This is a genomic window from Streptomyces sp. NPDC059080, assembly GCF_042739975.1.
Lineage (GTDB): Bacteria > Actinomycetota > Actinomycetes > Streptomycetales > Streptomycetaceae > Streptomyces > Streptomyces benahoarensis.
Genome location: NZ_JBHYGX010000005.1, coordinates 209,431 through 265,296, shown reverse-complemented (window position 1 = coordinate 265,296; position 55,866 = coordinate 209,431). Strand labels below are relative to the sequence as shown.

52 protein-coding genes and 2 pseudogenes are annotated in these 55,866 nt (G+C 73.5%); 32 read left to right on the top strand and 22 right to left on the bottom strand.

Going from position 1 to position 55,866, the window contains the following annotated elements; all coding sequences use genetic code 11:
- Positions 1-210 precede the first annotated feature (210 nt).
- From ACFWWQ_RS06205 to ACFWWQ_RS06145, 13 genes are all read left to right on the top strand, one after another.
- Positions 211-909 carry a class F sortase gene (locus tag ACFWWQ_RS06205; RefSeq protein WP_384590896.1) on the top strand — a complete coding sequence of 233 codons (699 nt, stop codon included), beginning with the start codon at positions 211-213 and terminating at the stop codon, positions 907-909.
- Positions 910-921: 12 nt separating this feature from the next.
- Positions 922-1,536 (top strand): GNAT family N-acetyltransferase, encoded by a 615-nt coding sequence (locus ACFWWQ_RS06200; protein WP_384590893.1) that lies wholly within the window; start codon positions 922-924, stop codon positions 1,534-1,536.
- Positions 1,537-1,704: 168 nt separating this feature from the next.
- Entirely contained in the window at positions 1,705-1,788 is an 84-nt protein-coding gene (locus tag ACFWWQ_RS06195) for a putative leader peptide (protein WP_384590982.1), read from the top strand.
- A gap of 220 nt (positions 1,789-2,008) precedes the next feature.
- Positions 2,009-3,706, top strand: coding sequence for a nitrite/sulfite reductase (locus ACFWWQ_RS06190; protein WP_384590890.1), 1,698 nt, complete (start codon positions 2,009-2,011; stop codon positions 3,704-3,706).
- On the top strand, positions 3,703-3,909 hold the full coding sequence (locus ACFWWQ_RS06185) for a hypothetical protein (RefSeq protein WP_384590887.1): 207 nt from the start codon (positions 3,703-3,705) through the stop codon (positions 3,907-3,909). The genes ACFWWQ_RS06190 and ACFWWQ_RS06185 overlap by 4 nt, the downstream gene beginning before the upstream one ends.
- Entirely contained in the window at positions 3,906-4,598 is a 693-nt protein-coding gene (locus tag ACFWWQ_RS06180; RefSeq protein ID WP_384590884.1) for a phosphoadenylyl-sulfate reductase, read from the top strand. Before ACFWWQ_RS06185 ends, ACFWWQ_RS06180 begins: the two co-directional genes overlap by 4 nt.
- Before the next feature lie 47 nt (positions 4,599-4,645).
- Complete coding sequence (gene cysC, locus ACFWWQ_RS06175) at positions 4,646-5,179, top strand: adenylyl-sulfate kinase (RefSeq protein WP_384590881.1); 534 nt, start codon at positions 4,646-4,648, stop codon at positions 5,177-5,179.
- A 74-nt stretch (positions 5,180-5,253) separates the two neighbouring features.
- Complete coding sequence (gene cysD / locus ACFWWQ_RS06170) at positions 5,254-6,198, top strand: sulfate adenylyltransferase subunit CysD (protein ID WP_384590878.1); 945 nt, start codon at positions 5,254-5,256, stop codon at positions 6,196-6,198.
- Positions 6,199-6,200: 2 nt separating this feature from the next.
- Entirely contained in the window at positions 6,201-7,529 is a 1,329-nt protein-coding gene (locus ACFWWQ_RS06165) for a sulfate adenylyltransferase subunit 1 (RefSeq protein ID WP_384590875.1), read from the top strand.
- Between the two features lie 214 nt (positions 7,530-7,743).
- A complete protein-coding gene (locus ACFWWQ_RS06160; RefSeq protein WP_384590873.1) occupies positions 7,744-8,853 on the top strand; it encodes an aliphatic sulfonate ABC transporter substrate-binding protein in 1,110 nt (369 codons plus the stop codon).
- 34 nt (positions 8,854-8,887) lie between these two features.
- Positions 8,888-9,715 carry an ABC transporter ATP-binding protein gene (locus tag ACFWWQ_RS06155; protein WP_384590870.1) on the top strand — a complete coding sequence of 276 codons (828 nt, stop codon included), beginning with the start codon at positions 8,888-8,890 and terminating at the stop codon, positions 9,713-9,715.
- Entirely contained in the window at positions 9,702-10,709 is a 1,008-nt protein-coding gene (locus ACFWWQ_RS06150; RefSeq protein ID WP_384590867.1) for an ABC transporter permease, read from the top strand. Before ACFWWQ_RS06155 ends, ACFWWQ_RS06150 begins: the two co-directional genes overlap by 14 nt.
- 3 nt (positions 10,710-10,712) lie before the next feature.
- Entirely contained in the window at positions 10,713-11,486 is a 774-nt protein-coding gene (locus ACFWWQ_RS06145; protein WP_384590864.1) for a sirohydrochlorin chelatase, read from the top strand.
- Here ACFWWQ_RS06145 and ACFWWQ_RS06140 read toward each other — a convergent pair.
- Together ACFWWQ_RS06140 and ACFWWQ_RS06135 are read right to left on the bottom strand one after the other, a co-directional pair.
- Positions 11,426-11,989, bottom strand: a complete 564-nt coding sequence (locus ACFWWQ_RS06140; protein ID WP_384590861.1) for a hypothetical protein — start codon at positions 11,987-11,989, stop codon at positions 11,426-11,428. The two genes, ACFWWQ_RS06145 and ACFWWQ_RS06140, sit on opposite strands and share 61 nt — an antisense overlap.
- 151 nt (positions 11,990-12,140) lie before the next feature.
- Positions 12,141-13,067 carry a LysR family transcriptional regulator ArgP gene (locus ACFWWQ_RS06135; protein ID WP_384590858.1) on the bottom strand — a complete coding sequence of 309 codons (927 nt, stop codon included), beginning with the start codon at positions 13,065-13,067 and terminating at the stop codon, positions 12,141-12,143.
- Between the two features lie 69 nt (positions 13,068-13,136).
- Here ACFWWQ_RS06135 and ACFWWQ_RS06130 point away from each other — a divergent pair, with 69 nt between their 5' ends.
- Together ACFWWQ_RS06130 and ACFWWQ_RS06125 are read left to right on the top strand one after the other, a co-directional pair.
- Positions 13,137-13,760 (top strand): LysE/ArgO family amino acid transporter, encoded by a 624-nt coding sequence (locus ACFWWQ_RS06130; protein ID WP_384590855.1) that lies wholly within the window; start codon positions 13,137-13,139, stop codon positions 13,758-13,760.
- 88 nt (positions 13,761-13,848) lie between these two features.
- Complete coding sequence (locus tag ACFWWQ_RS06125) at positions 13,849-14,226, top strand: nuclear transport factor 2 family protein (protein ID WP_384590852.1); 378 nt, start codon at positions 13,849-13,851, stop codon at positions 14,224-14,226.
- 152 nt (positions 14,227-14,378) lie between these two features.
- On the opposite strand, the gene ACFWWQ_RS06120 is transcribed toward ACFWWQ_RS06125, so the two are convergent.
- Together ACFWWQ_RS06120 and ACFWWQ_RS06115 are read right to left on the bottom strand one after the other, a co-directional pair.
- Positions 14,379-15,500, bottom strand: a complete 1,122-nt coding sequence (locus ACFWWQ_RS06120) for an IS630 family transposase (protein ID WP_384590849.1) — start codon at positions 15,498-15,500, stop codon at positions 14,379-14,381.
- A 369-nt stretch (positions 15,501-15,869) separates the two neighbouring features.
- A complete protein-coding gene (locus ACFWWQ_RS06115; RefSeq protein WP_384590979.1) occupies positions 15,870-16,667 on the bottom strand; it encodes an ABC transporter ATP-binding protein in 798 nt (265 codons plus the stop codon).
- A 309-nt stretch (positions 16,668-16,976) separates the two neighbouring features.
- Here ACFWWQ_RS06115 and ACFWWQ_RS06110 point away from each other — a divergent pair, with 309 nt between their 5' ends.
- Entirely contained in the window at positions 16,977-17,732 is a 756-nt protein-coding gene (locus ACFWWQ_RS06110) for an IclR family transcriptional regulator (RefSeq protein WP_143942369.1), read from the top strand.
- Positions 17,733-18,261: 529 nt separating this feature from the next.
- On the opposite strand, the gene ACFWWQ_RS06105 is transcribed toward ACFWWQ_RS06110, so the two are convergent.
- The 3 genes from ACFWWQ_RS06105 to ACFWWQ_RS06095 form a co-directional block, all read right to left on the bottom strand.
- Positions 18,262-19,065 (bottom strand): methylmalonyl-CoA mutase family protein, encoded by an 804-nt coding sequence (locus tag ACFWWQ_RS06105; protein ID WP_384590975.1) that lies wholly within the window; start codon positions 19,063-19,065, stop codon positions 18,262-18,264.
- A gap of 191 nt (positions 19,066-19,256) precedes the next feature.
- Positions 19,257-20,429: a CaiB/BaiF CoA transferase family protein gene (locus tag ACFWWQ_RS06100; protein ID WP_384590846.1), complete on the bottom strand. Its 1,173-nt coding sequence runs from the start codon at positions 20,427-20,429 to the stop codon at positions 19,257-19,259.
- 3 nt (positions 20,430-20,432) lie between these two features.
- Complete coding sequence (locus ACFWWQ_RS06095; RefSeq protein WP_384590843.1) at positions 20,433-20,675, bottom strand: hypothetical protein; 243 nt, start codon at positions 20,673-20,675, stop codon at positions 20,433-20,435.
- Between the two features lie 784 nt (positions 20,676-21,459).
- Here ACFWWQ_RS06095 and ACFWWQ_RS06090 point away from each other — a divergent pair.
- Entirely contained in the window at positions 21,460-22,767 is a 1,308-nt protein-coding gene (locus ACFWWQ_RS06090) for an MFS transporter (protein ID WP_384590840.1), read from the top strand.
- Here the strand turns inward: ACFWWQ_RS06090 and ACFWWQ_RS06085 are convergent.
- Positions 22,706-23,293, bottom strand: a complete 588-nt coding sequence (locus ACFWWQ_RS06085; protein ID WP_384590837.1) for a glycosyltransferase family 2 protein — start codon at positions 23,291-23,293, stop codon at positions 22,706-22,708. The two genes, ACFWWQ_RS06090 and ACFWWQ_RS06085, sit on opposite strands and share 62 nt — an antisense overlap.
- Before the next feature lie 268 nt (positions 23,294-23,561).
- Positions 23,562-24,779 (bottom strand): S8 family peptidase, encoded by a 1,218-nt coding sequence (locus ACFWWQ_RS06080; RefSeq protein WP_384590834.1) that lies wholly within the window; start codon positions 24,777-24,779, stop codon positions 23,562-23,564.
- Between the two features lie 604 nt (positions 24,780-25,383).
- Between ACFWWQ_RS06080 and ACFWWQ_RS06075 the strand changes: the two genes are divergently transcribed.
- Complete coding sequence (locus ACFWWQ_RS06075) at positions 25,384-26,274, top strand: aminoglycoside phosphotransferase family protein (protein WP_384590831.1); 891 nt, start codon at positions 25,384-25,386, stop codon at positions 26,272-26,274.
- Between the two features lie 24 nt (positions 26,275-26,298).
- Here the strand turns inward: ACFWWQ_RS06075 and ACFWWQ_RS06070 are convergent, their stop codons facing one another.
- Both ACFWWQ_RS06070 and ACFWWQ_RS06065 read right to left on the bottom strand, forming a co-directional pair.
- Positions 26,299-27,021: a 3'-5' exonuclease gene (locus ACFWWQ_RS06070; protein WP_384590828.1), complete on the bottom strand. Its 723-nt coding sequence runs from the start codon at positions 27,019-27,021 to the stop codon at positions 26,299-26,301.
- Positions 27,022-27,213: 192 nt separating this feature from the next.
- Positions 27,214-28,461: an SAV2148 family HEPN domain-containing protein gene (locus ACFWWQ_RS06065; protein ID WP_384590825.1), complete on the bottom strand. Its 1,248-nt coding sequence runs from the start codon at positions 28,459-28,461 to the stop codon at positions 27,214-27,216.
- 620 nt (positions 28,462-29,081) lie between these two features.
- On the opposite strand from ACFWWQ_RS06065, the gene glgX reads away from it, so the two are divergent.
- On the top strand, positions 29,082-31,235 hold the full coding sequence (gene glgX / locus ACFWWQ_RS06060; RefSeq protein WP_384590822.1) for a glycogen debranching protein GlgX: 2,154 nt from the start codon (positions 29,082-29,084) through the stop codon (positions 31,233-31,235).
- A gap of 304 nt (positions 31,236-31,539) precedes the next feature.
- Complete coding sequence (gene treY, locus ACFWWQ_RS06055; RefSeq protein ID WP_384590819.1) at positions 31,540-34,167, top strand: malto-oligosyltrehalose synthase; 2,628 nt, start codon at positions 31,540-31,542, stop codon at positions 34,165-34,167.
- A gap of 173 nt (positions 34,168-34,340) precedes the next feature.
- Here treY and ACFWWQ_RS06050 read toward each other — a convergent pair whose 3' ends face one another.
- On the bottom strand, positions 34,341-34,886 hold the full coding sequence (locus ACFWWQ_RS06050; RefSeq protein ID WP_384590816.1) for an FHA domain-containing protein: 546 nt from the start codon (positions 34,884-34,886) through the stop codon (positions 34,341-34,343).
- A 293-nt stretch (positions 34,887-35,179) separates the two neighbouring features.
- Here ACFWWQ_RS06050 and ACFWWQ_RS06045 point away from each other — a divergent pair, with 293 nt between their 5' ends.
- From ACFWWQ_RS06045 to ACFWWQ_RS06035, 3 genes are all read left to right on the top strand, one after another.
- Positions 35,180-36,709, top strand: a complete 1,530-nt coding sequence (locus tag ACFWWQ_RS06045; protein ID WP_384590813.1) for a PucR family transcriptional regulator — start codon at positions 35,180-35,182, stop codon at positions 36,707-36,709.
- A gap of 206 nt (positions 36,710-36,915) precedes the next feature.
- Positions 36,916-37,851: a metallophosphoesterase family protein gene (locus ACFWWQ_RS06040; protein ID WP_384590810.1), complete on the top strand. Its 936-nt coding sequence runs from the start codon at positions 36,916-36,918 to the stop codon at positions 37,849-37,851.
- Positions 37,848-38,507, top strand: coding sequence for a 4'-phosphopantetheinyl transferase (locus ACFWWQ_RS06035; protein WP_384590807.1), 660 nt, complete (start codon positions 37,848-37,850; stop codon positions 38,505-38,507). The genes ACFWWQ_RS06040 and ACFWWQ_RS06035 overlap by 4 nt, the downstream gene beginning before the upstream one ends.
- Before the next feature lie 39 nt (positions 38,508-38,546).
- Here the strand turns inward: ACFWWQ_RS06035 and msrB are convergent, their stop codons facing one another.
- From msrB to ACFWWQ_RS06015, 4 genes are all read right to left on the bottom strand, one after another.
- A complete protein-coding gene (gene msrB / locus ACFWWQ_RS06030; RefSeq protein ID WP_384590804.1) occupies positions 38,547-38,954 on the bottom strand; it encodes a peptide-methionine (R)-S-oxide reductase MsrB in 408 nt (135 codons plus the stop codon).
- Between the two features lie 14 nt (positions 38,955-38,968).
- Complete coding sequence (gene murC / locus ACFWWQ_RS06025) at positions 38,969-40,366, bottom strand: UDP-N-acetylmuramate--L-alanine ligase (protein ID WP_384590801.1); 1,398 nt, start codon at positions 40,364-40,366, stop codon at positions 38,969-38,971.
- A gap of 114 nt (positions 40,367-40,480) precedes the next feature.
- Entirely contained in the window at positions 40,481-41,119 is a 639-nt protein-coding gene (locus tag ACFWWQ_RS06020) for a response regulator (protein ID WP_384590798.1), read from the bottom strand.
- Positions 41,116-42,300, bottom strand: a complete 1,185-nt coding sequence (locus ACFWWQ_RS06015; protein ID WP_384590972.1) for a sensor histidine kinase — start codon at positions 42,298-42,300, stop codon at positions 41,116-41,118. The genes ACFWWQ_RS06020 and ACFWWQ_RS06015 overlap by 4 nt, the downstream gene beginning before the upstream one ends.
- A 240-nt stretch (positions 42,301-42,540) precedes the next feature.
- On the opposite strand from ACFWWQ_RS06015, the gene ACFWWQ_RS06010 reads away from it, so the two are divergent.
- On the top strand, positions 42,541-43,605 hold the full coding sequence (locus ACFWWQ_RS06010; RefSeq protein WP_384590795.1) for an ABC transporter permease: 1,065 nt from the start codon (positions 42,541-42,543) through the stop codon (positions 43,603-43,605).
- The gene (locus ACFWWQ_RS06005) at positions 43,602-44,309 is read left to right on the top strand and encodes an ABC transporter ATP-binding protein (protein ID WP_384590792.1); all 708 of its coding nucleotides are present in this window, start codon (positions 43,602-43,604) and stop codon (positions 44,307-44,309) included. The genes ACFWWQ_RS06010 and ACFWWQ_RS06005 overlap by 4 nt, the downstream gene beginning before the upstream one ends.
- On the opposite strand, the gene ACFWWQ_RS06000 is transcribed toward ACFWWQ_RS06005, so the two are convergent.
- A complete protein-coding gene (locus ACFWWQ_RS06000) occupies positions 44,260-44,733 on the bottom strand; it encodes an indole-3-glycerol phosphate synthase (protein ID WP_384590789.1) in 474 nt (157 codons plus the stop codon). The two genes, ACFWWQ_RS06005 and ACFWWQ_RS06000, sit on opposite strands and share 50 nt — an antisense overlap.
- A 161-nt stretch (positions 44,734-44,894) precedes the next feature.
- The gene (locus tag ACFWWQ_RS05995) at positions 44,895-45,719 is read right to left on the bottom strand and encodes a pyrimidine reductase family protein (RefSeq protein ID WP_384590786.1); all 825 of its coding nucleotides are present in this window, start codon (positions 45,717-45,719) and stop codon (positions 44,895-44,897) included.
- 68 nt (positions 45,720-45,787) lie between these two features.
- Here ACFWWQ_RS05995 and zapE point away from each other — a divergent pair, with 68 nt between their 5' ends.
- Entirely contained in the window at positions 45,788-46,900 is a 1,113-nt protein-coding gene (zapE, locus tag ACFWWQ_RS05990; protein ID WP_384590783.1) for a cell division protein ZapE, read from the top strand.
- Between the two features lie 51 nt (positions 46,901-46,951).
- On the opposite strand, the gene ACFWWQ_RS05985 is transcribed toward zapE, so the two are convergent.
- The 3 genes and pseudogenes from ACFWWQ_RS05985 to ACFWWQ_RS05975 all read right to left on the bottom strand — a co-directional run.
- On the bottom strand, positions 46,952-47,620 hold the full coding sequence (locus tag ACFWWQ_RS05985; protein ID WP_384590780.1) for an ABC transporter: 669 nt from the start codon (positions 47,618-47,620) through the stop codon (positions 46,952-46,954).
- Positions 47,617-47,838 (bottom strand): hypothetical protein, encoded by a 222-nt coding sequence (locus tag ACFWWQ_RS05980; RefSeq protein ID WP_384590777.1) that lies wholly within the window; start codon positions 47,836-47,838, stop codon positions 47,617-47,619. Before ACFWWQ_RS05980 ends, ACFWWQ_RS05985 begins: the two co-directional genes overlap by 4 nt.
- A 44-nt stretch (positions 47,839-47,882) precedes the next feature.
- Positions 47,883-48,752: pseudogene (locus ACFWWQ_RS05975) on the bottom strand (ATP-binding cassette domain-containing protein); the annotation flags it as partial.
- Positions 48,753-48,912: 160 nt separating this feature from the next.
- Between ACFWWQ_RS05975 and ACFWWQ_RS05970 the strand changes: the two are divergent.
- Positions 48,913-49,668, top strand: coding sequence for a peptidyl-tRNA hydrolase (locus ACFWWQ_RS05970; RefSeq protein WP_384590774.1), 756 nt, complete (start codon positions 48,913-48,915; stop codon positions 49,666-49,668).
- A 65-nt stretch (positions 49,669-49,733) separates the two neighbouring features.
- Here ACFWWQ_RS05970 and ACFWWQ_RS05965 read toward each other — a convergent pair whose 3' ends face one another.
- The gene (locus tag ACFWWQ_RS05965) at positions 49,734-50,486 is read right to left on the bottom strand and encodes a hypothetical protein (RefSeq protein ID WP_384590772.1); all 753 of its coding nucleotides are present in this window, start codon (positions 50,484-50,486) and stop codon (positions 49,734-49,736) included.
- Positions 50,487-50,696: 210 nt separating this feature from the next.
- Here ACFWWQ_RS05965 and ACFWWQ_RS05960 point away from each other — a divergent pair, with 210 nt between their 5' ends.
- The 5 genes and pseudogenes from ACFWWQ_RS05960 to ACFWWQ_RS05940 form a co-directional block, all read left to right on the top strand.
- A complete protein-coding gene (locus ACFWWQ_RS05960; protein WP_384590769.1) occupies positions 50,697-51,356 on the top strand; it encodes a LysE family translocator in 660 nt (219 codons plus the stop codon).
- A gap of 145 nt (positions 51,357-51,501) precedes the next feature.
- Positions 51,502-52,981 (top strand): annotated as a pseudogene (locus ACFWWQ_RS05955) (DUF692 domain-containing protein).
- 5 nt (positions 52,982-52,986) lie between these two features.
- Positions 52,987-53,991 (top strand): TIGR04222 domain-containing membrane protein, encoded by a 1,005-nt coding sequence (locus tag ACFWWQ_RS05950; protein ID WP_384590766.1) that lies wholly within the window; start codon positions 52,987-52,989, stop codon positions 53,989-53,991.
- Positions 53,992-54,067: 76 nt separating this feature from the next.
- The gene (locus ACFWWQ_RS05945; protein ID WP_384590763.1) at positions 54,068-54,397 is read left to right on the top strand and encodes a hypothetical protein; all 330 of its coding nucleotides are present in this window, start codon (positions 54,068-54,070) and stop codon (positions 54,395-54,397) included.
- Positions 54,398-54,516: 119 nt separating this feature from the next.
- On the top strand, positions 54,517-55,866 hold a 1,350-nt coding region (locus tag ACFWWQ_RS05940), incomplete at its 3' end, for an alpha/beta fold hydrolase (RefSeq protein ID WP_384590760.1).

Below are 55,866 nucleotides of genomic sequence, written 5' to 3'. Positions count from 1 at the left end.
GCTTGCGGGTGGCGGGCCCGGTACCTGGCCGGACGGGCCCCGCACCGGGCCGGGGCGCGCCGTACCGGGCCAGGGCGCGCCGCCGCGAGAACGCGCCCCCTGCCGCGCCGCGCGCACCCCCTCCCCCGATCGCCCCGCCCCGATCGCCCGCCCCGCCCCGCGCGCCTACCGTGCCGGGAGCGGAGCGCGGTGGTGGGCGGAGGGAGTGCGATGAGCCCAGGGACGGGGTGGCCGGAGGAGCGGCGGCCGGAGCCGGGGGCCGGGCGGCGGCCGTGGGGTGCGCTCGCGCTGATCGCGCTGACGGGGATCTTCCTGATCCGTACGGGGCTGCCGGACCGGCCCGGCGGCCCGCCGCGGCCGGGCCCTGGGCACGCCGCGCCCGCCGGACACGCCCCGGCCGCGCCGCCGTTGCCGCGGTCCGTCCCCGACAGGGTGGTGATCCCGGCGCTCCAGGTGTCCGCCCCGGTGATCGCGCGCGGGCTGGACGCACACGGCGCGATCGAGGCGCCGCCGTCCGCCGACACCCGCGTCACCGGCTGGTACAAGGACGCCCCGACCCCCGGCGAACGCGGCACCGCCGTCCTCGTCGGCCACGTCGACAGCTACACCGGGCCCGCGGTCTTCTACGGCCTCGGCGGGCTGAAGCGGGGCGCCGCCGTCGAGGTCCGCCGCCGGGACGGCCGCCGCGCGGTGTTCGCCGTCTACTCCGTGCGGACCTTCGCCAAGGACCGCTTCCCCGCCGAGCAGGTCTACGGTTCCACCGGACGGCCCGAGCTACGCCTGCTGACCTGCGGGGGCGCCTACCACGCGGGCTCCGGGTACGCCGGTAACGTCGTCGTCTTCGCCCGGCTCGTCGCGCCCGGGGGCGGGCATCCGGCGACCCCTTCGGCCACGCCCGGAGCCCCATGATTGGCTGCCGCCATGAGCAGCATCACCGTCACCACCTGGTACCTCGAACAGACCGCGCCGGGCGATCTGACGCCCGCCGCCGAGCCGCCCGCCGCGCGGGGCGTCCGCATCGTGTGCGCGCAGCGCCCGCTGCCGGAGTTCAGCCGTTTCCTCTACTCCGCCGTCGGCGGCGACATCCTGTGGACCGACCGGCTGGCGTGGCCGTACGCGCGGTGGGCGGAGTATCTGTCGCGGCCCGGCGTGGAGACCTGGGTGGCGTACGCGCACGGGAGCCCGGCGGGCTTCATCGAGCTGGACGGGACGTCCGACGGCGTCACCGAGATCGCCTACTTCGGACTGATCCCGGCGTTCCGCGGGCAGGGCATCGGCGGCCATCTGCTGTCGTTCGGCACCGCGCGGGCCTGGGACCTCGCCGAGCGGTACGAGGGGCGGCCGCCGACGCGGCGGGTGTGGGTGCACACCTGTAGCAAGGACGGCCGTCACGCGCTCCGCAACTACGAGCGGCGGGGCTTCCGGCTGTACGACACCACGGTCGAGCAGGAGGCCGCGGCCGAGACGCCGGGGCCGTGGCCGGGCGCCGGGGACACCGCCCTGCCCGCCTGGGAGGGCGCGCCCCGTCCGGTGTGACGGGACCGCCGTACCGGGGCGCGCCGCCCCCGCGTGCCCCGGTACGGCACATCCGTAAGGCACGATGACCGCGTGACCAAGGCCACAGCATCTCGCGATCCGGGACATCGATGTCCAAATTTCGGACGATGGTGGACTGTCGCGAGAACGGCGTGCCACGCTGCGGTCATGTCTCGAACAGGAATTGCGTTGGTGAGCCGACTCCACGTCGACCTCGGCCGCCTGTCCAGCGCGATCTGTCAGGCGCGCTGACGCGGCATCGGCCAGGGGGCACCGCCCGAGCAGCACCGCCGGCACCACCCGTCGCCCCCGCCGTCCCCCTCGTCGCGGACGCCCCGAGACCTCACCTCCCCCCTTCACGACGCGCCGCCGCGCGCCGCCGCGCGCCGCCCTTCCGCGTGTCCACGCAGGTCACCGCGGGTTTTCCCGTGCCCTCCCGCCTCCCTTGAGTCGCCCCGAAGGACGTACATCCATGGCCGCCACCCCGGAACGACCCGCAGCTGCCACGACCCGCCGCAAGGCCGGACGCCACCGCGGCGAGGGCCAGTGGGCCGCAGGGCACTTCACCCCCCTCAACGGCAACGAGCAGTTCAAGAAGGACGACGACGGTCTCAATGTGCGGACACGCATTGAGACGATCTACGCCCGGCGCGGTTTCGACTCCATCGACCCCAACGACCTGCGCGGCCGGATGCGTTGGTGGGGCCTCTACACCCAGCGCCGCCCCGGCATCGACGGCGGCAAGACCGCGGTGCTGGAGCCGGAGGAGCTGGACGACGAGTTCTTCATGCTGCGGGTACGGATCGACGGCGGGCGGCTGACCACCGATCAGCTGCGGGTCATCGGCGAGATCTCCCAGGAGTTCGCGCGCGGCACCGCCGACATCACCGACCGGCAGAACGTCCAGTTCCACTGGATCCGCATCGAGGACGTCCCGGAGATCTGGCGGCGGCTGGAGGGCGTCGGCCTGTCCACCACCGAGGCGTGCGGCGACACCCCGCGCGCCATCCTCGGCTCACCGGTCGCCGGGATCGCCGAGGACGAGATCATCGACGGCACGCCGGTCATCGAGGAGATCCACCGCCGGATCGTCGGCAACCCCGCATTCTCCAACCTCCCCCGGAAGTTCAAGACCGCGGTCTCCGGCTCCCCGCTGCTGGACGTCGCCCACGAGATCAACGACATCTCGCTGGTCGGCGTCGTCCACCCGGAGCTGGGCCCCGGCTTCGACGTCTGGGTCGGCGGCGGCCTCTCCACCAACCCCAAGCTCGGCGTGCGGCTCGGCGCCTGGGTATCCGCCGAGGAGGCGGCCGAGGTCCACGAGGGCGTCCTCTCCCTCTTCCGCGACTACGGCTACCGGCGGCTGCGCACCCGCGCCCGGCTGAAGTTCCTCGTCGCCGACTGGGGCCCGGAGAAGTTCCGCCAGGTGCTGGAGGCCGAGTATCTGGGCCGCACGCTGCACGACGGCCCGGCCCCGGCCGAGCCCGCGCAGCGCTGGCGCGACCACGTCGGCGTGCACCGCCAGAAGGACGGCCGGTTCTACGTCGGCTTCGCCCCGCGCGTCGGCCGGGTGGACGGCGCCACCCTCACCAAGATCGCCGAGGTGGCCGCCGCCCACGGCTCGGGCCGGGTCCGCACCACCGCCGAGCAGAAGATGCTCGTCCTCGACCTCACCGAGGACCGCGTCGACTCCCTCGTCGCCGGTCTGGAGGCGCTGGACCTGCGGGTGACCCCGTCGCCGTTCCGCCGCGGGACGATGGCCTGCACCGGTATCGAGTTCTGCAAACTGGCCATCGTCGAGACCAAGGGCCGCGGCGCGTCCCTCATCGACGAACTGGAGCGCCGCCTCCCGGACTTCGACGAGCCCGTCACCATCAACCTGAACGGCTGCCCGAACGCCTGCGCCCGCATCCAGGTCGCGGACATCGGTCTCAAGGGCCAGCTGATGCTGGACGAGAGCGGCGCGCAGGTCGAGGGCTACCAGGTGCACCTGGGTGGCGCGCTGGGGCTGGAGGCGGGCTTCGGCCGCAAGGTCCGCGGGCTGAAGGTCACCGCCGCCGAACTCCCCGACTACATCGAGCGGCTGCTCACCGCCTTCACCGAACAGCGCACCGAGGGCGAGCGGTTCGCCCAGTGGGTGGGCCGCGCGGAAGAGGGTGCGCTGAAGTGAGCGAACGCGCCGCGCCGTTCCACTGCCCGTACTGCGGCGATGAGGACCTGCGCCCCTCCGAGACACCCTCGGAGCGGGGCACCGGGGCCGCGTGGGAGTGCCGCGCCTGCAACCGCGCCTTCCGGCTGAAGTTCCTCGGCCTGCTGTCGCAGGGCGTCGCCGCCCCGTCCCCGTCCGACGGCTCCGCCGGAGGTGCTCCGTGACCACCGCGTCCGAACTGCCGCAGCTCGCCGAGCGCGCGGGCCGTGACCTGGAGGAGGCCGATCCGCTCGCCATCCTCCGGTGGGCCGCCGAGACCTTCGGGCCGCGTTTCTGCGTCACCTCCTCCATGGAGGACGCGGTCGTCGCCCACCTCGCCTCACGCGCCCGGCCCGGCGTGGACGTCGTCTTCCTCGACACCGGCTACCACTTCCCCGAAACCCTCGGCACCCGGGACGCGGTCGCCTCGGTCATGGACGTCCGCGTCCGCACCCTCACGCCCCGGCAGACGGTGGCCGAGCAGGACGCCGCGTACGGGCCGCGGCTGCACGACCGCGAACCGGACCTGTGCTGCGCGCTGCGGAAGGTCAAACCGCTGGAGGAGGGGCTCGCCGGGTACGACGCCTGGGCCACCGGGCTGCGCCGCGACGAGTCGCCGACCCGCGCCCACACGCCCGTCGTCGGCTGGGACGCCCGGCGGGGCAAGGTGAAGGTCTCGCCGATCGCCCGCTGGACGCAGGCGGACGTCGACGCGTACGTCGCCGAGCACGGCGTGCTCACCAACCCGCTGCTGCAGGACGGCTACGCCTCCGTCGGCTGCGCCCCGTGCACCCGCCGGGTGCGCGCGGGCGAGGACGCGCGGGCCGGGCGCTGGGCCGGCAGCAACAAGACCGAGTGCGGACTGCACGGATGACCGACCGATCAACTGCGCCCGGCGCAGCGGAAGGTGAGGAGATACCCATGACCGGCGCCACCGTGTGGCTGACGGGCCTGCCGAGCGCCGGCAAGACCACGATCGCCCACGCCCTCGCCGACCGGCTGCGCGGCGAGGGCCGCCGCGTGGAGGTCCTCGACGGCGACGAGATCCGCACCTTCCTCTCCGCCGGTCTCGGCTTCACCCGCGCCGACCGCGACACCAACGTCCAGCGCATCGGCTTCGTCGCCGCACTCCTCGCCCGCAACGGCGTCACCACGCTGGTGCCGGTCATCGCCCCGTACGCCGACTCCCGCGCGGCGGTCCGCGCACGCCACCGGGCCGAGGGCACCCCGTATCTGGAGGTGCACGTCGCCACGCCCGTCGAGGTCTGCTCCGAGCGGGACGTGAAGGGGCTCTACGCAAAGCAGGCGGCCGGGGAGATCTCCGGTCTGACCGGCGTCGACGACCCGTACGAGCAGCCCGAGGCGCCCGATCTGCGGATCGCCTCGCACACCCAGACCGTGCCGGAGTCCGCGGCCGCGCTCCACGGTCTGCTCACCGAGCGGGGCCTGGCATGAGCGCCCCCGAGCACGCCGTGGCGCCGCCCCGGGCCGGGGAGCGCGGCGAAGGACAGCCCGACGAAAGGGGCAGCATGACCACGACCACCACCGCTGCCGCCGGGAGCACCGGCGACACCGGTCCGTACGCGCTGTCGCACCTGGACGCCCTGGAGTCCGAGGCGGTCCACGTCTTCCGCGAGGTGGCGGGCGAGTTCGAGCGGCCGGTGATCCTCTTCTCCGGCGGCAAGGACTCCATCGTCATGCTGCACCTGGCGCTGAAGGCGTTCGCCCCGGCGCCGGTGCCGTTCGCCCTGCTCCACGTCGACACCGGGCACAACTTCCCCGAGGTCATCGACCACCGCGACCGGGTGGCCGCCGAGCACCGGCTGCGGCTGCACATCGCCGCCGTGCAGGACTACATCGACCGCGGTGAGCTGCGCGAACGCCCCGACGGGCTACGCAACCCGCTCCAGACCATGCCGCTGCTCGACGGCATCGCCGAGGGCCGCTTCGACGCGGTCTTCGGCGGTGGCCGCCGCGACGAGGAGAAGGCCCGCGCCAAGGAGCGCGTCTTCTCGCTGCGCGACGAGTTCGGCGGCTGGGACCCGCGCCGCCAGCGCCCCGAACTGTGGCAGCTCTACAACGGCCGCCACTCCCCCGGCGAACACGTCCGCGTCTTCCCGCTGTCCAACTGGACCGAGCTGGACGTGTGGCAGTACATCGGCCGCGAGAAGATCGAACTGCCCGCCATCTACTACGCCCACGAGCGTGAGGTCTTCTCCCGCAACGGCATGTGGCTGGCGCCCGGCGGGTGGGGCGGCCCCAAGGAGGGCGAGAGCCTTCAGACCCGGACGGTGCGCTACCGCACCGTCGGCGACATGTCCTGCACCGGGGCCGTCGACTCCGACGCCGCCACCATCGAGGCGGTCGTCGCGGAGATCGCCGCCTCCCGCCTCACCGAGCGGGGCGCGACGCGGGCCGACGACAAGATGTCCGAGGCCGCCATGGAGGACCGTAAGCGCGAGGGGTACTTCTAGCCATGAGCACTGTTGTTGAGCACGAAGCGGCCTCGCTGCTGCGGTTCGCCACTGCCGGAAGCGTCGACGACGGCAAGTCGACGCTGGTCGGACGGTTGCTGCACGACTCCAAGTCGGTCCTCGCCGATCAGCTCGAAGCCGTCGAGCGGGCGTCGCTGGGCCGCGGTCAGGACGCCCCTGACCTGGCGCTGCTGACCGACGGGCTGCGCGCGGAGCGCGAGCAGGGCATCACCATCGACGTCGCCTACCGCTACTTCGCCACCCCGCGGCGCCGGTTCATCCTGGCGGACACCCCCGGGCATGTGCAGTACACCCGCAACATGGTCACCGGCGCCTCCACCGCCGAACTGGCCGTGGTCCTCGTCGACGCCCGCAACGGCGTGGTCGAGCAGACCCGCCGGCACGCCGCCGTCGCCGCCCTGCTGCGCGTCCCGCACGTCGTCCTGGCCGTCAACAAGATGGACCTGGTCGACTACGCCGAGCCGGTCTTCGCCACCATCGCCGAGGAGTTCACCGCCTACGCGGCGTCGCTCGGCGTCCCGGAGGTCACCGCCATCCCGATCTCCGCGCTCGCCGGTGACAACGTGGTGTCCCCGTCGGCGCACATGGACTGGTACGGCGGCCCGACCGTGCTGGAGCACCTGGAGACCGTGCCCGTCGACACCGATCCGACGGACGACCCGGCCCGCTTCCCGGTGCAGTACGTCATCCGGCCGCAGACCGCCGAGCACCCCGACTACCGCGGCTACGCGGGCCAGATCGCCTCCGGTGTGCTGCGCGTCGGCGACGAGGTGAGCGTGCTGCCGTCGGGCCGTACCTCCACCGTCACCGGTCTCGACGCGCTCGGCCGGGCCGTCGACGCCGCGTGGGCGCCGCAGTCGGTGACCGTCACCCTCGCCGACGACCTCGACATCTCCCGCGGCGACCTGCTCGCCCCCGCGGCGGGCGCACCGGCCGTCACCCAGGACGTCGAGGCGACGGTCTGCCATGTCGCCGACCGCCCGCTCGCCGCCGGACAGCGGGTGCTGCTCAAGCACACCACCCGCACCGTCAAGGCGATCGTCAAGGAGATCCCGTCGCGGCTGACGCTGGACGACCTCTCCCAGCACCCGGCCCCCGGCGAACTGGCGGCGAACGACATCGGCCGGGTCCGGATCCGTACCGCCGAACCGCTGGCCCTGGACGCCTACGCCGACTCCCGGCGCACCGGCTCCTTCCTGCTGATCGACCCGTCGGACGGGACGACGCTGACCGCCGGCATGGCGGGCACCGCCTTCGCGGCGCAGGCGGCGCAGGACACCGCGGCAGACGACGAGGGCTGGGACTTCTGACCGTGCACCAGGACGTGTTCTCGACCTTCGCGAAGGAGGGCGGCCGCATCGGCAGCGGCGCCCTCGGCAGCGGCCAGGGCGGAGTCGGCCGATGTGTGAGCTGACGACGCACCACTCCGCCTGCCCGCCCACGCCCGTACGAAGACCCACCGCACCGCCGGGCGCGCCCTAGAGGGGCGCGAACCGCCCCGGCCCTACGAGAGGAACGCCTCCCGTGCCTGCCGTTCGACCCCGCCATCCGGCGGCCGCCGCCCTCGCCCTGCTGCTGCTCGGGGCGGTCAGCGCCTGCGGCTACGGCTCCGAGGCCAGGAAGGACCCGGCAGCCGAGGTCGCCGCCAAGGGCCCGAAGACCGACGGCCTCGACGCCGTCAAGATCGGCTTCTTCGGCAACGTCACCCACGCCACCCCGCTGATCGGTCTCCAGGAGGGGCTGTTCCAGAAGGAGCTGGGCGGCACGGCGGTGAAGTCCTCGGTCTTCAACGCGGGCCCCGCCGAGATCGAGGCGCTCAACTCCGGCGCCATCGACATCGGCTGGATCGGCCCCTCCCCCGCGATCAACGGCTACGCCAAGTCCCACGGCAAGAGCCTGAAGATCATCGGCGGCTCGGCCTCCGGCGGGGTCTCGCTCGTGGTCAACCCCAAGAAGGTCAGGAGCCTCGACGACCTCAAGGGCAAGACGATCGCCACCCCGCAGCTGGGCAACACCCAGGACGTGGCGCTGCTCAACTACCTGGCGGAGAAGGGCTTCACGGTCGACGCCACCACCGGCAAGGGCGATGTCACCGTGCAGCGCACCGAGAACAAGGTGACGCCGACCGCCTTCCAGCAGGGCGCCATCGACGCGGCGTGGGTGCCCGAGCCGACCGCCGCCAAGCTCGTCAACATCGGCGGCAAGACGCTGCTGGACGAGAAGGACCTGTGGAAGGACGGCAAGTTCGTCATCACGAACATGATCGTCTCGCAGAAGTTCCTGGCGGAGCACCCCAAGGCCGTCGAGGCGGTGCTGCGCGCCTCGGTGCGGACCAACGCCTGGATCCGCTCGCACCCCGCCGAGGCCGTCAAGGCGCTCAACGACAAGCTCGCCGACCCGCAGATCTCCGGCAAGGCGCTGCCCGCCGACATCATCGGCCCGGCGTTCAAGAACACCGATGTCACCGACGACCCGCTGGCCGCCACGCTTCAGCAGGAGGCGGACCACGCCGTCAAGGCCGGTCTGCTCCAGAAGCCGGACCTCAAGGGCATCTACGACCTGCGGCTGCTGAACAAGGTCCTCAAGGCCGAGGGCAAGCGGCCGGTCGACGCCGCCGGTCTCGGCAACGACTGATGTCCGCCCCGCAGCACTCCAGGAGGTGACCCCGATGACGACCACCCTCACCAAACGGCCCGCCACCACGGCGGACACGGCCCTGGCGGCCTCGTACGCCGCGCGCATCGACCACGTCTCGAAATCCTTCGGCCGCCCCGGCGCCCGCCAGCACGTGCTCGACGACATCAGCATCGACGTCGCGCCCGGCGAATTCGTCTGCCTGCTCGGCGCGTCGGGCTGCGGCAAGTCCACGCTGCTGAACCTGGTGGCCGGGCTCGACGCGCCGACGTCCGGATCCATCGAGACACCCGGCGGACGGCCCGCGCTGATGTTCCAGGAACACGCGTTGTTCCCGTGGCTGACCGCCGGCCGCAACGTGGAGCTGGCGCTGCGGCTGCGCGGGGTGCCGCGCGCGGAGCGCCGTGAGGAGGCCGAACGGCTCCTCGAACTCGTCCGCCTCAAGGGCGCGTACGGCAAGCGGGTGCACGAACTGTCCGGCGGCATGCGCCAGCGCGTCGCCATGGCCCGGGCCCTCGCCCAGGACAGCCGGCTGCTGCTCATGGACGAGCCGTTCGCCGCGCTGGACGCCATCACCCGCGATGTGCTGCACGACGAACTGACCCGCATCTGGCGGGCGTCGAACGACACCGCCTCCGGCTCCGGCGGTCTGTCGGTGCTCTTCGTCACCCACAACGTCCGCGAGGCGGTACGGCTCGCCGAGCGTGTCGTGCTGCTCTCCTCCCGCCCCGGCCGGGTGGCCCGGGAGTGGCAGGTCGGCATCGCCCAGCCGCGCCGCATCGAGGACGCCGCGGTCGCCGACCTTTCCGTCGAGATCACCGAACAGCTGCGTGGGGAGATCCGCCGCCATGGCCAGCACTGAGACCACCACCGGGCCTGCGGGGAGCACGCCCGACGACGTACCTGACGCCACGGGCACCCCGGCCGGCCCCGACTCCGCCGACACCGCGGGAGCCACGACCGCAGGAGGCGGCGGGGACCGTCCGGCGGACCGGGACGGCACCGATCTGGCGGGCCTGGAGGCCGGGCTCGACGCCCTGGATTCCACCGTCGCCGCCCGGCAACCCTGGTTGCGTACGCTCGCATCGAAGGCGCTCCCTCCCCTCATCGCCGTCGTCATCGTGCTGGTGCTGTGGCAGCTCGCCTACCACTTCGAGGTCAAGCCGCACTATCTGCTGCCGAGCCCCGTCGACGTGGCCCGCTCCCTCCAGGAGAAGTGGCTGGAGGGCACGCTGCTGGGCTATGTGTGGACCAGCCTCTCCCGGGGCGCGCTCGGTTTCCTCGCCTCGGTGGTGCTCGGCACCGCGCTCGGGCTGATCGTGGCCCGCGTCAAGGCGGTGCGGGCCGCGATCGGTCCGATCCTCAGCGGTCTGCAGTCGCTGCCGTCGGTGGCGTGGGTCCCGGCCGCGATCATCTGGTTCGGCCTGAGCGACGTCACCATCTACGCGGTGGTGCTGCTCGGCGCCGTACCGTCGATCGCCAACGGTCTGGTGGCCGGTGTCGACCAGATCTCCCCTCTCTATCTGCGGGCGGGCCGCACCATCGGCGCGACCGGTGTGGCCGGGGTGCGGCACGTGCTGCTCCCGGCCGCGCTGCCCGGCTACATCGCCGGGCTCAAGCAGGGCTGGGCGTTCTCCTGGCGCTCCCTGATGGCCGCCGAACTCATCGTCAACGCCCCCGATCTGGGCACCGGCCTCGGCCAGCTCCTGGAACAGGGCCGGGAGTTCCAGGACATGCCCTGGGTGCTCTCCGCGATCCTGCTGATCCTCATCGTCGGTATCGGTATCGAGCTGCTGGTCTTCGCGCCTCTTGAGCGGCGGGTGCTGCGCAGCCGCGGACTCCTGGTGAAGGGCTGACGCATGGATACCTCGCCCACCCTCCTCGTCGTCGCCCACGGCAGCCGCGACCCGCGGCACGCGGCGACCGTCTCCGCGCTCTGCGCGCGGGTGCGGGCCCTGCGGCCGGGGCTGTGCGTGGAGGTCGGGTACCTCGATTTCCACGCGCCCGCCGTGCCCCGAGTGCTGGAACGGCTGGCCGCGGAGGGGGTGCGGGAGGTGGTGGCGTTGCCGCTGCTGCTCACCCGCGCCTTCCACGCGAAGTCGGACATCCCAGCGGTGCTGCGGGAAGCCACCGCGCGCCTGCCGCGGCTGACCGTCCGCCGGGCCGATGTACTCGGCCCCTCCTCCCTGCTGACCGCCGCGTTGGAGCGGCGGCTGGCCGAGGCCGGGCTGCGTCCCGGCGACCGCCGCTCGACCGGGATCGTCCTGGCCGCGGCAGGCTCCAGTGACCCGGAGGCGATCGCAGTGATCGCTGAAACCGCGCGGGAGTGGCGGCACACCGCTGGTTGGTGTGCCGTGCGACCTGCGTTCGCCTCCACATCTCTGCCCCGCACGGCCGATGCCGTGCGGGCCCTGCGGGCCGAGGGTGCCGCGCGCGTCGCCGTCGCCCCGTATGTCATCGCGCCCGGCTTTCTGCCGGACCGCATCGCCCGGGGCGCCCGGGAGGCGCGGGCCGATGTGCTGGCGCCGGTGCTCGGCCCCGCCCCGGAGCTGGCCCGGCTGCTGCTGCGGCGTTACGACGCGTCGGCCACCGCCCGGGCCGGGCGGCCGGATCGGCCCGCGCTACTCGCCTGACCTGGTCGTTTCCTCCCTGCGGCGGTGGGCGCCGCCAGCGGCGTATCGGCCCGCCCCTTCTCGTAGACCGTCAGCCCCTTCGACAGGCCCAGGGGCACCAGGAGCAGTTCGACGACGAGGGCCTTCCAGGCGTAGACGAGGTTGACGGCCTTGGTGGCGTAGACGCAGGGCAGGTCGCGCAGGACGGCCACGGTCCGGAGTTTGCGGCGGCGGGCGGCGTAGAGGAGGGGTGGCGCGGTCAGGAGCAGGTCGGTCCCGGCCCACCAGCCGAGGGTGGCGGGCAGCGGCCGGTCGGCGAAGGCCGCCATCGCGAACGGGGTCGCCCACCACAGCGGGGCGGTGACGATCTCGAAGACGGCGAGCACCACCCACAGCGCGAGCAACGGTTTGTGACGGATCAGGGCGCCGAGGTGGAGCCGGACGTTCTGGCAGCAGCCCGCCATCCAGCGCCAGACCTGTTTCCGCAGGTAGGTGAGGTCTTCCGGATCGGCGGCGAGGGCCACCGCGGCGGAGACGTAGACCGCCTTGCGCCCGGCGATCTGCTGACTCCACGTGTAGCTTGAGCGATGAATGATCTCGGTTCATGGGGCGGGGAGATCCCACGGACGAGCAGCGGGCGGTGCTCTCAGGGGCCGTGGCCGTGAGGTAGGGGCGTCATGGGTTCTCAGGCGAGCCGCTTCCCCGGTCGGTCAGCAGTGCTTCGGCGGCGGCCGTCGCCACCACCTCGGCGACTGTGGACAGGGCGGGCGAGTCCAGCTTCCACTGCTGCCAGTACAGCGGGATGTCCATGGGCCGCGTCGGTGCCAGTTCCACCAGCCGGCCGGAGCGCAAGAGCGGCTGTGCCTGCGGTTCGGGCACCATGCCCCAGCCGAGGCCGAAGGCCACCGCGTCCCGGAACCCGTCGGATGTGGGCACCAGGTGGCGGATTCGCCCGGCGCCCGAACGGCCCCGGGTGAGGGACCGGACGAAGGCGTCCTGGAGTCCGTCGCGCCGGTCGAAGACCACGGTTGGGGCCTCGCCCAGGTCCCCCGACAGGGACCCCGTGAGATGGCGGGCGGCGAACTCGGGTGCGGCCACGGCCCGGTAGCGGACCAGCCCGAGCCGCCGTACCGTGCAGCCGGCCACCGGGTCGGGCGACGAGGTGACGGCCGCCATCACCTGCCCCTCGCGCAGCAGGGCGGTGGTGTGGGACTCGTCCTCCCGGTAGAGCTCGAAGCAGATCGGCGGGTCCTGCGGCACCCGGGTGAGCGCGGGCAGGAACCAGGTGGCCAGGGAGTCGGCATTGACCGCGATCGGCACCCGGACCGCGCCCTGCTCGGCCGCCAGGCCCAGTTCGGCGCGGGCGTCCCGTTCCAGCCGCGCCAGCTGGCGGGCGAACCGGACCACCACCTCGCCGGACTCGGTGGGGCGCACCGGTTTGGTGCGCATCAGCAGGACCCGGCCGGTGCGCTGCTCCAGAGCCTTGACGCGCTGGCTGACGGCGGAGGGGGTCACGTGCAGGGCGGCGGCCGCGGCGTCGAAGGTGCCCTCGTCGACCACCGCGAGCAGCGTCCGGACCTGGTCCAGGGGAAGCTCATCCATAAGCAGAGCTAAGGGTACATAAGAATCTTTAGCTGTACTCATCCATACGTCGTCCTTACGGTCGAAGCCATGACCAGCAGCCTCCTCGCCGCCGTACTCGCCGGATTCGGAACCGGACTCTCCCTCATCGTGGCCATCGGCGCCCAGAACGCGTTCGTCCTGCGCCAGGGCGCCCGCCGTCACGCCGTCCTCGCGGTGGTCGCGATCTGCGCCGTATCGGACGCGGTACTGATCGCGCTCGGCGTGGCGGGGGTGGGTGCGGTGGTCACGGCGTGGCCGGCAGCGCTGACCGCGGTGGGCCTGGCGGGCGGGGCATTCCTGCTCAGCTACGGCTTCCTCGCGGCCCGGCGCGTACTGCGCCCTGACCTGGCCGCTGCCCTGACCACAGGCGGACCGGATGCCGGCTCGGCCCGCCGGGTGGTCCTGACCTGCCTGGCCATGACGTGGCTGAACCCGCACGTATACCTGGACACCGTGCTGCTGCTGGGCTCGCTCGCCTCCGACCGCGGCGACCTGCGCTGGGCCTTCGGCGTGGGCGCGGCCCTGGCCAGCCTGAGCTGGTTCTTCGCACTGGGCTTCGGCGCCCGGTTGCTGAGCGGCTTCCTCTCCCGGCCGACGGCCTGGCGAGTGCTGGACGGGCTGGTCGCGGCGACCATGCTGGCAATGGGCGGAATGCTGGTCGCCGGCTCCTAGCTAGTGCTGTGACCGGGATGGTTCACCGTGGTCGGGAGACGGCTCATGGGACGAGCGCGGTCCGCGCGGCGACTGGTATTACTGGTGCATGCAGGAAGAGACCGCGCGGTCCGCGATCGACACATTCATCTCCGCGTTCAACGCCTCGGACGACAGCTATGTGGCTGCGCTGCTCTCCCAGGCCCTCACCTCGGACGTGGTCTTCTGGGGACCGTTGGGCCGCAGTGAGGGGATCGAGGCGGTCGAGCGGTTCGTGCTGGACATCCGGCGCCACCCCGCGGGGACCGGCACGATGGTGCGCTGTTCGGCGGTGGACATGCCGGGCGAGTGGGCCCGGTACCAGTGGGTCTTCACGACTCCGGATGGAGGCCCCCGCCTGGCGGGAACGGACGTCGTCCATCTGCGGCGGAGCCTCATTGACCAGGTCATCGTCTTCGCGGGGGAGATCGAGCCGTCCGCCTCTTGAGTCATTCTCTCTGGCGCCGTCCTTCTCCTGAAGCGGCCCCGTTCGGGGCTCCGGGTCTGCCCAGCCGAGATCATCTTCACAACGCTTCGGTCGTCCGCGCTTGGCCACGAGCGGACCGATGATGCGCTGTGGCTGTGTAAGTTCGCGGTGGGTCAGGCTGCGGTGTTGAGGGGGCGTCCGCCCCAACGGATGCCCTTCTCGCTTCGGATGCGGGCGCGTTCCTTGCGTTCGGCGGCCAGGACGTCGCGGTGGCGGGCGTTGGCGTTGCGCCAGCGTAGAGAGGCGTGCAGGGCTCGTGTCTGCACGGGGTGGTTGGGGTGGTTGGAGTTGGCGATGGTGAACTGCCTCAGCGGTCCGAAGTGGGCCTCGATGGGGTTGGCCCAAGAGGCGTAGGTCGGGGTGAAGCACAGCTCGACCTTGTGCTTTGTAGCCCAGCGGCGGATGTCGGTGCCTTTGTGGGCGGACAGGTTGTCCAGGATCACGTAGATGGGGGCGCCGCCGGACCGGGCGGCGCGGATCGACTTGAGCGCGGCCAGCGTGTTCGCGGCACCTTTCTTGCGGCGGTTGACGCCCCACAACATGTCGTCGCCGACCGAGTAGCAGCCGTGGAAGTACCGGACTCCATGGGTGCGGTGGCAGGTGGCTGGCACCCGGTCGGAGTGTTTTCGTTCGGCCCAGCCCGAGCCTGCGGTGGGCCGGATCCCGAGTGGGCCGAACTCGTCGAACGCGAAGACCCGGTCGGGGAAACGGTCCAGGACGTGCTCGATCCGGTCCAGCTTCGCCTCGCGGTCGGGGTCGGTGGATTCCTTCCAGGTCCTGGTGCGCTGGAAGGTGACTCCACGGCGGGCGAGCAGGCCGCGTAACGCCTCGCGGCCGATACGGATCACTCGGCCGTGGACTGTGCGCAGGTAGGCGACGAGTTTGCGTAGCGACCAGCGAGTGAAAGGCTGGCCGAGCTTGGTGGGGCGGGTGGTGGCCGTCTGGACGACGAAGTCCTCGTCGTCATCGCTGAGCAGGCGGGGACGGCCTCCCGCCCACCGAGGGTCCAGGCAGGCCAGGCCGATCTCGTTGAACCGGTGGATCACATCGCGCACGGTGTCCTCGTCGGCCGCCACCAGCTGGGCGATCACCGGCACCCGATTCCCGCCGGCCGAGGCCAGCAGCATCATCGCGCGCCGATAGCGCACCGAGTTGGTGCTGCCCCGGCGCAAGATCTGCTGCAGCCGCCGCCCCTCCTGGTCGGTCAGTCTGCGCACACGGACAGGCTCGGCCACCGCGCCTCCAACGGTCGGATCGGACGTCACCGCACATCCAACCGCCACGACGACCAACCCGGCGAACCTATGCGGTCACAGCACGCCGTGAGTCAGGCTGCTGCTCGGGCCCGCTCCAGCAACTCCGGCACACCTCGCACGGTCGCTTGCACAGCGAACCGCGGGAGGAGGTCCTGGACCCTCGACCGGGTCCACGACTGCCCGCAGACCTGGTCGCAGGGACTCTGCATCTGTCACCCCGACGTCCTGGACGTTCGGTACGCCCCACGAAGCGACCGCGCCCGCATCGCGGCGCGGAAAGGCATCCGCTGGGCCGAACGCCCCGATACCCGGACCTCACCGTGGCGAGGGGCCAGGGTCATGCTGCGACTACAGTGGGCGGGGCCCCTGCCCCGAGCGGGCAAGCCAGCGGCCGACGTGGCGTGCCACCTCAATCGGGCGGCCGAAGCAGGCCGTCAGCCGCTCGCTCGTGAGCACGTCGATGACCGATCCCGTCGCCTGCACCCGGCCCTCCTCCCGCAGCAGCAGCGCATGCCCGATCCCCGGGGCGGGCTCCTCCAGGTGGTGGGTGACCGTGACTGTCGCCAGGTGAGGCCGACCGGTGGCCAGCCGGTGCATGGCGTCGATCAGGTCCTCGCGCGAGGGGAGGTCGAGAGCGTTGAACGGCTCGTCGAGCAGGAGCAGCGACGGATCCGGCATCAAGGCGCGAGCGATGAGGACCCGGGCCCGCTGGCCTCCCGAGCACACGCGGTACGGCCGGTCCGCGAGCTCCTTGCAGTCGAGTTCGGCCAGCAGTTCGTGCGCCCGCTCGCGGGCCTGTGCGTCGTACTCGCCCCACAGCGGCTGGACGGTCCCGGTCGCGCCGGTGAGGACGATGGTGTGGGCGGTGGCGTCCTGCGGCACCTTCTGGGCGCTGGACACCAGGCCGATGTGCGCACGCAGTTCGCGCATGTCCACACGGCCGTGGCCGTGGCCGAGGACGTCCACTGTTCCGGACGTGGGGTGCGTGGTCGCGCCGATCAGGCGCAGTACGGTTGTTTTCCCGGCACCGTTGGCACCCAGGAGGGCCCAGTGCTCTCCGGAGCGCACGGCCCAGTCGATACCGTCCAGGATCACCTGCCCCGTGGTGGAGCGTCGGACGCTCGCCCCCGCGAGGGCCGCAACGATCTGCCCGGCGGTGCTCGCCCCGGCTCCTCCCTCCCCTGCTGGGCCACCCCTTCCGGGTCGTGGCGTCACGGCAGATCCTTCCTCCGGGGGGGGTGCGCTGGTCGCCTGCGGGCTCTGGCGATCCGGGGAGGTCCGGCACGCTCACCGGTGGTGCCCCATGGGTGGCCTCGGTGTCCTGGGGCGGGGCTTGCGGCGGCGGAAATTTTCCTCACTCGGACCGCATCATGGACCATTGGCCCTTATCATGGCCCACGGGCTTTCTGAGATTACAAGCCCGCAAATGCGATGGTCAAGGAGTGGGTCGTGTCGATGCAGAGCGTGAAGAACGCCCTTAGGGTCCTCGAGGCGGTGGCCGAGCACCAGCCGGCTGGACTGAGTGACCTCACGCAGCGGCTGGGGCTGCCCAAGACCACCGTCCAGCGGTGTCTGACCACGTTGCACGAGGCAGAGTGGATCAAGCCTGCCGGTCAGGAGCAGAGGCGCTGGGCCATCACGGGCCGGGCGTTCTCCGTCGGCAGCCAGGCCGCCAACGACCAGGACCTGCGGTCGGTGGCGCTGCCTCTCCTCGGCGAACTGCAGGTAGCGACGAGCGAGACCGTGCACCTCATGGTGCCCGACGGCAACACGGTCGTGCTGGTCGAACGACTCGACAGCTCCCACCAGCTGCGTACGTTCTACTCACTCGGCACCCGCATGCCACTGCACACATGCTCCAACGGAAAGGCGGTACTTGCCGCGCTCCCGGCCGAGGACGTCGCAGAGTACCTCGCCTCGAATCTGGTCAAGGTCACCGATCAGACGGTCACCGACCCCGACCTCCTGTCCGCCCAGCTGGGGATGATCCGGAAGATCGGCTACGCGGTGAACGAGGAGGAGCAGCAAGAAGGCATCGTCTCGATCGGCGCTGCGATCTGCCCGCCCGGCTCGGGTCCGGTCGCTTCGCTCTCGGTCTCCGCACCCAACATCCGCATGCCCCGCAAGCGCTACGCCGAGGTCGGGAACCTGGTGTGCGAGACCGCCCGGCGCATAGCCCGCCAACTCCCCTCCTCCAATGGCGTCCACTGACGCGGACCCAGTCGCGCGGCGACCGGCCCCGGAGACACGACGGCTGCCAACAGGGTCCGGTAGACATGGTCCAGAAGCCGCGCGCGAAGGGGTACCACCCAGTAACGGCCCGTCCCTTCCCCCTGGGAGGGACAGGCCATTGCTGCGCTCAGGGAGGGGTCAGCATCACTTGGCCGACCCGATCTGCGGCGAGTGGAGCCGGTGATCGTCCAGCCGGTGTTGCGGTTGAGCGGATGGGAGTGGCCGTGGCGCTGGAATCCGGTGGAGAAGCAGACCTCGCAGTAGCGTGTGCCGTTCGGAAGATCGCCATTGCCGTATGTGTCGAGTGTGGGGCTCGACCCCGTTCGCAACTACCAGCCTTGGTTCCCACTCGTCGCATGCTCGCAACAACCTGAGCTGGACTGAACGTCATGGCGAGCGTTGAGCCGGGTGAGCCCGCACAGGGTCCCCACGGTGGCGTCCTTGGTGGGGTTGGCTTCGTTCACCTTCACCAGCAGCGAGTGTCCAGTTGTATGGGCGGCCCAGGGCCTCACCGCTCGTGGCCGAGGGCCCGCGCGAGGTCCCGGACCAGGTCGTACGCGGCGTCCGGGATGACCGTGCCGGGCGGGAAGACCGCCGCGGCGCCCATGTCCCGCAGCGTCTGCACGTCCTGCGGGGGGATCACCCCGCCCACCACGACGGTGATGTCCTCCCGGCCCTCGGCCGCCAGCGCCTCGCGCAGTGCGGGCACCAGCGTCAGATGACCGGCTGCCAGCGACGAGACGCCGACGATGTGCACATCGGCCTCCACCGCCTGCCGCGCCACCTCGGCCGGGGTCTGGAACAGCGGGCCGACGTCGACGTCGAAACCCAGGTCGGCGAAGGCCGTGGCGATCACCTTCTGGCCGCGGTCGTGGCCGTCCTGGCCCATCTTGGCCACCAGGATGCGCGGCCGGCGGCCCTCGGCGCGCTCGAACTCGGCCACCAGATCCCGGGTGCGGCCGACACCGGAGGAGGGGCCCGCTTCATCTCGGTACACACCGGAGATCGTACGGATCTGCCCGGAGTGACGGCCGTAGACCTCCTCCAGATCTGCGAGCACGGCCTCGTTCGTGTGCTCCGGCTCCGGCCTGGCATGGCGCTGGCGCACGTCCCAGCCGTCGGCCCCGCTGCCCTCGGGCCTCCCGCCGCGGACATAGGGCGCGAAGCCCGGATATCCGGTGTCCAGGGCGGTGTCCCGCGGCCTGTACAGAGGGCGGACTATGAGCCCGTCCTCAAGCGTGATGGACAGCGCTTCCTCAGCCGCTGCACCCGAAACGTCCTTGCCCGACTTGCGCAGTACGCCTTCCACCATGCGCAGCCAATGCTCATGGCTCACACCCGGGGGCAGTCCGGACTCTCCCGATCGCAGAGACGGTGTCATGTCATGTGTCTTTCGTTCGTCCTGCCGGCAACCGCGGCTCGACAGGGGATCCGGGGTTCTGGATGGCGCCTTGCGCGCGCCGGCGGAGCAGCGCTCCGTCCGCCTGCGCCGCAGTGCCGACGTCAGCCCTCTTGCTCCCGCAGCCATGCGCGAACGGTGCTGTTGTGCTCTCCCAGCCGTGGTGGTGCGGCGTGTCGGAGGCGGCCGCCGTCGTCGAAGCGGACGGCGGGCCCGGGGAGTTCGATGGTGCCGAGCGACGCGTGGTCCACCTCGATCACGAGTCCCTGCGACCGGGTCTGCGGGCAGTCGTAGACCTGGTCGAGGGTCCGGACCTCCCCGGCGGGGATCCCCGCGGAGTCCAGCCGGGCCAGCCAGTGCGCGGCCGGCCGCTGCAGCAACGTCTTCTCTATGTCCCCGACGAGGTCGTCGCGGTGGGCCACACGCTCGGCGTTGCTGGCATACCGAGGGTCTGCTGTGTCCAGCCCGACGATTTCGGCGAACGTGGCCCACTGAGCCTCGTTCGCGACCGCCACCTGGATCGCTCCGCCTTCGCAGCGGAACAGTCCGTAGGGGGCTATGGCCACGTGGTGGTTGCCGGTCGGCCGGCCCACCTCGCCGGCCACCGTGTACCGGGTGCCCTGGAAGGCGTGCACCCCCACGATCGAGGCGAGCAGGGAGGTGCGCACGACCTTGCCGCGCCCGGTGCGCTCACGCTCGTACAGGGCCGAGAGCACGCCGTACGCGCCGTTCATCCCGGCCAGCACGTCGGCGATCGGCACCCCGAGTCGGGTCGGGCTGTCCGCGTCGGGGCCGGTCAGGCTCATCAGCCCGGCCTCGCCCTGAGCGATCTGGTCGTAGCCGGGCCGTCCGCCCTGGGGGCCGTCGTGGCCGAAGCCGCTGATCGAGAGGATCACCAGTCGGGGGTTGATCTCATGGAGCCGTTCGATGGTGAAGCCGAGTCGCTCCATGACCCCGGGCCTGAAGTTCTCGACGAGGACGTCGCCGTGCCGTACCAGCTGGGTCAGCAGGTCCATGCCGTCCGGCGACTTCAGATTGACGGTGACAGATTCCTTATTGCGGTTGCAGGACAGGAAGTACGTCGACTCCGGCGAGACTTCCGGGCCCACGAACGGCGGGCCCCATCCCCGGGACTCGTCGCCCCGTCCCGGCGCCTCGACCTTGATGACCCGTGCGCCCATGTCGCCGAGCATCATCGTCGCCTGGGGCCCGGCCAGGGCGCGTGAGAGATCGACGACGACGATGTTCTCCAGCGGGCCTGCGGTGCTCTGTGCCATGCGTCAGCGCCCCAAGTCGACGGAGACGGGGGTGCGCTGCGGGTACCTGTCCAGCCTCCCCTGGAACGGGAAACCCCCGCCGATCACGATGCCCGGGAGGATTTGCGTGGCGGTGGGAGCAGCCGACGGAGCGACAGGGGACGCGGTGGCCTGGCCGACCGCGAAGGTGCCGCGGACCGGTCGCTCGCCCAGGGCGCTCGACACCGGTTCGGCGCCATCCGGAGGTGAGCAGGTGCGATCGGACATGCTGAATTCTCCTTGTGTCGTGCAGAGGTTGAGCCTCGGTGACGCGGTGAATGAGCGTGGGGAAGGTGATCAGCCCGGCCGGTGAATCAGCCCGGGTCCGGGGAGACGAAGGCGAGCACTACGAGGAGCGGTACGACGGCCACGATCAAGCCGTCGTATGCCTGCGGCCGGCGGGCGAAACACATCCCGGCCGACACCTGGTGATTCCGGTCAACGGTGCTTTCGTCATCGACACCTCGGAGCGGTCCACTCTGCGGTCCACTGATCCGTAGAGTGGTCCGGAGGTTATAGGCGCGCAGCGCAGCAGGTCAAGGGGGTGCGTTGTGGCGCGACGGGAGAGCGCGAAGAGCGCCTCTGCAGCCTTGAGGCCGCGGCAGAGCGCCACTCGGCCAAGGCGTCAAGCAGTCAAAGACGCGGACCCTCGAGCGGCAGCCCCCTCCCTGACCGGGCGAACCGCAGGTGGCGACAGGCGGGAACCGCGCACCCCATGACGCTCAACGACGACACAGTGACGCCATCGAGGGCGGCCTAGCACAATTCCGAGGCAACCGTTGACGCGAACGGGGCCGCCTCGCTAGGGTCCGCGGACCACAATGAAGTCAAGCGGTCCGCAATGCGGTCCAGGATCGAGTGGCCCTTGTGGCGCCTCCCACCATCGCCCCACCGGCAGTCGCCCCGCATGCGGCAAGGGCTCACCGACTCTCTCCCCCCGCTGCCTACCTGCGACGGAACGCAAGCACCGCCCCCTCCCCCGTCGCCACCTCCCGAGCCGAATCGAGGCCCCATGGCGATCAAAAAGCAAACGGCACCAGCGGCCAGACCTGCACGCATCCGCCTCACCGGCCCCCAGCGTCACGCCTTCTGGGGCTCCTTCGGCGGCTGGGCCATGGACGGCTTCAGCTGGACCATCCCCGGGCTTGTCCTGGCCCCCACGCTGACCGCCCTGCTGCCCGCCGCCGGCATCACCCCGACCCCGGAGAACATCGGCTGGTACGGGCAGATCAGCGCCGCGATCTTCCTTCTCGGCTGGGGCTGCGCCTTCATCTGGGGCCCCATCGCCGACCGGTTCGGCCGCAAGCCCGCCATGATGGCCTCCATCCTCATGTACGGCGTCTTCACCGCCCTGGCCGGCTTCGCCACCAACATATGGGAATGGAACATCTGCCGCTTCCTGGCTGCCATCGGCGTCGGCGGCGAATGGGCCATGGCCGGCACTCTGCTGGCCGAAGCCATGCCGGAGCGCGTCAGGGCACGGCTCGGCGGCGCGATGCACTCGGCCGGATACTTCGGCGTGCTCACGATCTCGGCCGTGTACCTCCTCTTCGGTCCGGCGCTTGGCTGGCGGGGCATGTTCTTCATCGGCGGCATCCCCGCCCTGGCCGTCTTCCTCATGCGCCGCACCACCCCCGAACCCGAGCGCTGGCAGGCGGACACGTCGAGCCGGAAGGCCCGCTCCTTCTGGCAGCCCGTCACCGAGGTGCTCTCACCGCCCTACCGCGCACGCACCATCGGCAATCTGCTGCTGCTCATGGTGTGCGTCATCGGTCTGTGGGCCGGCGCCACCTACGTGCCCACCGCCATGACCACGCTGGCGACCGAAGCCGGCTACAGCCACGACACCACGGTGCATCTGGCCAGCCTCTCGTCGATGACCGTCGCCGTGTGCACCATCGTGGGCTGCTTCGCCGTACCCCGGCTCGCCGACCGCATCGGACGGCGCGGCGCGCTCGCCTCCCTCTACGGCCTCATGATCGTCGGCACTGTTGGTGCTTACGGCATCGCCTACCCGATGCACTCCATAGGCCTGACCTTCACCTTCCTGCCGGTACTCGGTCTCGGCGGCGCCAGCTTCGCCGTCTTCACCATCTGGCTCCCCGAGCAGTACCCCACCCGGATGCGCGCCACCGCTTTCGCCCTCGCCACCACCCTCTCCCGCTGGTTCGCCGCCGCCGGCACCTTCCTCATCGGCTACGGCATCCACGCCACCGGTTCCCTCACCATCCCGCTCACCCTCACCGCCGTGGTCTTCGTCATCGGCATCGGCCTGGTACGCCTCGCCCCCGAGACCCGCGGCAATACGCTCCCCACCTGAGCCCAATGGCGTCGGGCGGCCTCGAGTAACCACCTCGCCGGGGAGCGTACGAGGGCGGGAGGCTGCGGCCTCCCGCCCTTCGCGTGGGTGCGCGCCCCGGCTCAGCCGACCGCCGGCGCCGCATGCCCGCGCCTCGCGGGCGGGCGCCGCGCTCCCAGATGGTGCGGGTGTGGCGGGTGCGTACCGTGCCGGCGGCGACGGTGACGGCCGGGTCGTCGAAGACCGGCAGTACCGTCTCGATGTAGTCGGGCGCGAGGACGGTGTCCGCGTCGACGGCGAGGACGAGGTCGGTGGTGCAGTGCGGCAGCGCGTGGTTCTGCGCCCGGGCCTTGCTGCCGAGGTTCCGCGGCGGGCGCAGCACGGTGGCGCCGTGTGCGGCGGCCACCTCGCCCGTGCGGTCGGTGGAGGCGTCGTCGACGACGAGGACGCGGTCAGGTGGCGCCGTCTGCCGTGCCAGCGACTCCAGTGTGGCGGGCAGCCCCTCCTCCTCGTTGTGTGCGGGAACGATGACGGTGATGGTGTGCATGCCGAACTCCCCTCTGCGGTGCGAAGTGCGCCGGCCACGAGCGTGAGCAGCCCGATCAGGCCGTAGACGAGTGTGCTGATGCCGATGAACGGCAGTCCTCCGTGCATGTCACCGACGGTAGCGAGGGAACGCATCCCACGGTTTCGGAGGCGCCCTCCTGTGGATAACTCACCGGTTCGGCACGGCACTTCGACGCAACGACGCCGGCCGCCGCGCCCCGTGGGGGCGGGCGCGACGGCCGGCGCGTGGTGCTGAGGGGGGAAGTCGGTTACTCGACGACCTTCAGCAGCTTGTTGGGCGTGCCCTCGCTCGGGTTCGAGATCTTGTCCGGCGTGGCGCCGTCCGTGAGGGCCTTGGCGACCTCGTCCGGCTTGGCGTCCGGGTGGGCGCCGAGGTAGACCGCGGCCGCGCCCACGACGTGGGGGGTGGCCATGGAGGTGCCGGAGATGGTGTTGGTGGCGTTGTCGTCGGTGTTCCAGTCCGAGGTGATGTCGGAGCCGGGGGCGTAGAGGTCGACGATGCTGCCGTAGTTGGAGAAGTCCGACTGCTCGTCCTTGTTGGTGCTGGAGGCGACCGTGATGGCCTCCTTCACCCGCGCCGGGGAGCCCTGCGAGGCGTCGGCCGACTCGTTGCCCGCCGCGACGGCGAAGGTCACGCCGGAGGCGATGGCCTTCTTGACGGCCGCGTCAAGCGCCTCGTCCGCGCCGCCGCCGAGCGACATGTTGGCGACCGACGGACCCTTGTGGTTCTTGGTCACCCAGTCGATACCGGCGACGACCTGCTCGGTGGTGCCGGAGCCCTGGTCGTCCAGCACGCGGACGGCGACGATCTTGGCCTTCTTGGCGACACCGTGGTCGGTACCGGCGATGGTGCCCGCGACGTGCGTGCCGTGGCCGTTGCCGTCGTTGGCGTCGTTGTCGTTGTCGACGGCGTCGAAGCCGTAGGACGCACGTTCCCCGAAGTCCTTGTGCGAGATGCGCACGCCGGTGTCGATGACGTAGGCGGTGGCGCCCTCACCCGAGGAGTCGGGGTAGGTGTACTTCTTGTCGCCCTGGGTGTCCGTCTGGTCGATGCGGTCCAAGCCCCACGACGGCGGGTTGTCCTGGGTGGCGTCTATGTGGAACTTCTTGTTCTGCACGACCTTGTCGACGGCCGGGTCGGCGGCGAGGCGCTTGGCGTCGTCGGCGCTCAGACCGGTGGCCGAGAACCCGTTGAGGGCGGCGCTGTAGTTCCGCTTGACCTTGCCGCCGTACTTCGAGGCGAGGTCGTTGTGGGCGGTGGCGGGCACCGAGGCGCTGCTGACCGACTTCTTCAGCATGACGATGTAGCTGCCATTGACGGCGCTCTTCGCCTCGGCACCGTAAATCTTGCCTTCGGCGGGGGTGGCACCAGCGGTGACCGCGGTGACTGCGGCGATACCAGTGGCGGCTACGGCGGCGGCGATGGCCGTGACGAGCCGCTTCTTGCTGGAACGCTTGTGAGCCATAGCGAGGGTTCTCCTCGTTCGTGATGTGGGGGGAAAGCGTTGCGCAATAGCCCGGTTCGGCAGGAAGCCCTGCACTGGGCTGGATCGAAACCCTGTCGGATTGACGGGTTCAGTTCAAGGCCAGCCACCCCTTGTGAGATAAACAACAACCCTGCATAAAGACAAAATCGGCCACAAGTAGATCAAAAGAAGCGGTTAGTTGAATATTTGAGCCTCAATGCCGTTTACATTTCGGCAATCTGCGGTTAAGGACGGTGGATTGACCGCTACCGAGGGCCCGTTGGCGTATAAGGCTCGCGCGTTCAGGAGCTGACGGGACGGAAGACGGGGTGGGCGTCAGGCGCCGTCGCGTCAGCCCGAGGTTCATCGGCCTCGGTTCGTCGACGAAGTGCGGGCGGATCGTCTCCCGGAGCGCGCCGGCCAGTACGGGTGGCCGGGGCGCCCCTCGCGCGTGAGCCCGGGCCCGTCGGCGGGCCGCCGCCTCCGCCCCAGGTCCGCCCGCCTCCGCGCCGTGCCCACGCGCCGCCATCCCCGGGTCCACCCGCCCACCCCGGTACAGGCACCTGCGAAACTGGACACGTCACGCCCGGCAGGAGGAATCACCATGAACGAACCGCGCCCCGGCGCCTTCACCGAGACACGCGCCCGCGCCGCGCTGGCAGCCGCCGGGCGGCCCGACGCCGCTGCCGACGCCCGGCTGCTCTCACTCGGCGAGAACGCCGTCTTCGCGCTCGGCGAGCACGGACCGGTCATCCGGGTCGGCCGCAGCGCCGAACTCCTCGAACGCGCCGAACGGGAGCTGGCCGTGGCCCGCTGGCTGGCGGACGCAGGCATCCCCGCCGTACGCGCCGCCGAGCCGGAGGCACAGCTCGCCGACGGTCATCCCGTGACGTACTGGGAGCGGCTGCCGGACACCGTCCGCCCCGCCGGACCCGGCGACCTCGCCGCGCTGCTGCGGCTGGTGCACGCCCTGCCGGAGCCGCCCTTCACCCTGCCGCGACGCGACCTGCTGGGCGGCGTCGAGCGGTGGCTACGGCTGGCCGGGGACGCCGTCTCCCCGCAGGACGCGGAGTATCTGCGCGGCCGCCGGGACGCCTTCGCCCTCGCCGCGACGGCGCTGGAGCCGCATCTGCCGCGCGGCCCCATCCACGGGGACGCGCTGCTCCGCAACGTCCATGTCGGGCCCGACGGTCCGGTCCTGGTCGACCTGGAGACCTTCTCCTCCGATCTGCGCGAGCACGACCTCGTGGTGCTGGCCCTCAGCCGCGACCGCTACGGACTGCCCGCCGAGGCGTACGACACCTTCGTCTCCGTCTACGGCTGGGACGTACGGGACTGGGAGGGGTGTGCGGTGCTGCGCGGCTCCCGGGAGACCGCGAGCTGCGCCTGGGTCTCCCAGCACGCACCGGGCAACCCGGCGGCCCGTACGGAGTTCGCCCGGCGCATCGCCTCGCTGCGCGAGAAGGACACGACCGTGCGGTGGTATCCGTTCTGACGGCGTGCCGGGACGGCGGGTGGGTCAGTCGTGCGACGCCTGGTGCGGGATGAGCGGCCAGGCACCCTCGACGTACGCCTCCGGCTTACCCGAACGCCGCAGATACGCCTGGAAGTCGGCGGCCTGCTCCGCGGCCGCGCCCTCCTGGAGCGCGTGCAGCGCCTCCGGGGACGGCAGGGCGACGGCCGGATACCGCTCGCCTATCCGCCGGGCGACACCGGCCGCCGCGACGGCGTCGGCGCCCGCCTCATGGGCGCCGTCGAGCGGGACGCCGTAGTGGCCGCAGAGGGCCTGGAGGGCGCGCTTGCCCTTGCGGTACCGGTCGACGTGGCGGTCCAGCACCAGTGGGTCGATGACCGGGGAAGGGGCGCGGCCCAGGCGCTCGGTCAGGGACCGCACACCGTGGCGGCGGCACTCCCTGTCGAGGAGGGAGAGGTCGTACCGGGCGTTCATCACCACCAGAGGTATCCCGGCGCGCAGGGCCTCGGCCAGGGCCTCGGTGATCTCCTCCACAGCGGTCTTCGCCGGGGCGCCGTGCTCACGGACGTAGGCGGTGGACATGCCGTGGATCGCGGCGGCTTCCTCGGGCACCGGGACGCCCGGGTCGATCAGCCACGTCTGCCGGACCGCGGTCGTGCCGTCGCCGTCCAGGCGGATCAGCGCGGCGGTCACGACGCGGTCCCGCTCGATGTCGGTGCCCGTGGTCTCCAGGTCGAAACCGGCCAACAGGTCCTGATGCCAGCTCATGGCGGGGCCTCCTTCGGTGGTGCGTCCCCCGTTGCTCCGCCACTCTCGCACGCGCCACTGACAACGCGACCGGCAGCCGCGAACAGATAGGACAAAGCGGACGGCGGGGCGGCGGAAGCCGTGGTGGTCCGCACGCGGCGGACCGGGCGGACCAGGCGCGACGGGCCACGCCCGGGCAGGCTCCACCCGACGTCAGGACACCGGCCGGGAGTCCGCCCACTCGCTCTCGAACTCCTCGCGGTACGTCTCGAAGAGCCCGGCCTCGCCCTCCCGGCCGCCGCCGCTCTGGCGGACCACGTCCCGTCCGTCGCCGCGCAGCACCAGCACCGGCGACTCCATGCCGCGGCTGCGGCGCAGATAGCTCTGGACGACGGCCAGCCCGTCGGGCCCGTCGCCGTCGACGAGGTACGCGGTGAACCGCGGGGTCTCGTCGAAGACCTGGATCTCGAACGCCCCCGGGTCGCGCAGCCGTGCCCGCACCCGCCGCATGTGCAGGATGTTCATCTCGATGGACCGGCTCATCTCGCCCTTCTTGAGCCCGATCTCGCGCTCGCGGCGGCGGACCGCGCTGCTCGCGGGGTTGAGGAAGAGCAGCCGGATCCGGCAGCCCGCCTCGGCGAGGTGGACCAGGCGGCGGCCGGAGTAGTTCTGTACGAGGAGGTTGAGCCCGATGCCCACCGCATCGAGGCGGCGGGCGCCGCCGAACAGGTCCTCGGCGGGCAGTTGCCGCTGGAGCCGCACCCGGTCGGCGTGGACCCCGACGACATCGGCGTAGCGGTCGCCCACCAGGTCCTCGACCGCGTCGATGGGCAGCCGCCCGGAGGTGCGGGTGCCGCTGCCGGACCCCAGGAGGTCCAGCAGCCGGGCGGAGGCGCGCTCCGCCTGGGCGAGGACGGTCTCCGACAGGGCGCGGTTGCGGGAGACGATGTTGCGGGCGACCTCCAGCTCGTCGAGGCCCAGCTCGACGTCCCGGCGGTCATCGAAGTACGGCTCGAAGCAGGGCCAGTGCTGGACCATCAGCTCCCGCAGCTGCGGGAGGGTCAGAAAGCTGACGATGTTGTCGTCGGCGGGGTCGAGGAGGTAACCCTTGCGGCGACTGACCTCCCGGACGGCCACCGCGCGCTGGACCCATTCCTGTCCGGCCGGTCCGGCGGCGGCAATCACCCATTCGTCGCCGTGCACCGGCTCGTAGATGGGGCGCAGCACCGCGGAGACCACGGTGCGGAGCCGCTGCTCGACGAGATTCAGCCAGATGTAGGCACGACCGGCCCGGCGGGCGCGGGTGCGCACCTCGCTCCAGGCGTCGGCGCCCCAGTCGAGTTCCGCGCCGATCTCCAGTGGCCGCGCCAGGGACACCGCGCCGGGCGGCGCGTCGACGGAGCCGCCCTCATGGCCCTCGTGACCCTCGTCACCAGGGGGCAACTCCAGCCCGCCGCTCACCTGCCACCGCCTTCCGAACCTCCGTGTCAACGATCAAGGCAGACTACTGCGGAGCGGGGAGCGGTGCAGCAGGATGAGTCGACCGGCCCGTCAACTCCGCATGTCAGACGTGGCCGTTGCGCCCCGAAATGCGGCGCGGACGTGAGCGGTTTCATAGCCGCGTCGCCCCCGGGCGGCCCTTGTGCGGCCCCGGGGCGCGGGCCCGGCGCCGCGCGGGAGCCGCCCGCCCGGACACCGCGACGGCGCCCGCCCGCCGCAGGTCCGCGCCCTCGGCACCGCATCCGGAACGACCGGTGCAGGGGCGCGTGACGGCGCGCGGTCCCGCCGGGGCGCGCGGGGGTCGAACGCCGGGACGCCGGGCGATTGGCCGGGCCACTACTGGTGGACTCCGCCTGGATGAGCTAGCCGCTACCGCATCTGACGTACGGGAGATGGTCACCGGCCGCGGGCGCCGACGACACGGCGGTAAGGTCCCACTAGGCTCGAAATTGCCCGCTTTTCGGGGAATATCAAGGGATATACCAGGCGTGCGGGATGGGTCGAGGGAAGGATCCGAGGCGGTCCGCGGACGCGTGCCGTGGAGTCACCGCAGCCCCCGACGAGAAGGTGGAAGCCGACGCATGCAGGTCTGGCCGGGACAGACGTATCCACTGGGTGCCACCTACGACGGCGCCGGAACCAACTTCGCGGTCTTCTCCGAAGCCGCCCGGCGCATCGAACTGTGCCTGCTGCACGACGACGGCTCACAGACCGCCGTCGAACTGCGCGAGACCGACGCGTTCGTCCGGCACGCCTACCTCCCCGGGGTGATGCCGGGCCAGCGCTACGGCTTCCGGGTGCACGGCCCCCACGACCCGGCGCGCGGCCACCGCTGCAACCCCGCGAAGCTGCTCCTGGACCCCTACGCGCGCGCCCTGAGCGGTCGCATCGACTGGAACGAGGCCGTCTTCGGCTACCACTTCGGCCGCCCCGAGTCCCGCAACGACCTGGACTCGGCGCCGCACACCATGGCGTCGGTCGTGGTCAACCCGTACTTCGACTGGGGCGACGACCGGCCGCCGCGCACCGCGTACCACGAGACGGTGCTCTACGAGGCGCACGTCAAGGGCCTCACCATGCGCCACCCGGACCTCCCCGAGGAGCTGCGCGGCACCTACGCGGCGCTGGCGCACCCGGCGGTCATCGAGCATCTGACACGGCTGGGGGTGACCGCGCTGGAGCTGATGCCGGTGCACCAGTTCGTCCAGGACCACCGGCTGGTGGACGCCGGGCTCACCAACTACTGGGGCTACAACACCATCGGGTTCTTCGCCCCGCACAACGCCTACGCGTCCTGGGGCGACCGGGGGCAGCAGGTGCTGGAGTTCAAGTCGGCGGTGCGGGCGCTGCACCGCGCGGGCATCGAGGTGATCCTCGACGTCGTCTACAACCACACCGCCGAGGGCAACCACCTGGGTCCCACGCTCTCCTTCCGGGGGCTCGACAACGCCTCGTACTACCGGCTCGCGGAGGACCGGCGGCACTACACGGACACCACCGGCACCGGGAACTCCCTGCTGATGCGCAGTCCGCACGTCCTGCAGCTGGTGATGGACTCGCTGCGCTACTGGGTGCAGGAGATGCACGTCGACGGCTTCCGGTTCGATCTGGCGGCGACGCTGGCGCGGCAGTTCCACGAGGTGGACCGGTTGTCGTCCTTCTTCGACCTGGTGCACCAGGACCCGGTGGTCAGCCAGGTCAAGCTGATCGCGGAGCCCTGGGACCTCGGCGAGGGCGGCTACCAGGTGGGCAACTTCCCGCCCCTGTGGACGGAGTGGAACGGCAAGTACCGCGACACGGTGCGCGACCTGTGGCGGGGCGAGCCGCGCACACTGGCGGAGTTCGCCTCCCGGCTGACCGGCTCCTCGGACCTCTACCAGGGCGACGGGCGCCGCCCGATCGCCTCGGTGAACTTCGTGACCTGCCACGACGGCTTCACGCTGCACGATCTGGTGGCGTACGACGAGAAGCACAACGAGGCCAACGGCGAGGAGAACCGCGACGGGGAGCGCTTCAACCGGTCGTGGAACTGCGGCACCGAGGGCCCGACGGACGACCCCGGCATCCGGGCACTGCGGGCGCGCCAGATGCGGAACGTCGTCGCCACCCTGATGCTGTCCCAGGGCGTGCCGATGCTCTCCCACGGCGACGAGTTCGGCCGCAGCCAGCGCGGCAACAACAACGCGTACTGCCAGGACAACGAGGTCTCCTGGGTGCGCTGGCCGGCGCCGGAGGACACCGGGGAGCGGGAGCTGCTGGCGTTCGTCCGGCGACTGGTGCGGCTGCGGCGCGAACATCCGGTGTTCCGTCGGCGACGGTTCCTCCAGGGGCGGCCGGTGCCAGGAGCCGAGGACGCGCTGTCGGACGTCGCGTGGTTCACCACCGACGGGACGGAGATGGGGCCGGACGACTGGGAATCGGCTCAGGCAAGGTCCCTGATGGTTTTCCTCAACGGCCGGGCGATCTCGGAACCGGGCCCCCAGGGCGAGCCGATCGCGGACGACTCGTTCCTGCTGTTGTTCCACGCGCACCCCGAGGAGCAGGAGTTCACCGTTCCGCCGCGCCACGGGCGGCGGTGGCAGGTCGTGGTCGACACCGCGCGACCCCGCGCGACGGACGGCGCGGACGGCGACGGGGCCGTGGTGAAGGCCGGTGACCGCCTGACACTGACGGGGCGGAGCCTGGTGGTGTTGCAGCGGCCCACGGAGTCCTGGGGGCCGGTGGGGCCTGCGTAGCCGGACTGTCCCGCCCGGGGCCGGTGCGCGCCGCCCCGGGCAGTCCGTCGCCCCGGGTGGCCCGTCGCCCCAGGCAGCCCGGTGGCGCGGGGCCGTCGCGTGTGCGGCCGGGGGGCGCGCCGCCCTGGGGTGCCCCCGCGGAGCGTCGCCCCGTGCAGCCCGGTGGCGCGCCGCCCCATGCGGCCCCCGGGCCCTCGCTCCGCTCGGCCGGTCGGGGGCGGGTGCCACCCGTTCGGCGCGTCCGGAGAGGGGATCGCGCGCGGGGGCGCGCGGGCGGGCCGGTGCGCCGGGTACGGCTGCTCCCATGACGCAGCCGCCCGCTCCCCCGCCGACCGCCACCTACCGGCTCCAGCTCCAGCCGGACTTCCCGTTCGCCGCCGCCGGGCGGGCCGTACCGTACCTGGCCCGGCTGGGCGTCTCGCACCTCCATCTGTCGCCGGTGCTGGAGGCGGTCCCCGGCTCGGCGCACGGCTACGACGTGGTGGACCACACAGCCGTACGCGCCGAACTCGGCGGTGAGGACGGGCTGCGGACCCTGGCCGCCACCGCCCGGGCGCACGGCCTCGGCCTGATCGCCGACATCGTCCCGAACCACATGGCCGTCCCCGCCCCGATGTCCCTCAACGGACCGCTGTGGCGGGTGCTGCGGGACGGGCCCGGCTCCCCCTGGGCGCGCTGGTTCGACATCGACTGGGACGCCGGGCACGGCGGACGGCTGCTGCTGCCGGTGCTCGCCGGGCGGCTCGGCGACGAACTGCCGCGCCTGCGCGTCACGGACGGCACACTGCGCTACGGGCGGCACACCTTCCCGCTGCGCCCGGGGACGGAAGACCTGCCGCTGCCGCGCCTCCTGGACGCCCAGTGGTACCGCCTCGCCTGGTGGCGGCTGGCCCGCACCGAGCTGAACTACCGCCGTTTCTTCACCGTTTCCGAGCTGATCGGGGTGCGGGTCGAGGACCCGGAGGTGTTCGAGGCGACACACGGCACGGTGCTGCGGCTGGTGCGGGAGGGCGTCCTCGACGGCCTGCGGGTCGACCATCCGGACGGGCTCGCCGATCCGGCCGCCTATCTGGAGCGGCTGCACACCGCCACGGGCGGCTGCCGCACGGTCGTGGAGAAGATCCTCACCGGCGGGGAGCGGCTGCCCCGCGACTGGACCTGCGCCGGGACCACGGGCTACGACGCACTGCGCCACCTCGACGCCCTCTTCGTCTGCCCCGAGGGGGCGCGCAAACTGCGCGTGCACTACCGCGACCACGCCGCCCCGCCCCCGGACCAGGGCGGCGACTGGGCGGCGACGGTGCGCCGGGCCGCGTACGAGGTGCTGACCCACGGGCTGGCGGCGGAGGTGGAGCGGCTGGTGCGGGCGGCCGGGCGGATCGCCGCGGCGGACGGCGGCGACCACGCGCCCTGGGCGCTGCGCCGGGCGATCCGGGAACTGCTGGTGCGGCTGCCGGTGTACCGCCCGTACCCGGCGCGGGCGTCCGGTGCCGCCCGGGACGCCGCCCTGCTGGACGCGGCGGCCCGGGGCGCCCGCGACGCGTTCCCCGTCGCGGCGGAGGCCCGGTCGGTGGAGCTGATCCGGACGCTGGCCCTGGGCGGGACGGAACGGGAGGGGGCGGCCCGGGAGTTGGCCGGTACCGGGGGCGCGTCCGGGGAGGCCGAGGGGGCGTGCGCCGAGGTCCGGGGCGCCCCGGACCCGGCTCCCGGGGGCGAGGCGCTCCGGGGCGAGGTGGCCGCGTTCGCCGCGCGGTTCGCGCAGACCGCGTCCGCCCTGCACGCCAAGTCCGTGGAGGACACCGCCGGCTACCGCCATCCGGCGCTCCTGTCGGCCTGCGAGGTGGGCGGCGACCCCGGACAGCCCGCGCTGGATCCGGAGGCGTTCCACGCGTACTGCGCGCACCTCCAGGCGGAGTGGCCGGGGACGTCGACGGTGCTCACCACCCACGACACCAAGCGCAGCGCCGATGTCCGGGCGCGGATCGCTGTGCTGTCGGAGTGCCCCGACCGATGGCGCGACGCCTTGCACGAGGCGGGCGCGTGGCCCCGGGGCGGGCCGGAGGGCGGTCCCTCGGGTGAGCCGGAAGGCCATCCCCTGGGCGCGCCGGAAGCCGCTCCCCCGGGCGAGGCGGACGACGGCCCTCGGGGTGGCCCGGAGGCGCCGGATCCGCTGGTGGCGTGGCTCGGCTGGCAGAGCGCCTTCGGGCTGGGCTCACCGCCCGCCGGGGAATCGTCGAAGGCCGAGCGGCTGACGGCCGCGGTCCTCAAGTCCGTACGGGAGGCGGGACTGCGCACCTCGTGGACCGATCCGGACACCGGCTACGAGGATGCCGTCGCGCGGTTCGTGCGCGCGGGGCCGGGCGGACCGGCCGCCGCGGTGCTGCGGAAACTGGAGGACGAACTGGCGCCGTTCCTCCGCGCCAATGTGCTCGGCACGGCCCTGCTGCACCTGACGATGCCCGGCGTCCCGGACCTCTACCAGGACACCGAGCGGGAGTACGCCGCCCTGGTGGACCCGGACAACCGCCGCCCGGCCCGGCCGCTGCCCGCCCTCCTCGCCCGGCTGGACGACGGCGGCGCCCCGTCCGGTCTGTCCGCCGAGAAGCTGCGGCTGACCGCCGCGGCGCTGCGGCTGCGGCGCGCCCGCCCGCGCGCGTTCGGCGCGGACGGCTCGTACACGCCGCTGCGCGCCACGGGGCCCGCGGCCGGGCACTGCGTCGCCTTCTGCCGCGGTGGGGCGGCGGTCTCCGTCGCGACCCGGCTGTCGCTGCGCCTGGCGCGGTCCGGCGGCTGGCGGGGGACCACGCTGCGGCTGCCGGACGCGGGGCGGTGGCGGGAGGTGCTGACCGGCCGCACATGGGCGGGCGGTACGGCGGTGTGCCTCGACGAGCTAGGGGACGGGGCGCCGGTGGCGCTGCTGACGACGGAGTGAGCCGACGGCGCTCGGTCCCTCGCGCGCGCCCCCGCGTGACGGCCCTCCGAGGCCCCCGCCCGGGGCGCGCGGCGGATGGGCCCACGCCCCCCGCGTCACGCCGTCGGCCGCTCCCGCCGTCGGCCGCTCCCGCCGTCGGCCGCTCCCGCCGGTGACCGCCCCGGGCGCGGCGGTCAGCGCTCCGTCAGGACGTAGTCCATGGTGCCGAAACTGATGTGGTCGCCGGGGCCCACCGGGACCTCGCCGACCACCCGGAGGCCGTTGACGCAGGTGCCGTTGGTCGAGCCGAGATCGCGCAGCATCCAGCCGCTGCCCTCGCTGCGGAGTTCGGCGTGGGTGCGGGAGACCGTCTCGTGGTTGAGGCGCAGCCCGGCGCCAGGCGCCCGCCCTATGCTCAGCGGGATCGGCCCGGGCACCGGGAGCATCAGCTTCGGCAGCCGCTCCGTACGCCAGGCGCGGCGGATCCGCAGGTGGAACGCCGACACCCGGCCCACCGCCCGCAACAGCGCGCTCTGCACCCGGCCGTGACTCTCCAGGTCGGCGGTGGCCAGGGAGAGTTCGGAGTGCTGCTGCGCGGTGAGAACCAGCTCCAGCCGGCGCAGAAAGGTGTCCTGCGACAGCCGTCCCTCCGCGGCACCCTCGCGCAGCAGATGCAGCGCACGTTCCCGGTCCGCGTCCGACGGGCGCGCCGGTCGGGCGGGGAAGTCGAGCGAAGTCATGCGGTGATTCTGCGGGGCGGGTGACCCGCTGTCCAGGCGAGGTGACCGTTCCGGCCGCCCGGGGCACGTCCCTGACGTCGCACCAGGTCCGCGGCCCGGCACAGGCATGCGTACGGGGTTGTCGGGCTCGCCCCGGTACGGGCCCCGACGGGCACCCTGGAGCGAGCCGGTACGGCGCACGGGCCGGGCAGCGGCGCGCGTGACGACCGGCGCGCCGGGGGCGCGGCCCGGCGGGCGGCGGCGCGTGCGGATGCCCGCGCGCCCCGGCGTCACCGGTGACGGAGACTGTCACCATGCCCCTGCGTATCGCCGACCTGCTGGCCCGGACGGACCTCGCACTGTCCCCCGGCTACGACGTCCCGCCGCCGCTGAGGGACCGCGCCATCGAGGCCGCGACCGTCTCCGACCTGCTACGGCCCGGTAAATGGCTGCAGGGCGGCGAGTTGCTGATGACCATCGGGCTGCTGCTGCCGGACGACCCGGACGGCTGCCGGGAGTACGTCCGTGACGTCGCCGGGGGCGGCGCCGCGTGCCTGGCGCTCGGCCTCGGGCACGACCTGCCCCACCAGGAGGCGCCCCAGCCGCTGATCGACGCCGCGCGGGGGGTCGGGCTGCCGCTGCTGACCGTCCCGGACGAGGTGCCGTTCATCGCCGTCACCAAGGCGGTCTTCGCGGCGCGGGCCGAGGAACGGCGGGCGGCGCTGCACCGGTCCTTCGCCACCCAGCGGCGGCTGACCGCCGCGGCGGTCGGCGGCGGGCTGCCGACCGTGCTGCGGGAGTGGACCGCCGCCACCGGGGTGGGCGCCGCCGTCCTCGACCCGTTGGGCCGCCCCCTGGCGACCAGCGCGGGCCCCAGGGACGACGCGCCGCCCCCGGACGCGGCACGCGATCTCATCGACCGGGTCGCCGCCCAGGGGCTGCGCACCAGTGCCACCAGCGTGGCGGACGGGCGCCACCTGGAGGTGCAGCCGCTCGGCGCCCGGCGGCTGCGCGGGCTGCTACTGCTCACCGGCCGCCCGGACGGCGCCGCCCGCGCCGTCGTCCCCGGCCTCGTCTCCCTGCTCTCCCTGGAGCTGGAGCGCCGCCATCTGCGGGACGAGCCGGAGCGCCGCCGCCGCTCGGCGCTGCTGTCCGAACTCCTCGCCGACGACGGGCCGGCCGCCGAACGCGCCGATGACCTGCTGGCCTCGGCGGGCCTGACGGCCGGGCGGGTACGGGGCATCGCCGTCGAGGCGCCCGGCGGGCCGGACGAGGCGGCGCGGGCGGCGGCCGCCCAGGACCTCGCCGCCGATCTGGCGCTGGCCCTGCCCGGCGGCCTGGTCCGGGTCCTCGGCGGGGTGGTCGAGGCGGTAGCCGGGGAGGAGTGCGACGTCCGGGAGGTGCTGGGGCGGTTCGCGCCGGGCCGCCCGGCCGGTATCGGACCGGCCACCGTGCCCGTCTCCGCCCGGGTGTCGCTGCGTCAGGCCACCGGGCTGCTCGGTGTCAGCCGGGCCACCGGCGAACCGGCCGAGGCCCGCAGCTCCGGAACCAGCCGCCTGCTGCTGGACCTCGGCGACCGGCCGACGCTGCTCGGCTACGCCGACACCGTGCTGGGCCCGCTCGACCTCGCCGACCACGGCGCCGAACTGGTGGCGACCCTCACCGCGTGGCTGGAGACCGGCGGCGCCTGGGACGCCACCAGCCGCCGCCTCGGCGTCCACCGGCACACCGTGCGCAACCGCCTCGACAAGGCCATGGACCTCACCGGACGCCGCCTCGACGACCCGGACGACCGCTTCGACCTGTGGCTCGCCACCCGCATCCGCCGGGGCGCAGCCCCGTAACGTCCGCCCCTGGGCCGCCCGGGCGCATCCCCCGGACACCGGCCCGCCCGGGGCACCACCGGCACCGGTCCGCCCGGGGGCGGCCGAAACGGACGCCGGAACGCCGCCCGACCGGCCCGGACGCGCTCCGCCGGTCCGGTCCGACGCGCCCCGGCCGCACCGGGAGCCCCTTCCCTCCCCCCTCCCCCACGGTCTTTACTGCGCAGGTGACTTACGAGATCCGCGCCACGGGCCCGCTGCCCCACGCCCCCGACCGTCCCCGGCCCACCGACGGCCCCGGCACGCCGGGCGACCGACCCGGGAAACTCGTTGCCGTCAGCGACCTGCACGTCCGGTACGACGAGAACCGCGAGATCGTCGAACAGCTGCGGCCGGAATCGGACGCGGACTGGCTGCTGGTCGCCGGGGACATCGGCGAACAGGTCGCCGACATCCGCTGGGCCCTCGGCCTGCTCCGCGACCGCTTCGCCCAGGTGGTGTGGGTCCCCGGCAACCACGAGCTGTGGACCCCGCCCGACGACCCGGTGCGGCTGCGCGGCGTGGCCCGCTACGAGCATCTGGTCGGCATCTGCCGGGAGTTGGGCGTCCTCACCCCCGAGGACCCGTACCCGGTCTGGGAGGGCGACGGCGGCCCCGCCGTCATCGCGCCGCTCTTCCTCCTCTACGACTACACGTTCCGGCCGCCTGGCACCCACGACAAGGACTCCGCGCTCGCCACGGCCCACAAAGCGGGCGTGGTCTGCACCGACGAGTACCTGCTGCACCCGGATCCGTATCCGACGCGCGACGCCTGGTGCCGGGAGCGGCTCGCCCTCACCGAGGCGCGGCTGAAGGAGATCCCCGAGGAGCTGCCCACCGTCCTCGTCAACCACTTCCCGCTGGTCCGGGAGCCGCTGCGGCCGCTGCGCTACCCGGAGTTCTCCCTGTGGTGCGGCAGCGAGGCCACCGCCGACTGGCCGCTCCGCTTCCGCGCCCGGACCGTCGTCTACGGCCATCTGCACATCCCGCGCCTACTGACCTGCGACGGAGTCCCGCACCAGGAGGTGTCGCTGGGCTATCCGCGCGAATGGCGGCCGCGCCCGAAGACGCCGGGCCGCCCGGTGCAGATCCTGCCGCCGGTGACCGCCGGGGTCCCGGCATGATCGAGAAGCTGCTGCCGCCGCCGATCGCGACCGCCGAGGCGTTCGAGGACCGGCCGCTGGACGAGATGTTCCCCGAGGAGCGGGCGGCCGTGGCCCGCGCCGTCCCCTCCCGCCAGCGGGAGTTCGGAACCGTACGGTCCTGTGCCCGCGCCGCGCTGGCGACGTTCGGCATCCCCCCGGCGCCGCTGGTGCCCGGGGCGGACCGGGCGCCGCGCTGGCCGGAGGGACTGGTCGGCGCGATGACACACTGCACCGGCTACCGTGCCGCCGCCGTCGCCCGCTCCACCGACCTCCGCTCCGTCGGCCTGGACGCGGAGCCCAACGAACCGGTCCGCGACCCCGGTGTGCTCGGCCTGATCACGCTGCCCGAGGAGCGCGCCGCGCTGCCCGCGCTCCAGGCGGCCCAGCCGGAGATCCACTGGGACCGGCTGATCTTCAGCGCCAAGGAGAGCGTCTACAAGGCGTGGTACCCGCTCACCGGCCGCTGGCTGGGCTTCGAGGACGCCGTCCTCACCCTCGACCCCACGGACGCGTCGTTCACCGCCCGGCTGCTGGTCGACGGCCCCGAGATCGGCGGGGTGCCGCTGACCGTCTTCCACGGGGGCTGGCTGGTGGCCGACGGTCTGGTGGTGACGGCGGTGACGGTGGAACGGTGAGACCGGGCCGGGGCGCGCAGCCGCGCCCCGGCCCCGGCGTCAGCCCGCGTCGGGCGACAGCCGCAGCGATATGGAGTTGATGCAGTACCGCTGGTCGGTCGGGGTGGGGTACCCCTCGCCCTCGAAGACATGGCCGAGGTGCGAGCCGCAGCGGGCGCAGCGGACCTCCGTGCGGACCATGCCGTGCGAGCGGTCGTCGATCAGCTCCACCGCCGCGGAGTCCTTCGGGTCGTAGAAGGACGGCCAGCCGCAGTGGCTGGCGAACTTCGTGTCGGAGCGGAACAGCTCGGCGCCGCAGGCGCGGCAGGAGTAGACGCCCTCGGTGGTGGTGTCGGTGTACTCACCGACACCGGCGGGCTCGGTGCCGGCCTGCCGCAGCACCTGGTACTCGGCGGGGCTCAGCTCGGCGCGCCACTGCTCATCGGGCTTGTCGATCTCGTACGACATGGGGTCTCCTCAGCTCAGCCGGCCAGGCGGGACAGGATCGCGGGGCCGAGGTCGGTGACGTCGCCCGCGCCCATGGTGAGAACAAGGTCACCGGCCCGCGCCATTCCGGCGACGGCGTCCGGGACGGCGGCGCGGTCGTCGACGGCGGTGACGTCGGCACCGGCGGTGCGCGCCGCGTCGACGATCAGGGCGCTGGTGATGCCGGGGATCGGGTCCTCACGGGCCGGGTAGATGTCGAGGACGACGGAGGCGTCGGCGAGGGCAAGCGCCTGGCCCATCTCCTTGCCCAGCTCCTGGGTGCGGGAGAAGAGGTGCGGCTGGAAGACAACCAGGACGCGGGCGTCCTCGGCGGCGCCGCGGATGGCCTCCAGATCGGCGGTCATCTCGGTGGGGTGGTGCGCGTAGGAGTCGATGACCTGCACCCCGGCCGCCTCGCCCTTGAGCTGGAGGCGGCGCTTGACGCCGGTGTACGTGCCGAGCGCGGAGGCGAGGTTGTGCGGCGGCAGGCCCAGGGAGATACCGGCGGCGAGGGCGGCCACGGCGTTGTGGGCGTAGTGGCTGCCGGGGACGGAGACGGTGAAGGTCAGGATCCGGCCGGTGGCCAGGGAGACGCTGACGTCGCTGGTCAGACCGCGCGGGTTGATCTTCAGGATACGGACGTCGGCGTCCTTGGACTCACCGTAGGTGACGACCTGGATGTCGTGCTTGCCCTCGATCTTCGCGGTCAGCTCACGGGCGCCGGGGTGGTCCGCGGAGATCACGAGGGTGCCGCCGGGACGGATCCGGCCGACGAACGTCTCGAAGGACGCGTAGATCTCGTCCATCGAGGCGTAGTTGGCGTGGTGGTCCAGCTCGACGTTGAGGACGATGGCGACCTCGGGCGCGTACTTGTGGAAGCTGCGGTCGCTCTCGTCGGCCTCCGCGACGAAGATCTCGCCGGTGCCGTGCTCGGCGTTCGAGCCGGGGGCGTCGAGGTCGCCGCCGATGGCGTACGACGGCTTGAGGCCGAGCGAGGTCAGGGAGACGGCGAGCATGGAGGTGGTCGTCGTCTTGCCGTGCGTACCGGCGACGGCGATCGGGCGGACGCCGTCCATCAGGGCGGCGAGGGCGTCGGAGCGGTGCACCACCGGGATGCCGCGCTCGCGGGCGGCGGTCAGCTCCGGGTTGTCCTGGCGGATCGCGGAGGAGACGACGACGGCGGTGGCGTCCGCGGCGAGGTGGTCGGCAGCGTGGCCGATGTGGACGGTGGCGCCCAGCTCGCGGAGGGCGGCGGCGGTCGCGGACTCCTTGGCGTCGCTGCCCGCGACGCGGGCGCCGCGCTGCGCGAGGATCTTGGCGATGCCCGACATACCGGCTCCGCCGATGCCGATGAAGTGCGGTCGGTCCATCGAGGCTGGGATGGCGGCTGCCATGGGTGACTCCCTGATCGTCGCGGCTCTCGTGCTGCCGTCGATTCTCGCACCCGCCTCCGACAACGCGTGCCCGGCCGCTCCGCGCCACGGCGGACGGGCGGCGGCCCGCGCGGCTCAGCGGCGGATGAGACCGCGCGCCGTGGCGGCCGCCACCGCCGCCGTACGGGAGTCGACGCCGAGCTTGGCGTAGATGTGCACCAGGTGCGACTTGACGGTGGCCTGGCTGAGGAAGAGCCGTTTGCTGACCTCGGCGTTGGACAGGCCGTCCGCGACGAGCTGGAGCACCTCCGTCTCGCGGCGCGACAGCGCGACGGCGGGGTCGCGCATGCGGTCCATCAGGCGCAGCGCGACGGTCGGCGCGAGGGCCGACTTCCCGGCCGCCGCGGTCCGGACGGCGGCGGCCAGTTCCTCGGGCGGGGCGTCCTTGAGGAGGTAGCCGGTGGCGCCCGCCTCGATGGCCGCGAGGATGTCCGCGTCGGTGTCGTAGGTGGTCAGCACGAGGACGCGGGGCGCGCCGGGGCGGGCGGTGATGGCGGCGGTCGCCTGGGAGCCGCGCATCTCGCCGCCGAAGCGGAGGTCCATGAGGACGACGTCGACGCCGGGCAGCGCGGCGAGGGTGACGGCCTCCTCGGCGGTGGGGACGTCGGCGACGACCGCGAAGCCCGGTTCGGTCTCCAGAACGGCGCGCAGTCCGGCCCGTACGACGGGGTGGTCGTCGGCGAGCAGCAGCCGGATCGGGGCGGGGTCGGTCACGGGGTGTTCTCCTCGCTGCGGTCCGGGGTGCCGCCGCCTGCGGGTGCAGGCGGCAGGGGCAGGGTGACGGCGACGGCGGTGCCCTCGCCGGGGGCGGATTCGAGGGCGAGGGCGCCGTACAGGGCGCGGGCGCGGGCCCGCATGGCGGCGAGGCCGAAGCCGGTGCCGTCGGCCAACGCCGTCCCGGCGGGCGGCAGGGCGCCGGGGTCGAATCCGGCGCCGTCGTCGACGACGTCCAGGGCGACCTCGGTGTCCATGTAGCTCAAGGTCAGCTCGGCGCGGCGGGCCCCGGCGTGCCGGACGGTGTTGGCGAGCGCCGACTGCGCGATGCGCAGCAGGGCGACCTCGTGCGGGGTGGGGAGTTCGGCGGGGGTGCCGGAGACGTGGCAGTGCACGGCGAGGCCGGAGGCGCGGGCGGTGGTGGCGCAGAGCCGCTCCAGCGCGGCGGGCAGCGATCCGGCCTCCAGGTCGGGCGGGCTCAGCTCGCGGACGAAACGGCGGGCCTCGGCGAGGTTGTCGACGGCGGTGGCGCGGGCGTGGACGACGTGCCCCAGTGCGGTCTCGGGGCGGGAGGGCAGGGCGCGTTCGGCGGCCCGCAGCAGCAGCTGGATGCTGGAGAGGCCCTGCGCCAGCGTGTCGTGGATCTCCCGGGCCAGGCGTTCGCGTTCGGCCAGCACCCCGGCGGCGTGCTCGGCGGCGGCCAGTTCGCTGCGGGTGGCGGTCAGCTCCTCCACGATCCGGCGGCGCTGTTCGCTCTCCCGGTAGAGGGCCTCGTAGCCGAGGACGACGGCGACCGCGACGGCGGCGCCGAGCACCGGCCCGATGACCGTGCCGAAGCCCAGCGCCCCGGTGTGGTGGGCGAACCCGGCGACGGCGGCGGCGGTGGTGACGGCGACGGCCGGCAGCGCCCACCGCGGCGCCAGCAGGTGCAGCTGGACGAAGTAGAGCGGGAAGGCGAGCCAGACGCCGTCCTGGGTGAGCGCCAGCAGCACGATCCAGACGGCCGCGAGGAGGGTCAGCCACAGGGCCGCGGCGCCGCTGCGCGGGCGGACGCCGGGCACCAGCGGGCCCGCGACGTAGCAGCCGAGCAGGGCGGCGGACACGGCGACGACGGCGGCGGCGTGCGGATCGCCGTCGACGACGGCGCGGGCGGCGGCGAGCGCGAGCAGCGCCGCCACCATCAGGTGCAGGCAGCTGCGCAGCACCCGCACGGCGGGGGCGAGGGAGAGGTCGGTCACGGTTTCTCCAGATTAGGCACGGCGCCGGGGAGCGGCATCCATCGAAAGGTTGAGCGGCCGCCGCACCTTTCGATCCGGGAGAACCGCTCCCGGGCGCGATGCCCCGGAGCACCCCGGGGCGAGACGGTGGAGCCATCCGCCGGGCAGTGGGCCCGGCCACCGCAGAACAAGAAGGATGGGGTTGTGTTCGTCGCCTGGAGGGATCTGAGATTTGCGAGGGGCCGGTTCGCCCTGATGGGCACGGTCATCGTGCTCATCACGGTGCTGGTCGGTCTGTTGTCGGGGCTGACGGCGGGCCTGGGCCGGGAAAACACCTCGGCGATCACCGGGCTCCCCGCCGACCACCTGGTGTTCTCGAAGCCCGCCGACGGGGGCACGGTGTCGTTCACCGAATCGCGGCTGTCCCGGAAGACCGTGGCCGGCTGGTCCGCGGTGCCGGGCGTGGCGCACGCCGAGCCGCTGGGCATCGCCACCACGAAGGCCGAGGCGGGGCGGCGGACCGCCGCCGTCTCGGTGTTCGGCGTCGGCGCCGGCTCGACGCTCGCGCCCGAGGGGGCGCCGGTGTCCCAAGGCGCCGTGCTGTCGCAGAAGGCCGCCGACAAGCTGGGCCTCGCCCGCGGCGACCGGCTCACCCTCGGGGGCCACACGGTGACGGTCGCCGCCGTGTCGGGCGCCGCGATGTACAGCCACACCCCGGTGGTCTGGACGACGCTGGACGAGTGGCGGGCGCTGCCCGGCGGCGGGGACGGGGCCACGGTGGTGGCGCTGACCGCGTCCGGGGCCGATCTGGCCGCCGCCGACGCGCGGCTCGGCACCACGACGGTGACGTCGGCCGGGGCGCTGGAGGGCATCGGCTCGTACACCGCGGAGAACGGCTCGCTCCAGCTGATGCGCGGGTTCCTGTTCGTCATCTCGGCACTGGTCATCGGCGCATTCTTCACCGTCTGGACGATTCAGCGCAGCGGCGACGTGGCGGTGCTCAAGGCGCTCGGGGCGTCCACCGGGCTGCTGCTGAAGGACGCGCTCGGCCAGGCGGTCGTGCTGCTGGTCCTCGGCACCGGCCTGGGCGCCGCGCTCGTCGCCGGGCTGGGCGTGGTCATCGGCGGGGCGGTGCCGTTCGTCCTCACGCCGTCGACCGTGCTGCTCCCCGCACTGATCATGATCGCGCTGGGAGCCGCCGGCGCCGCCCTCGCCATCCGCCGCATCACGTCCGTGGACCCGCTGACCGCCCTGGGAAGTGCCCGATGAGCCTCGAACTGACCGATGTCACACTGACCTACCCGGACGGCGACGCCGTGCTGACCGCCCTGGACCGCGTCTCGCTGACCGTTCCGGCAGGGTCCCTGACCGCGGTGATCGGGCCGTCGGGCTCGGGCAAGTCCAGTCTGCTGGCGGTGGCCGCGACGCTGATCACGCCGGACAGCGGACGGGTCGTGCTCGCCGGGCGGGACACCACCGGGCTGGGCCGCGCCGCGCTGACGACGCTGCGCCGCACCACCGTCGGCACCGTCTTCCAGCAGCCGAACCTGCTGCCGTCGCTGACCGCCGCCGAACAGCTCCAGGTGATGGCCCACCTCGACGGCAGTCCGCCCCGCGCCGCGTGGCAGCGGGCGCGGGAGCTGCTGGCCGCCGTCGGGCTGGAGGGCGAGGAGGGCAAGCGGCCGCATCAGCTCTCCGGCGGTCAGCGGCAGCGCGTCAACATCGCGCGGGCGCTGATGAACGACCCGGCCGTCCTGCTGGTGGACGAGCCGACCAGCGCCCTCGACCACGCGCGCGGCGCGGCGGTGCTGGATCTGCTGACCACGCTCACCCACCGGCGCGGGACGGCGACGGTGCTGGTCACGCACGACCGGTCGCATCTGACGGCGGTCGACGCGGTCGTCGAGGTGGCGGACGGGCGGCTCACTCCTGCGCCTGGGGCGGATCTTCCGGGGCGTGCGAGAACAGTTTGAGGACCGGCACGCCGACCTTGTGGCGGGCGCGGGAGGCCCAGTCGCGGTGGAAGAACTCCTCCACGAAGTGGGGGGTGGTCAGCACGATCACCTCGTCCGCGCCCGTCTCGTCGACGATCTCGCGCAGCCGGTCCAGCGGGTGCCGCTCGGCGACCTGCCCGGTCGCCTCGGCGCCGGTGGCGCGCAGCGCGGCGAGGGTGTGCGTCAGCGCGCGTTCGGCCGGTGCGTCCGCCGCGTCGCCCCCCGGCTCCTCGCCCTCGCGGACGGCGTCGTCGAACTCGCCCAGGGCGACGTCGTCGATGGCCCGCAGCAGCAGGTCCTGCGCGCCGCGCGGCTGCATGAGGACGACGAAGGAGACCGGGTCGTCGCCGTGCAGCGTCGTGACGAAATCGACGTCGGCGGGCGTCAGAGGCTTCTCGATCATCAATACGCTCGTGAACACGACGGACGCCCTTCTTCTCTTCTTCCGGGGCACGGCCTGCCGCAGCACCCACAGAAACCATCCTGCCCCCGCCGTCACACGGGGTCTATTGGCTCCAAGTGTGCCCAAAGGGGGCTAAGCGGAACGGATAATTCCGCTCATTGTCAGCTTCGACGGTATCGGGTGAACAGGAACCCGGCCTCCTCCAGGACGGACGCCAGGGCGAACCGCTCCGGGACGGCGACCGCCGGGCCGCCCATGATCCGCGGCGCGTCGCCCACCGCGACGACCGGCGCCAGCGACAGACACATCTCGTCCAGCACCCCGGCGGCGGCGAACTGCCCCAGCAGCGACGGCCCGCCCTCGGTCAGCAACCGCCGGTGCCCCCGCGCGGCCAGCACCGCCGGGACCCGCACGGGATCGACGCCCTGCCCCTCACCCGCGAACAGCACCTCCACCCCGGCCGCCCGCGCCGCGGCCACCCGCTGGGCCGGGGCCCCGGCGCCGGTGACGACGAGCGTGGGCACCAGCGGCTCGGTGAACAGCGGCAGCGTGAAGTCCAGGCCCAGTCCGGCGGTCACCACGGCGACGGCGGGGGCGGGGCCCTGCCCGGCGGCGGCCCGGCGTCCGGCGAACGCCGCCCGGGCGCGGGCCGGCCGGTACCCCTCCTGGCGAACCGTTTCCGCGCCGACCACGACCGCATCGGCGAGTGCCCGCAGCACCCCGAAGATCCGCATGTCGGCAGTGCTGGAGAGCGGCTGCGAACGGCCCTCGTGGTGCGCCGCACCGTCCAGCGACGCCACCATGTTGGCGCGCAGCCAGCCCGGCCGTCCGGCGCGCAGCGGATCGTTCTCGTCCGGGTACGCATAGGCGTCCGCCAGCTCGTCGAGCGTCCACTCGCGGTCGGTGGACGCGTCCGGGCCGGGAGGCGTGGCGGCCGGATCCGAAAGAGCGGCGGCGGGGGCGGGAAGGGGGTACAGACGTCGCATGGGCGGCAGTGTGACATGGCTCGCCCGGCGGCCCGGGACCCGCCACGGAGCGACTAGGCTGGAGCGCTGTGTCGTCTTCCCAGCCCTCGTCCTCACCGTCCGCGCCGATAGCCGAACCGCCGGACGGCGCCGACGCCGCGCCCGCCGCGCTGACCTCCCGCGCCCCGCACGTCCCCGCCGACCGGCTGGTCGCCGAGATGGTGCCGCCGCCGCGCTTCCAGGGCGCCCGTTTCGACACCTACCTCCCCGACCCGAAGCAGCCCAGCCAGACCGAGGCCGTGACGGTGCTCAGCGCCTTCGCCGCGGGCATCGGCGGCGCCTCTGCCGTCGGTGGCAGGCGCCGCTGGTTCGCGAAGAAGCCCGCCGCGCCCAAGGGCCCGCGCGGCGTCTACCTGGACGGCGGCTACGGCGTCGGCAAGACCCATCTACTGGCCTCCCTGTGGCACGCCACCGACGCGCCGCCCGAGCGCAAGGCGTTCGGCACCTTCGTCGAGCTGACCAACCTGGTCGGCGCGCTCGGCTTCCAGGAGACCGTCCGCACCCTCGGCGGTCACCGCCTGCTGTGCATCGACGAGTTCGAGCTGGACGACCCCGGCGACACGGTGCTGGTCTCCAGTCTGCTGTCCCGGCTGGTGGAGTCCGGCGTGGCGCTGGCCGCGACCTCCAACACGCTGCCCGGCAAGCTCGGCGAGGGCCGGTTCGCGGCGGCCGACTTCCTCCGCGAGATCCAGGGCCTGAGCGCCCACTTCCGGCCGCTGCGCATCGACGGCGAGGACTACCGCCACCGCGGTCTGCCCGAGGCACCCGCCCCGTACGACGACGCGACCGTCACCCGGACTGCGTACCGCACGCCGGGCACCTCGCTCGACGACTTCCCCTCCCTTCTGGCGCATCTGTCGAAGGTGCACCCCAGCCGCTACGGCGCGATGTGCGACGGCATCCGGGCCGTCTGCCTCACCGATGTGCAGGCGGTGCCGGACCAGTCCACCGCGCTGCGCCTGGTGGTCCTCGCCGACCGGCTCTACGACCGCGAGGTGCCGGTGGTCACCTCCGGCAAGGCGTTCGACGAGCTGTTCAGCGAGGAGATGCTGCGCGGCGGCTACCGCAAGAAGTACTTCCGCGCGATCTCCCGCCTCACCGCCCTGGCCCGCGACGCGGGACCGCTGGTCACCGGCGCGTAGTACGCGCCACCGGCGGGGCCCCGCGCCGCGCCGGTGCGCCGTGACGGGTCGTCAGCCCCGCCGGGCGGCGAGGTGGCAGACGCCCGCCACCACGGCGGCGGATATCGGTATCGCGGCGGCGAGCGGCAGCCACGGCATCTCGGCCGTGCCGCTCATCGAGCCCGCCACCAGGCCCCGGACCACCGCACTGGCAGGTGAGAGGGCCGGGACGGCCAGCAGGACGCAGCCGAGCAGCCCGGCGCAGACCGGCAGCGCGGTGCCGCGCAGCACCGGCCGGTTGCACACCGCCCCGACCGCGGTACCCAGCAGCAGGCAGACCACGGCGGCCGCCAGCCCGCAGGCCGTCGCCGGCAGCAGCGCCACGGTGACCTGGTGGTCGTTGGAGCGGGGGTCGGAGAAGAGCGCGACGAACGCCGTCCCCGCGAGCGCGGGCGGCAGCGCGGCGAGGGCGGCCGTCAGGACCGCCGCGAGATGCGCCCGGACCGGGCCCGCCGCGGCGGCGGCGCAACTGCGGGCGGCGGGCGGCTCGTTGGTCACACAGACCCGGGTCAGCCAGACCGTCAGCGGCAGCAGGGCCGCCGCGGCGAACGCGAAGGCGTCGAGGACCGGGCTGCCCGTCCCGATGCCGACGACGAGGAACCCGGCGTACAGGAGTACCGGCGGCAGCCAGCGGTGGGAGCCGAGCAGCAGGGCCGCCTGGTAGCGGAGCAGGGCGATCACCGGTGGTCTCCTTCCGCGAGTGCCGGGTCGGTGACGGCCGGGGAGGCGGGGCCTGCCGTGGCGGGGCCGGTGAGGGCCGGGGAGGCGGGGCCCGCCGTGGCGGGGCCGGTGACGGCCGGGGAGGCGGGGCCTGCCGTGGCGGGGCCGGTGACGGCCGGGGAGGCGGGGCCCGCCGGAGCGGAGTGGTCCGCCGTCGCCGGACCGGCGCCGCGGGCCATCGACCCGTCGTCCGGCTCCCCCTACCGGGTACGGCGTCGACGCCGGACGGCCCGTCCGGCGGCCGCTGCGCCACCGGGGCGGTCACCGTATGGATGTGCCAGGGCGGACGGGCCGTCAGCAGCGCCCGCAGCAGCGCATCGGAGTACGCGACGGGGACCGTCAGCCGGGCCGTGCCGTCCGGCTCCCGCTCGGTCACGGGCCGCCCCGGCAGCCCCTCGGGCAGCTCCGCGCCGTCCCCGGGCTGCGCGGCGCGGACCGTCGCCCGGGGCCCGGCCGTCTGGGTGCGGGCCGCCGGGTCCGGGGGCGGCGCGGGGCGCAGGCGTCCGTCGATGACGCGGTGGCAGGCGTCGGCCGCACCGGCCAGCCGCCGGGGATCGTGGTCGACGAAGAGGACCGTGCCGCCGTCGGCGACCCGCTCCGCGACCGCATGGTCCAACTCGGCGCGGGCCGCCGCGTCCAGGCCCGTCCACGCCTCGTCCAGGACGAGCAACCCCGGTGCGGCGAGCAGCGCCTGGGCGACCGCCACCTTCTGGCTGGTGCCCTTCGACAGCTCGGAGAGCGGCGTACCGGCATGCCCGGCGGCGCCGAACCGCTCCAGCCACACCCCGGCCGCCCGGTCCGCCGCCGGACCGCGCAGCCCGTGCACGCGCCCCAGGTGGGTGAGGTACCCGAGGGCCGTGAACGGCAGTGCAGGGGGGAACCGTTCGGGGACGTACGCGGTGCGGGGGCGGCCGCGGATCCGGCCGGCGGTGGGCCGGTCGATCCCCGCGCACAGCCGCAGCAGGGTGGACTTCCCGCTGCCGTTGGCCCCCTCGATCCGTACCAGCGTGCGCTCCGGCAGTTCGAGGTCCACCCCGCGCACCACCCAGGGCCCGCGCAGTCCGTACCTCCGGCCGACGCCGTCCAGTCGCATGTCTCCCCCTCGCCGTTCCGTCCCGCTCCCTCGCTCCGTCACCGTGCCAACGGCGACGGCCGCGCGACCGTTCCCCGGACCTCGCCGCCCTAGGGAGGGGTCCGTGAAGTCACGTCGTTCGGCGCACGAACGCCCTCGGAGCGGCTGGCACACTGGGCGGATGACCAGCACCGAAGCCCCTGGCTCCGCCGCCCCGACCGCGGTCGGGGCGCACCTGAGGAGCGTGGCGGAGCGGGACGCCGCACCGCAGTTCGTCCTGCCGCTCGTCGTCCGCATCGAGCGGGCCGACCCCCCGGCGCGCACCGACGCCCTGGAGACGGCCGCCCGTGCGGTACTGGTGCTGCTCTCCGACGCCCGCGCGCACGGCGACGGCGAGTGGGCCGCGGCCGTACGGGACTGGCAGGACGCCCGAATCCGGAAGGTGGTGCGGCGGGCGCGCGGCGCCGAGTGGCGGCGAGCCGAGGCACTGCCGGGCCTCACGGTGACCGGGGACCGCGCCGAGGTGCGGGTCCATCCCCCGGTGCCGCTCGACGGCTGGCCCAAGGACCTGGCCCGCCTCCAGGTCTCGGGCACCGAACTGGACGACCCGGAGCCGCCGTCCGCGCCGCCCGCCGGGAATCCGGTGCTCTGGCTCAACCCGGGCCTGACGATGTCGGCGGGCAAGGCCATGGCGCAGGCCGGGCACGGCGCGCAGCTGGCCTGGTGGGAGCTGTCCGCACCGGAGCGCGCGGCCTGGCGGGACGCCGGTTTCCCGCTGTCCGTACGGACCGCACCGACGGACGCCTGGGACGGCCTGACCCGGAGCGGGCTGCCGGTGGTGCACGACGCGGGCTTCACCGAGATCGCCCCCGGGCCGACGGTGGTGGCGGAGGGCGGCGAACGGTTCTGCCCGCTGCCCGGGCCGCGCCGCCCGTAGGCGAGGGCTTCCGGGCGCCGCCACCTGGGGCCCGGCCCTCCGCCCGGGCCCCGTTCTCTGGGCGGCTACCCGCCCGATGCCGCCTTGGCCGCCGCGGTGACGCAGTCCTTGCAGGGCGGGAGGGACGCCATCTCCTCCCGGGTCGCGGGGCGGATCGGGTTCAGGATGCGGCCCGCGCCGTCGGTGTAGTGGTGGTCGCACCCGGCAAGGTGCCGGCGGCGGGGCGGTTTGCCGGTCGGGGTGCCGTCGCGGGTGACCGGTTCGTAGATCACGTTGATGCCGGGCCAGTGACCATGGGCACCGTCGAACCACGCGAGGAAGCCCCGGACGCCGCCCAGCTGACGGATCCGGTCATGCACGGCGGTCTGGTCGTGCCCGGTGACGAAGTCCTTCCCCGCAGGGGTCCGTTCCCCGCATCCGCACAGGCACGGGGACCGCTCCTCCGGGGCGTCGAAGTAGCCCACCGGGTTGCGCTGCGGCGGCAGCGGCGATGGCTCGCCGACGTAGGCGTCGTGGACGGTGTGCCCCGGGGTGAGGACGTCGCCGTGGATCACCGACCGGCGCGCGCCCTCCCGTCCCTCGTCGCCGCCCGGGGCGGGCTCGACGCGGTCGATCGCGACGGCGAGGACTCCGACGCCGTCGCAGGTCATGAGGGCGAAGCGCTCCCGCTGCGCGCGCTCCCCCAGGTGCCAGGTGCCGTGGCAGGCGTCGTACAGGGCCGTCGGGCTCATGGTGGGGCCGTAGCCGACGCGGTCGCGTCCCAGCTCGTCCTCCCCGGGGGCCACCCATCGCTCCGGGCCGAGGCTGATCACGATCATGTGCCTGCTCCTCACCGCTGAATACTTCACTCCGGGGAGGTCAACTATCGGGGCCGGGAAGGGAAGATACATTGCCAGCCCCGACCACACAGGTATTTTTCCGGCCGTCGCTGGACCGCTCATCCGCTCATCCGCTCAAGGGGCAGGGACGCGCACACGGATCCCCGGGCCCCCTGAGGGTGGCCGGAACCCGGCCCGTACCTTGGTGGCGTGTTCACGTCTCTCCTCGGCTTCACCGCCGTCGCCGCACTGCTGACCATCTCGCCGGGGCCCGACTTCGCCGTCGTGCTGCGGACGGCGCTCGGCTCGGGGCGGCGGGCCGCGCTGTGCAGCGCCTTCGGCATCGCCGCGGGGTGCTTCGTCTGGGGGCTGGCCGGGGCGGTCGGGCTGACGGCGATGCTGTCCGCCTCCGAGGCGGCGTACGGCGTGCTGCGGGTGGCCGGTGCGCTGTACCTGATGTGGCTGGGCGTCCAGGCGCTGCGGGCCGCGCGGCGCGACCGCACCGCCCCGGGGGCGGCGGTTCCGGCCACCGTCGAGGACGCGGACGGTGCGGGCGTGGACGGGCTCTCGCCTCTGCGGGCGTTCCGCACGGGGCTGCTGACGAACGTCCTCAACCCCAAGGTCGGCGTGGTCTACCTGTCGCTGCTGCCGCAGTTCATCCCGCACGGCGCGCCGGTGGTGGCCACCACCCTGCTGCTGGTGGCGGTGCACGCCGCGCTGGGCGTCCTGTGGCTGGGCACCCTTGCCTGCGCCGTCCACCGGGCGCGCGCCTTCTTCCACCGCCCTCGGGTACGGCGGCGGCTGGATCAGGCCACCGGCGGGGTGCTGCTGGCCCTGGGGGCGGCCACCGGGTTCGAGGCGGCCCGCTGACGACCGGCGGCATGCGCGGCCGGACCCGGCGGTGGGCGTCTCCGCACGCAGAAGCTCAAATCCAGCTCTGAAACCGGCGCGCGCAGGGTTCGGCGGGCGGTGCCGGGGCGAGGTACCGGTGCGTACGCAGTGCAAGGGGGAGCGGATGGAACGCCTGGGAACGGGCATCGGCTGGCGGCCGGAAATCGCCACGGAGATCGCCGGGTTCGGCGGCCTGGACTGGGTCGAGGTGGTGGCCGAAAACCTCTGTCCCGACCATCTGCCGCCAGCGCTCCAGGAGTTGCGCGCACGGGGCCTGACGGTGGTGCCGCACGGGGTGTCGCTGGGCCTCGGCGGCGCCGACCGGCCCGATGAGGGGCGGCTGTCGGCGCTCGCGGAGCACGCGGTGGCGCTGGACGCGCCGCTGGTCACCGAGCACATCGCGTTCGTCCGCGCCGGGGGCCCGGCGACCGGTTCGCCCCGGCTGGAGGCGGGGCATCTGCTGCCGGTGCCGCGCACCCGTGACGCGCTCGACGTGCTGTGCGCGAACGTACGGATCGCGCAGGACGCGCTGCCGGTCCCGCTGGCGCTGGAGAACATCGCGGCGCTCGTCGCCTGGCCCGGCGAGGAGATGACCGAGGGGCAGTTCCTGACCGAACTGGTCGAACGGACCGGCGTGCGGCTGCTCATCGACGTCGCCAATCTGCACACCAACCACGTCAACAGGGGCGAGGACCCCGCCACCGTCCTGGACGCGCTGCCGCTGGAGGCGCTCGCCTATGTGCACGTCGCGGGCGGCGTGGAGCGCGACGGCGTCTGGCACGACAGCCACGCCCATCCGGTGACCCGTCCGGTGCTGGACGTCCTCGGGGCGCTGTGCGCGCGGACGGTGCCGCCCGGGGTGCTGCTGGAGCGTGACGAGGACTTCCCCGAGCCCGGCGAGCTGGCCGCGGAACTGACCGCGATCCGCACGCTCCTGGAGGGGGCCCGGCATGACGCGGCGGCCTGACGGAGGACCGGACCGGGGCCCGATACGGGCGGCGTCCGCCATGGGCGCCCAGACGCCCGCACAGGGCGCCCACGGGACGACGCGCGCCCCCCGGTCCGTCGCCGGTACCGACCGGCCCGTCGCCTCCCCCGGCACCACCCCACCCCGCGCGGACTCCGCCCACCCGGAAGCGGCCCCCGCCCCGGACGCCACCGACGCCGCCCGCAGGCGGCTGGCGCGCGCCCAGGAGGGTCTGCTGGCGGCGCTGGTCGCCGGGGCGCCGCCGCCGGAGGGCTTCGATCCCGTACGGCTGGAGGTGCAGCGCCGGGCGCTGGCCGCCAAGCGGGCCACGGTGATCGCGAGGGTCGCGCCCGAGCTGCCCGAGATCCTGGGGGACGGCTACCGCCCGGCGTTCCTCGCGTACGCGCGGGGCCGCCCGCTGACCGGTGGCCACCGGCGCGACGCCCTGGACTTCGCCGCCCATCTGCTGGCGCGGGGGCTGCCGGACGACCCCGGGGCCCGGGCCCGGCTGGCCCGGTGGTGGCAGGACCGGGCGGGCCCCCGGCCGCCCGGCACCGGCCCGCTGGCCCGGCTCTCCCGCTCCCCCCTGTTCTCCCGACTTCTGCGGGCCGTCCGGTCCGCCGCGTACCGGAGGTGACCACCGTGTCCTTCATTTCCTGGGTGTACCTGCTGATGGTCCTGTCATCGGTGGGCCTCATCGTGGCCACCGTCCGCGGACACCGGCCGGAGAACAAGATCCGGCTGGTGGACGCGCCCACCCGCGACGTGTGGGAGATCGCGTTCCTGGGCGGCGGGCCCGCGCGCCTGGTGGACGCCGCCGTCGCCGCGCTGCACGAGGACGGCCGGGTGGCCGTCGGCGAGCCCGGTGTGGTGACCGTGCTCCGCGACGCCCCGCGCGACGCCGTCGAGGCGGCCGTGCTGAACGCCGCCGCGGCCACGCCCGGCGGCGCGCTGGCCGACGTGCGGCGCCGCGCGATGGCCGACCCCGCGGTCCAGGAGGTCGGCGACCGGCTCGCGCGGCGCGGGCTGATGCGGCACCCCGCACGCGGGCGCGTCAGCAGGGCGTGGGCGAACCTCCAGATGGCAGGTGCCGTGGTGCTGATCCTCGGCTCCGTGCTGCTCACCGCGGCCGGTCACCTGGACGCGGACCCGGTCGAGGTGCCCACCGTCGTGGTGATCGCGCCCGCGGTGATCATGGCGCTGGTCATCGGCGGGATCTGCAGGCAGAGCGGACGGGGAAGGCTGACGGAAGCCGGGCGGCTCGCGCTCCGGGGCGCCCAGGCCACCCACCATCCGTCCGCGCTCGCGAAAACAGCGGTTCCGGCGGCGCTCCTGGTGGCGATCGGCAGCGCCGCGCTGCTCTCGGACGACATGCTGCGGGAGCAACTGGCCCAGGCACAGACCGCGATGGCCGCGACCGCGGGCGGCTCGTCGTCCGACGGCGGGAACACCTGGGTCGACGGCTCCGCGCAGGCCGCCTGGTGCGGCGGGTCCGGCGGCGGATCGAGCTGCGGGGGCTCGCACCACGGCGGGGGCTCCTCCTGCGGTGGGCACCACGGGGGTTCCTCCTGCGGCGGGTCCTCGTGCGGGGGCGGTTCCTCGTGCAGCAGCGGGTCCTCCTGCGGCGGCTCCTCGTGCGGCGGCTGAGCGGACCCAGGGGGCGGGCGGCGGCCGTACGGGCCCGGTTCCGGCCGGGGCTCCGGGGCCGCCCGCCCGTTCCCGCATGCTGAGATATCCCATGGCGACCGGACGGGTCGTGCTGCTGGCCGCCGCGGCGGTCTGGCAGGCCCCGCCGGAGCGCGCCGCCGGGCCGCTGCTCGGCTGGTTCGCGCTGCCGCTGGTCCTGACGGCCGGTACGTGGGCGATGGCGCGCGCCGAGTACCGCCCGGCCGCACGCTGGGCGACGGAGGCGGGCGCGGGCCGGTTGCGCCGCGCCGCCACGTCCGGCCCGCCCGCGGCACCCGGGGAGGCGCTGACCGCGCTGGCACTGCACGGCCCGCGGGCGCTCGACGATCCGGCGCTGCGCTCGGCCCTCCACTCTTCCGGGGTATAGCGGGCAACACCGCGGCCCGGTGCTTTACTTCACCGACCACCGCCCCAACCATCCCTTTTGTATGCACGTATGCGGCACGCGCGGGCGCATACGTGCCGGGCACGGCGAAGGGACGGTTCGTGAGAGCACTCGCGTTGTACGGAACCATCGGGTCGCTCCTCCTGAGCGCCCTCACCACCACCCCCGCGGACGGCGCCACCCACACGCCCGCGCCCCTCGCGCGCCCCCTCGCCTTCGGGCGCTGCGCCCCCGTCGAGCACCTGCCGTCGGACGTCGAGTGCGCCGCGTTGACCGTCCCGCTCGACTACGCGCGCCCCCAGGGCAAGCAGATCAAGCTGACGGTCAGCCGGATCCGGGCGACCGCCCCCAAGGAGCGGCAGGGCGCCCTGATCTTCAACCCGGGCGGGCCGGGCGGCTCCAGCATGGACTTCCCGCTCTACGGCACGCTGCCCAAGTGGCGCCGGACCGCCCGCGCCTACGACTTCGTCGGCTACGCGCCGCGCGGCGTCGGCCGGTCGGCGCCGCTGTCCTGCCAGGACCCGAAGGCGTTCGCCAAGGCTCCGACGGACAGTCAGGTGCACCCCACCGCCGCCTTCAAACGCGAGAAGACCGCGCAGGCCGCGGCGTACGCGCGCGGCTGCGCCCGGAGGGCCGGTGCCGATCTGCCGTTCTACAACTCCGTCAACAACGCCCGCGACCTCGACATGCTGCGGGCCGCGCTCGGCGAGCGGAAGCTGACGTTCATGGGCGCGTCCTACGGGACCTACTTCGGCGCCCTGTACGCCACGCTCTACCCCGGGCACGTCCGCCGGATGATCTTCGACAGCGTCGTCGACCCGGACCCGCGGCAGATCTGGTACCGCAACAACCTCACCCAGAACATCGCGTTCCAGGGCCGTTGGCGCGACTGGCTGCGCTGGGTCGCCCGCCACCACGACGCCTACCGCCTGGGCACCACGGAGCGGGCCGTGCAGCAGGCGTACGACACCGCGCTCGCCCGGCTGCGGCACCGTCCGGCGGGCGGCACGGTGGGACCGGCGCAGCTCCAGTCGGCGTTCCTGAGCACCGGCTACAACGACGTCTACTGGCCGCGCCGGGCGGCGGCCCTGTCGGCGTATCTGCGCGGCGACGAGAAGCCGCTGCGGGACCAGGCGGCGCCCGATCCCGAGGACGCGGCCGCCGAGGAGAACAGCAACGCGGTCTACACCGCCGTCGGGTGCAACGACGCGGCCTGGCCGCGCGACCTGCACACCTGGTACCGCGACAACGCCGAGGTGGCGCGGGTCGCGCCGTTCGAGACCTGGGACAACGTCTGGATGAACCTGCCGTGCGCCTTCTGGCCGGACGCCGCGCAGTCGGCGCGCGCCGGGCTGACCGCCGCGACCGGCCGGGCCGCGGACCGGGCCCCCGGGACGGACGAGGTCGGCGAGGCCGCCCCGTACGCGCGCCCCCCCCCCGCCGCCCCCCCC

Excerpts from the sequence above, each read along its gene's own strand:
- ACFWWQ_RS06005 (WP_384590792.1), top strand. The coding sequence starts at position 43,602 with ATGAGCCTCGAACTGACCGATGTCACACTGACCTACCCGGACGGCGAC.
- cysC (WP_384590881.1), top strand. The coding sequence starts at position 4,646 with ATGACCGGCGCCACCGTGTGGCTGACGGGCCTGCCGAGCGCCGGCAAG.
- ACFWWQ_RS05965 (WP_384590772.1), bottom strand. The coding sequence starts at position 50,486 with ATGATCGTGATCAGCCTCGGCCCGGAGCGATGGGTGGCCCCCGGGGAG.
- ACFWWQ_RS06125 (WP_384590852.1), top strand. The coding sequence starts at position 13,849 with ATGCAGGAAGAGACCGCGCGGTCCGCGATCGACACATTCATCTCCGCG.
- ACFWWQ_RS05980 (WP_384590777.1), bottom strand. The coding sequence starts at position 47,838 with ATGGCCCGCGGCGCCGGTCCGGCGACGGCGGACCACTCCGCTCCGGCG.
- ACFWWQ_RS06200 (WP_384590893.1), top strand. The coding sequence starts at position 922 with ATGAGCAGCATCACCGTCACCACCTGGTACCTCGAACAGACCGCGCCG.
- ACFWWQ_RS06130 (WP_384590855.1), top strand. The coding sequence starts at position 13,137 with ATGACCAGCAGCCTCCTCGCCGCCGTACTCGCCGGATTCGGAACCGGA.
- ACFWWQ_RS06045 (WP_384590813.1), top strand. The coding sequence starts at position 35,180 with ATGCCCCTGCGTATCGCCGACCTGCTGGCCCGGACGGACCTCGCACTG.
- ACFWWQ_RS06100 (WP_384590846.1), bottom strand. The coding sequence starts at position 20,429 with ATGGCACAGAGCACCGCAGGCCCGCTGGAGAACATCGTCGTCGTCGAT.
- ACFWWQ_RS06145 (WP_384590864.1), top strand. The coding sequence starts at position 10,713 with ATGGATACCTCGCCCACCCTCCTCGTCGTCGCCCACGGCAGCCGCGAC.
- ACFWWQ_RS06110 (WP_143942369.1), top strand. The coding sequence starts at position 16,977 with ATGCAGAGCGTGAAGAACGCCCTTAGGGTCCTCGAGGCGGTGGCCGAG.
- ACFWWQ_RS05970 (WP_384590774.1), top strand. The coding sequence starts at position 48,913 with ATGACCAGCACCGAAGCCCCTGGCTCCGCCGCCCCGACCGCGGTCGGG.
- ACFWWQ_RS06050 (WP_384590816.1), bottom strand. The coding sequence starts at position 34,886 with ATGACTTCGCTCGACTTCCCCGCCCGACCGGCGCGCCCGTCGGACGCG.
- msrB (WP_384590804.1), bottom strand. The coding sequence starts at position 38,954 with ATGTCGTACGAGATCGACAAGCCCGATGAGCAGTGGCGCGCCGAGCTG.
- ACFWWQ_RS06000 (WP_384590789.1), bottom strand. The coding sequence starts at position 44,733 with ATGATCGAGAAGCCTCTGACGCCCGCCGACGTCGATTTCGTCACGACG.
- ACFWWQ_RS06165 (WP_384590875.1), top strand. The coding sequence starts at position 6,201 with ATGAGCACTGTTGTTGAGCACGAAGCGGCCTCGCTGCTGCGGTTCGCC.
- murC (WP_384590801.1), bottom strand. The coding sequence starts at position 40,366 with ATGGCAGCCGCCATCCCAGCCTCGATGGACCGACCGCACTTCATCGGC.
- ACFWWQ_RS06085 (WP_384590837.1), bottom strand. The coding sequence starts at position 23,293 with ATGCACACCATCACCGTCATCGTTCCCGCACACAACGAGGAGGAGGGG.
- ACFWWQ_RS06195 (WP_384590982.1), top strand. The coding sequence starts at position 1,705 with ATGTCTCGAACAGGAATTGCGTTGGTGAGCCGACTCCACGTCGACCTC.
- ACFWWQ_RS06150 (WP_384590867.1), top strand. The coding sequence starts at position 9,702 with ATGGCCAGCACTGAGACCACCACCGGGCCTGCGGGGAGCACGCCCGAC.
- ACFWWQ_RS06070 (WP_384590828.1), bottom strand. The coding sequence starts at position 27,021 with ATGAGCTGGCATCAGGACCTGTTGGCCGGTTTCGACCTGGAGACCACG.
- ACFWWQ_RS05945 (WP_384590763.1), top strand. The coding sequence starts at position 54,068 with ATGCTGAGATATCCCATGGCGACCGGACGGGTCGTGCTGCTGGCCGCC.
- ACFWWQ_RS06095 (WP_384590843.1), bottom strand. The coding sequence starts at position 20,675 with ATGTCCGATCGCACCTGCTCACCTCCGGATGGCGCCGAACCGGTGTCG.
- ACFWWQ_RS06105 (WP_384590975.1), bottom strand. The coding sequence starts at position 19,065 with ATGGTGGAAGGCGTACTGCGCAAGTCGGGCAAGGACGTTTCGGGTGCA.
- ACFWWQ_RS06015 (WP_384590972.1), bottom strand. The coding sequence starts at position 42,300 with ATGGTGGCGGCGCTGCTCGCGCTCGCCGCCGCCCGCGCCGTCGTCGAC.
- ACFWWQ_RS06190 (WP_384590890.1), top strand. The coding sequence starts at position 2,009 with ATGGCCGCCACCCCGGAACGACCCGCAGCTGCCACGACCCGCCGCAAG.
- ACFWWQ_RS06135 (WP_384590858.1), bottom strand. The coding sequence starts at position 13,067 with ATGGATGAGCTTCCCCTGGACCAGGTCCGGACGCTGCTCGCGGTGGTC.
- treY (WP_384590819.1), top strand. The coding sequence starts at position 31,540 with ATGACGCAGCCGCCCGCTCCCCCGCCGACCGCCACCTACCGGCTCCAG.
- ACFWWQ_RS06155 (WP_384590870.1), top strand. The coding sequence starts at position 8,888 with ATGACGACCACCCTCACCAAACGGCCCGCCACCACGGCGGACACGGCC.
- ACFWWQ_RS06035 (WP_384590807.1), top strand. The coding sequence starts at position 37,848 with ATGATCGAGAAGCTGCTGCCGCCGCCGATCGCGACCGCCGAGGCGTTC.
- ACFWWQ_RS05995 (WP_384590786.1), bottom strand. The coding sequence starts at position 45,719 with ATGCGACGTCTGTACCCCCTTCCCGCCCCCGCCGCCGCTCTTTCGGAT.
- ACFWWQ_RS06075 (WP_384590831.1), top strand. The coding sequence starts at position 25,384 with ATGAACGAACCGCGCCCCGGCGCCTTCACCGAGACACGCGCCCGCGCC.
- glgX (WP_384590822.1), top strand. The coding sequence starts at position 29,082 with ATGCAGGTCTGGCCGGGACAGACGTATCCACTGGGTGCCACCTACGAC.
- ACFWWQ_RS06080 (WP_384590834.1), bottom strand. The coding sequence starts at position 24,779 with ATGGCTCACAAGCGTTCCAGCAAGAAGCGGCTCGTCACGGCCATCGCC.
- ACFWWQ_RS06090 (WP_384590840.1), top strand. The coding sequence starts at position 21,460 with ATGGCGATCAAAAAGCAAACGGCACCAGCGGCCAGACCTGCACGCATC.
- ACFWWQ_RS06205 (WP_384590896.1), top strand. The coding sequence starts at position 211 with ATGAGCCCAGGGACGGGGTGGCCGGAGGAGCGGCGGCCGGAGCCGGGG.
- cysD (WP_384590878.1), top strand. The coding sequence starts at position 5,254 with ATGACCACGACCACCACCGCTGCCGCCGGGAGCACCGGCGACACCGGT.